Origin of the sequence: Enterobacter sp. BNK-29 (assembly GCF_048684785.1) — a bacterium.
GTDB classification, from domain to species: Bacteria; Pseudomonadota; Gammaproteobacteria; order Enterobacterales; family Enterobacteriaceae; genus Enterobacter; species Enterobacter cloacae_M.
In genome coordinates this window covers 224,022-281,692 of sequence record NZ_JBLQTU010000004.1, presented here as the reverse complement: position 1 = coordinate 281,692, position 57,671 = coordinate 224,022, and the positions used below count along the sequence as shown (strand labels likewise).

The 57,671-nt window shown below is 57.2% G+C and carries 46 protein-coding genes (2 of these 46 cut by a window edge); 22 read left to right on the top strand and 24 right to left on the bottom strand.

The genetic code is table 11. From position 1 onward, the window contains the following. A protein-coding gene (gene tehB / locus ACMGGX_RS20935) for a tellurite resistance methyltransferase TehB (RefSeq protein ID WP_348561130.1) crosses the window boundary here: on the bottom strand, positions 1-118 show its 5' portion. It extends 497 nt beyond the left edge of the window; the window shows 118 of its 615 coding nt (coding positions 1-118); the start codon lies at positions 116-118; its stop codon lies beyond the left edge, outside the window. A gap of 113 nt (positions 119-231) precedes the next feature. Here tehB and ydcK point away from each other — a divergent pair, with 113 nt between their 5' ends. Further along, positions 232-1,212: a YdcK family protein gene (gene ydcK / locus ACMGGX_RS20930; RefSeq protein ID WP_420298915.1), complete on the top strand. Its 981-nt coding sequence runs from the start codon at positions 232-234 to the stop codon at positions 1,210-1,212. On the opposite strand, the gene rimL is transcribed toward ydcK, so the two are convergent. The 4 genes from rimL to ACMGGX_RS20910 form a co-directional block, all read right to left on the bottom strand. Then, positions 1,207-1,755, bottom strand: coding sequence for a 50S ribosomal protein L7/L12-serine acetyltransferase (gene rimL / locus ACMGGX_RS20925; protein WP_420298914.1), 549 nt, complete (start codon positions 1,753-1,755; stop codon positions 1,207-1,209). The genes ydcK and rimL overlap by 6 nt on opposite strands. Before the next feature lie 45 nt (positions 1,756-1,800). Next, positions 1,801-3,456, bottom strand: a complete 1,656-nt coding sequence (locus tag ACMGGX_RS20920) for a glucan biosynthesis protein D (protein WP_420298913.1) — start codon at positions 3,454-3,456, stop codon at positions 1,801-1,803. Positions 3,457-3,698: 242 nt separating this feature from the next. Next, positions 3,699-4,472, bottom strand: a complete 774-nt coding sequence (locus tag ACMGGX_RS20915) for a transporter substrate-binding domain-containing protein (protein WP_420298912.1) — start codon at positions 4,470-4,472, stop codon at positions 3,699-3,701. 22 nt (positions 4,473-4,494) lie between these two features. Beyond that, positions 4,495-5,664 (bottom strand): pyridoxal phosphate-dependent aminotransferase, encoded by a 1,170-nt coding sequence (locus tag ACMGGX_RS20910; protein WP_420298911.1) that lies wholly within the window; start codon positions 5,662-5,664, stop codon positions 4,495-4,497. 115 nt (positions 5,665-5,779) lie between these two features. On the opposite strand from ACMGGX_RS20910, the gene ACMGGX_RS20905 reads away from it, so the two are divergent. Then, positions 5,780-6,622, top strand: coding sequence for a LysR family transcriptional regulator (locus ACMGGX_RS20905; protein WP_420298910.1), 843 nt, complete (start codon positions 5,780-5,782; stop codon positions 6,620-6,622). Here the strand turns inward: ACMGGX_RS20905 and ACMGGX_RS20900 are convergent. Both ACMGGX_RS20900 and ACMGGX_RS20895 read right to left on the bottom strand, forming a co-directional pair. After that, the gene (locus ACMGGX_RS20900; RefSeq protein WP_420298909.1) at positions 6,609-8,114 is read right to left on the bottom strand and encodes a carboxylesterase/lipase family protein; all 1,506 of its coding nucleotides are present in this window, start codon (positions 8,112-8,114) and stop codon (positions 6,609-6,611) included. The two genes, ACMGGX_RS20905 and ACMGGX_RS20900, sit on opposite strands and share 14 nt — an antisense overlap. A gap of 43 nt (positions 8,115-8,157) precedes the next feature. After that, positions 8,158-9,501 carry a VOC family protein gene (locus tag ACMGGX_RS20895; protein ID WP_420298908.1) on the bottom strand — a complete coding sequence of 448 codons (1,344 nt, stop codon included), beginning with the start codon at positions 9,499-9,501 and terminating at the stop codon, positions 8,158-8,160. 528 nt (positions 9,502-10,029) lie between these two features. On the opposite strand from ACMGGX_RS20895, the gene ACMGGX_RS20890 reads away from it, so the two are divergent. From ACMGGX_RS20890 to ACMGGX_RS20855, 8 genes are all read left to right on the top strand, one after another. Beyond that, the gene (locus tag ACMGGX_RS20890; RefSeq protein WP_004150795.1) at positions 10,030-10,215 is read left to right on the top strand and encodes a general stress protein; all 186 of its coding nucleotides are present in this window, start codon (positions 10,030-10,032) and stop codon (positions 10,213-10,215) included. A 94-nt stretch (positions 10,216-10,309) separates the two neighbouring features. Then, the gene (locus ACMGGX_RS20885; protein WP_023311678.1) at positions 10,310-10,804 is read left to right on the top strand and encodes a ferritin-like domain-containing protein; all 495 of its coding nucleotides are present in this window, start codon (positions 10,310-10,312) and stop codon (positions 10,802-10,804) included. Between the two features lie 23 nt (positions 10,805-10,827). Continuing rightward, positions 10,828-11,031, top strand: coding sequence for a hypothetical protein (locus ACMGGX_RS20880; RefSeq protein ID WP_008502273.1), 204 nt, complete (start codon positions 10,828-10,830; stop codon positions 11,029-11,031). 25 nt (positions 11,032-11,056) lie between these two features. Further along, entirely contained in the window at positions 11,057-11,563 is a 507-nt protein-coding gene (locus ACMGGX_RS20875; RefSeq protein ID WP_024908416.1) for a ferritin-like domain-containing protein, read from the top strand. A gap of 15 nt (positions 11,564-11,578) precedes the next feature. After that, a complete protein-coding gene (locus ACMGGX_RS20870; RefSeq protein WP_008502274.1) occupies positions 11,579-12,451 on the top strand; it encodes a manganese catalase family protein in 873 nt (290 codons plus the stop codon). Positions 12,452-12,519: 68 nt separating this feature from the next. Then, positions 12,520-13,923 (top strand): cytochrome ubiquinol oxidase subunit I, encoded by a 1,404-nt coding sequence (locus ACMGGX_RS20865; RefSeq protein WP_182072361.1) that lies wholly within the window; start codon positions 12,520-12,522, stop codon positions 13,921-13,923. Then, a complete protein-coding gene (cydB, locus tag ACMGGX_RS20860) occupies positions 13,923-14,933 on the top strand; it encodes a cytochrome d ubiquinol oxidase subunit II (protein ID WP_063441332.1) in 1,011 nt (336 codons plus the stop codon). The genes ACMGGX_RS20865 and cydB overlap by 1 nt, the downstream gene beginning before the upstream one ends. Before the next feature lie 8 nt (positions 14,934-14,941). Beyond that, complete coding sequence (locus tag ACMGGX_RS20855) at positions 14,942-16,567, top strand: alpha-amylase family protein (RefSeq protein ID WP_181593172.1); 1,626 nt, start codon at positions 14,942-14,944, stop codon at positions 16,565-16,567. Here the strand turns inward: ACMGGX_RS20855 and ACMGGX_RS20850 are convergent, their stop codons facing one another. From ACMGGX_RS20850 to ACMGGX_RS20835, 4 genes are read right to left on the bottom strand one after another with little or no spacing between them, the layout of a single operon-like run. Continuing rightward, on the bottom strand, positions 16,568-17,554 hold the full coding sequence (locus ACMGGX_RS20850) for an SDR family oxidoreductase (RefSeq protein ID WP_420298907.1): 987 nt from the start codon (positions 17,552-17,554) through the stop codon (positions 16,568-16,570). 17 nt (positions 17,555-17,571) lie between these two features. Next, positions 17,572-18,090 carry a 2-oxo-tetronate isomerase gene (locus tag ACMGGX_RS20845; protein ID WP_032657136.1) on the bottom strand — a complete coding sequence of 173 codons (519 nt, stop codon included), beginning with the start codon at positions 18,088-18,090 and terminating at the stop codon, positions 17,572-17,574. Positions 18,091-18,101: 11 nt separating this feature from the next. Further along, a complete protein-coding gene (locus tag ACMGGX_RS20840) occupies positions 18,102-18,548 on the bottom strand; it encodes a DUF421 domain-containing protein (protein WP_420298906.1) in 447 nt (148 codons plus the stop codon). Positions 18,549-18,557: 9 nt separating this feature from the next. Continuing rightward, on the bottom strand, positions 18,558-19,061 hold the full coding sequence (locus ACMGGX_RS20835; RefSeq protein WP_420298905.1) for a hypothetical protein: 504 nt from the start codon (positions 19,059-19,061) through the stop codon (positions 18,558-18,560). 138 nt (positions 19,062-19,199) lie between these two features. Between ACMGGX_RS20835 and ACMGGX_RS20830 the strand changes: the two genes are divergently transcribed. From ACMGGX_RS20830 to ACMGGX_RS20815, 4 genes are all read left to right on the top strand, one after another. Continuing rightward, complete coding sequence (locus ACMGGX_RS20830; RefSeq protein WP_023311669.1) at positions 19,200-19,589, top strand: YdeI family stress tolerance OB fold protein; 390 nt, start codon at positions 19,200-19,202, stop codon at positions 19,587-19,589. Between the two features lie 64 nt (positions 19,590-19,653). Then, positions 19,654-20,538: an SDR family oxidoreductase gene (locus ACMGGX_RS20825; RefSeq protein ID WP_023311668.1), complete on the top strand. Its 885-nt coding sequence runs from the start codon at positions 19,654-19,656 to the stop codon at positions 20,536-20,538. 179 nt (positions 20,539-20,717) lie between these two features. Further along, positions 20,718-21,641 (top strand): LysR substrate-binding domain-containing protein, encoded by a 924-nt coding sequence (locus tag ACMGGX_RS20820; protein ID WP_033145495.1) that lies wholly within the window; start codon positions 20,718-20,720, stop codon positions 21,639-21,641. Between the two features lie 709 nt (positions 21,642-22,350). Next, on the top strand, positions 22,351-24,732 hold the full coding sequence (locus ACMGGX_RS20815; protein WP_420298904.1) for a glucose/quinate/shikimate family membrane-bound PQQ-dependent dehydrogenase: 2,382 nt from the start codon (positions 22,351-22,353) through the stop codon (positions 24,730-24,732). A 75-nt stretch (positions 24,733-24,807) separates the two neighbouring features. Here the strand turns inward: ACMGGX_RS20815 and ACMGGX_RS20810 are convergent, their stop codons facing one another. The 6 genes from ACMGGX_RS20810 to ACMGGX_RS20785 all read right to left on the bottom strand — a co-directional run bounded on the left by ACMGGX_RS20810 (position 24,808) and on the right by ACMGGX_RS20785 (position 31,601). After that, complete coding sequence (locus tag ACMGGX_RS20810) at positions 24,808-26,499, bottom strand: methyl-accepting chemotaxis protein (RefSeq protein WP_420298903.1); 1,692 nt, start codon at positions 26,497-26,499, stop codon at positions 24,808-24,810. A gap of 160 nt (positions 26,500-26,659) precedes the next feature. Beyond that, complete coding sequence (locus tag ACMGGX_RS20805) at positions 26,660-27,778, bottom strand: S-(hydroxymethyl)glutathione dehydrogenase/class III alcohol dehydrogenase (protein WP_032668253.1); 1,119 nt, start codon at positions 27,776-27,778, stop codon at positions 26,660-26,662. Positions 27,779-27,809: 31 nt separating this feature from the next. Next, positions 27,810-28,085 (bottom strand): metal/formaldehyde-sensitive transcriptional repressor, encoded by a 276-nt coding sequence (locus tag ACMGGX_RS20800; RefSeq protein WP_003857256.1) that lies wholly within the window; start codon positions 28,083-28,085, stop codon positions 27,810-27,812. A gap of 101 nt (positions 28,086-28,186) precedes the next feature. Next, complete coding sequence (locus ACMGGX_RS20795) at positions 28,187-28,957, bottom strand: SDR family oxidoreductase (RefSeq protein ID WP_420298902.1); 771 nt, start codon at positions 28,955-28,957, stop codon at positions 28,187-28,189. 55 nt (positions 28,958-29,012) lie between these two features. Next, positions 29,013-30,212 carry an arabinose transporter gene (locus ACMGGX_RS20790; RefSeq protein ID WP_420298901.1) on the bottom strand — a complete coding sequence of 400 codons (1,200 nt, stop codon included), beginning with the start codon at positions 30,210-30,212 and terminating at the stop codon, positions 29,013-29,015. 66 nt (positions 30,213-30,278) lie between these two features. Further along, the gene (locus ACMGGX_RS20785; RefSeq protein WP_348561115.1) at positions 30,279-31,601 is read right to left on the bottom strand and encodes an amidohydrolase family protein; all 1,323 of its coding nucleotides are present in this window, start codon (positions 31,599-31,601) and stop codon (positions 30,279-30,281) included. Between the two features lie 169 nt (positions 31,602-31,770). Here ACMGGX_RS20785 and ACMGGX_RS20780 point away from each other — a divergent pair, with 169 nt between their 5' ends. Then, positions 31,771-32,685, top strand: a complete 915-nt coding sequence (locus tag ACMGGX_RS20780; RefSeq protein ID WP_202769736.1) for a LysR family transcriptional regulator — start codon at positions 31,771-31,773, stop codon at positions 32,683-32,685. A 120-nt stretch (positions 32,686-32,805) separates the two neighbouring features. On the opposite strand, the gene ACMGGX_RS20775 is transcribed toward ACMGGX_RS20780, so the two are convergent. Further along, positions 32,806-33,111 carry a nitroreductase gene (locus tag ACMGGX_RS20775; protein ID WP_345790893.1) on the bottom strand — a complete coding sequence of 102 codons (306 nt, stop codon included), beginning with the start codon at positions 33,109-33,111 and terminating at the stop codon, positions 32,806-32,808. A 224-nt stretch (positions 33,112-33,335) separates the two neighbouring features. On the opposite strand from ACMGGX_RS20775, the gene ACMGGX_RS20770 reads away from it, so the two are divergent. Both ACMGGX_RS20770 and ACMGGX_RS20765 read left to right on the top strand, forming a co-directional pair. Then, entirely contained in the window at positions 33,336-34,202 is an 867-nt protein-coding gene (locus ACMGGX_RS20770) for an AraC family transcriptional regulator (protein WP_420298900.1), read from the top strand. Positions 34,203-34,538: 336 nt separating this feature from the next. Next, complete coding sequence (locus ACMGGX_RS20765; RefSeq protein WP_420298899.1) at positions 34,539-35,129, top strand: LysE family translocator; 591 nt, start codon at positions 34,539-34,541, stop codon at positions 35,127-35,129. A gap of 5 nt (positions 35,130-35,134) precedes the next feature. Here ACMGGX_RS20765 and ACMGGX_RS20760 read toward each other — a convergent pair whose 3' ends face one another. Continuing rightward, the gene (locus ACMGGX_RS20760) at positions 35,135-36,028 is read right to left on the bottom strand and encodes a LysR family transcriptional regulator (RefSeq protein WP_348561110.1); all 894 of its coding nucleotides are present in this window, start codon (positions 36,026-36,028) and stop codon (positions 35,135-35,137) included. A 59-nt stretch (positions 36,029-36,087) separates the two neighbouring features. Between ACMGGX_RS20760 and ACMGGX_RS20755 the strand changes: the two genes are divergently transcribed. Further along, a complete protein-coding gene (locus tag ACMGGX_RS20755) occupies positions 36,088-36,213 on the top strand; it encodes a helix-turn-helix domain-containing protein (RefSeq protein ID WP_407065669.1) in 126 nt (41 codons plus the stop codon). Here ACMGGX_RS20755 and ACMGGX_RS20750 read toward each other — a convergent pair. Beyond that, on the bottom strand, positions 36,168-37,130 hold the full coding sequence (locus ACMGGX_RS20750; protein ID WP_348561108.1) for a LysR family transcriptional regulator: 963 nt from the start codon (positions 37,128-37,130) through the stop codon (positions 36,168-36,170). The genes ACMGGX_RS20755 and ACMGGX_RS20750 overlap by 46 nt on opposite strands. 89 nt (positions 37,131-37,219) lie before the next feature. Here ACMGGX_RS20750 and ACMGGX_RS20745 point away from each other — a divergent pair, with 89 nt between their 5' ends. The 3 genes from ACMGGX_RS20745 to ACMGGX_RS20735 all read left to right on the top strand — a co-directional run bounded on the left by ACMGGX_RS20745 (position 37,220) and on the right by ACMGGX_RS20735 (position 38,880). Then, on the top strand, positions 37,220-37,696 hold the full coding sequence (locus tag ACMGGX_RS20745) for a GNAT family N-acetyltransferase (RefSeq protein WP_348561106.1): 477 nt from the start codon (positions 37,220-37,222) through the stop codon (positions 37,694-37,696). A gap of 123 nt (positions 37,697-37,819) precedes the next feature. Next, positions 37,820-38,488, top strand: coding sequence for an epoxyqueuosine reductase QueH (locus ACMGGX_RS20740; RefSeq protein ID WP_023311652.1), 669 nt, complete (start codon positions 37,820-37,822; stop codon positions 38,486-38,488). Between the two features lie 119 nt (positions 38,489-38,607). Next, complete coding sequence (locus tag ACMGGX_RS20735; protein ID WP_023311651.1) at positions 38,608-38,880, top strand: DUF883 family protein; 273 nt, start codon at positions 38,608-38,610, stop codon at positions 38,878-38,880. 28 nt (positions 38,881-38,908) lie between these two features. Here ACMGGX_RS20735 and ACMGGX_RS20730 read toward each other — a convergent pair whose 3' ends face one another. Beyond that, positions 38,909-40,372, bottom strand: coding sequence for an EAL domain-containing protein (locus ACMGGX_RS20730; protein WP_420298898.1), 1,464 nt, complete (start codon positions 40,370-40,372; stop codon positions 38,909-38,911). A gap of 275 nt (positions 40,373-40,647) precedes the next feature. Here ACMGGX_RS20730 and ACMGGX_RS20725 point away from each other — a divergent pair, with 275 nt between their 5' ends. Then, entirely contained in the window at positions 40,648-41,532 is an 885-nt protein-coding gene (locus ACMGGX_RS20725) for a hypothetical protein (RefSeq protein ID WP_063439474.1), read from the top strand. A gap of 35 nt (positions 41,533-41,567) precedes the next feature. Here ACMGGX_RS20725 and ACMGGX_RS20720 read toward each other — a convergent pair whose 3' ends face one another. From ACMGGX_RS20720 to ACMGGX_RS20710, 3 genes are all read right to left on the bottom strand, one after another. Continuing rightward, entirely contained in the window at positions 41,568-42,743 is a 1,176-nt protein-coding gene (locus tag ACMGGX_RS20720; RefSeq protein ID WP_420298897.1) for an HlyD family type I secretion periplasmic adaptor subunit, read from the bottom strand. Further along, complete coding sequence (locus ACMGGX_RS20715; protein WP_420298896.1) at positions 42,740-44,920, bottom strand: type I secretion system permease/ATPase; 2,181 nt, start codon at positions 44,918-44,920, stop codon at positions 42,740-42,742. Before ACMGGX_RS20715 ends, ACMGGX_RS20720 begins: the two co-directional genes overlap by 4 nt. 176 nt (positions 44,921-45,096) lie before the next feature. Beyond that, a protein-coding gene (locus ACMGGX_RS20710; protein WP_420298895.1) for an Ig-like domain-containing protein crosses the window boundary here: on the bottom strand, positions 45,097-57,671 show its 3' portion. 5,431 nt of this gene lie beyond the right edge of the window; only the last 12,575 of its 18,006 coding nucleotides appear in the window; its start codon lies off the right edge, out of view; the stop codon is at positions 45,097-45,099.

Here is a 57,671-nt window from a genome sequence, read left to right as displayed (position 1 = left end):
TTTTACCCGGTTTAATCTGTGCCGCACTGAACAGCACCTCTGAGTGGGTGCGGGTTAAGCCATATTTCTCTGTGAAGTAATTCTCGTCGACGGTCATTATTTTTTCCTGAGCCTGCATAACTGAAAGTGCATTTTGAATGCCATTTTAAGGCGTTTACCGTCTGGTTGCCAGCCGTTCGAAAACCGAAAAATTTGCTACGTTTAGTTGAGACGCTTATCAGAGACCAAAAGATGAAAAAATATCGCCTTAGCGACGAAACCCGCCTCTGGCAATGGAAAAACGGCGAAACTACCCACTCCGTCACGCTGCGGCAGATTATCGCGACAGTGGATTTTAACGACGTGACGGCCGGCACGAAAGGCGGCTGGGTTGACGATGAGCGCGCCCTCGCGCAGGACGGCGACTGTTGGATCTACGACGAAAACAGCGTGGTGTTCGCCGGTGCAACCGTGTCCGGCAACGCGCGTCTTACCCTGCCGTGCATCGTTAGTCACGATGCGCATATCAGCGGCAGCTGCTGGCTGGACGCGGCAGAAGTCAGCCACGGTGCGCGTATAAGTGACAACGTCACTATTCAGCACTCCTGCGTAAGGGGCGAGTGCCATCTCTACGGCGACGCCCGCATCCTGCACAATAGCGTTATCATTGCCGCCAAAGGGCTGACGCCGGACCATGACCAGATCCTGCAAATCTACGACAAGGCGACCGTCAGCCAGTCGCGCATTGTGCATCAGGCGCAAATCTACGGCGAGGCGATGGTGAATTTTGCCTTTGTCGAGCACCGCGCCGAAGTATTCGACAACGCTATCCTCGAAGGTAACGACTTAAATAACGTCTGGGTGTGCGACTGCGCAAAGGTCTATGGCAACGCCCGCGTGATTGCCGGTTATGACGACGATGCTATTCCGACGGTGCGCTACAGCTCTCAGATTGCGGAGAATGCCGTGGTGGAGGGAAACTGCGTCATCAAGCACCACGTTCTGATTGGCGGTCAGGCATGGCTGCGCGGCGGGCCGATCATGCTGGACGATAAGGTGGTGATCCAGGGACGCGCGCGGATAAGCGGGGATGTGCTCATCGAGCACCGGGTTGAAATCACCGATGATGCGGTCATCGAAGCGTTTACCGGGGAGAGCATTCACCTGCGCGGCGAAAAAGTGATTAACGGCAACCAGCGCATCACCCGCACCCCGCTGCTGGGGGCGTTATAGGGCGTAAATCTTCCCGTAGATATTCACATCGTCAAAGCGACCGTTCAGGTATTCCGCTTCCCGCAGGCACCCTTCCAGCGTAAAACCGTTGCGCACGGCAACGCTGTTGCTGTGCTGATTCGCCACCCGACATTTGATCACAAAACGGCGGATCTCCCCGCGTTCAAAGTAGTAGCGCATAAACGCCTGAAGTGACCGGGAGAGAATGCCCTGCCCCTGATGGCCTTCATCCAGCCAGTAGCCGATATAGCCGGTTTTGTTAGCAGGCTCAATCGTATTGAACGACAGCACGCCAACCAGCACATCATCCTTGAAGATCAGAAACATTTTGGCGTAGCCGCGCTGGTGCAGCATCTGGTTACTTTGCACGTTGCGGCGGGTATCCTCTTCGCTGCCCACGTGCTGCGCCCAGTCAAAGGCGGTTTGTAGAAAGGTTTTGTTTTTGACGACGAGATTGTGCAGTTCGGCGGCGTAGCGTTCTTCGACGGCGCGAAGCTCGAGAGCGTCAGATACCGGGATAATTTCGGATTTTGCTGCGGTCATTGCCCCTCACCCTAACCCTCTCCCGGAGGGAGAGGGAATCGATCGTTAACGCATTATCCGGTCGTCAACGTAGTTACGTTTATCCGGCGCCGGTGGGAAATACTGGTACAGCCAGGTTTCACTGATGGCATCGCCCTGGCAGCGCAGGAACAGGCGCATATCCACCGGCTCCGTCGAATCCGAGGTTGGGTACCAGTCAAACAGGATGCGATAGCCGTCAAACGGCTCAACGTAGAGGATCTCAACCTGCTTCGCTTCACCGCTGGAGAGCGTAATCACCGGCTCGATGCCTTTTGGCGCAGCGGCCTTCAGGTCGCCACCGACGAAGTCGATAGCAAAGCGACGGGCCCACACTTTCGGGTAATTTTCGCCCGGTGCCCAGCCTTCCGGGAAGCCGCCCATGCCGGTACGGGTGGCGAAAACGTTGGCCAGCGGTGAGCGCACCGGCGGCATGGCGCTCCAGTACAGACGATATTTAAAGTCCAGCTCGTCGCCCGCCTTCACCGCTTTTTCCGGCTGCCAGAAGCAGACCACGTTATCCAGCGTTTCGCCGGTGGTCGGGATCTCCATCAGGCCAACCGCGCCTTTACCCCAGTCGTTACGCGGTTCAACCCACAGGCTCGGGCGTTTGTTATACCAGCCCATCACGTCCTGATAGTGCGAGAAATCGCGGTCGAGCTGCAGCAGGCCGAACCCTTTCGGGTTTTTGTCGATATACGCGTTGAACTGCAGCTTCTGCGGGTTGTTCAGCGGACGACAGATCCACTCCCCGTTGCCGCGCCACATTGCCAGGCGGTCGGAGTCATGAATTTGCGGGTGAATGGTGTCACACATGCGGCGTTCGTTATTGCCGCAGCTGAACATGCTGGTCATCGGCGCGATGCCGAGCTGCTTGATGTCCTTCCGCGCGTAGAGATGGTTTTCCACCTCCATAATCACCTGGCTCTTCTCGCAATGGATCACAAATTTATAGGCGCCGGTGATGCTCGGGCTGTCCAGCAGCGTATAGACGGTAAAATTCGTGTCGCCTGGCTTGACGGTTTCAAACCAGAAGGAGGTAAAGTCCGGGAACTCTTCCGGGGTGTCGGTAAAGGTATCTACCGCCAGACCGCGCGCGGAAAGGCCGTACTGGTAGGTGTCATCCACCGCGCGGAAATAGCTCGCGCCCAGGAAAGAGACGATATCGCGACGCGCCAGCTCAGGCGCCTTAAAGGCGCGGAATCCCGCAAAGCCGAGATCGCTTTGCCCTTCAAGCTGTTTGGTATCCACACCCGTTTCGCCGTAGCTGAACAGCTCCGGGCGGAAGTGGATCTCGCGCGCCATAGAGGTTGACTGGTCCAGCGAGAACATCCGCACGCGGCGGCGGAACCCCATCCCCATGTGGAAGAACTGCACGTCCAGCTGACGCCCTTCAATGTTGTTCCACAGTGACTGTTTTTCATCGTAGCGGATGGCGTTGTACGCCTGCGGCGTCATGGTTGCCAGCGTGTCCGGCAGCGGACGCGGCGCGCCACCCCACGGGGTTTTCGCCAGGTCATGCGCCATGGATTGCAGTACGGAGAAGTCGAAACGACGGCTCTGGCCGTCAGCAATGTCAGAGTCGGCAGCGTATGCCGCTTTGGAAAACAGGGAAGCAAGGCCAGATGTGCCGCTCAGGGCTGCCACTGCCAGCGAGCCTTTTAGAAAACGTCTGCGATTCATGCCTGGAAAAACGTCCTTATGGTCGTGTGAATGTGTTTCGCGCTCGGCGAAATGACGGCAAGAAAGAACGCACAGCCTAAACAAAAATGGTTAAGAATCCAATTGTTGGCCGGTGATTATATGAACAAAGTGAGAAATATTTTCTGTCGACCAGAACGGCCCGAAAGTGGTGTAAAGAAAGTCTGGAAAATGTGTATAAAAATGCCCCGTCAGGACATCAGCTGACGGGGCTAATAAGGCGGTTATTTTACGCTGACATCGATACCCGGGAAGTACTTATCAGCGAGTTTAGCGATCGTGCCGTCGGCACGTACTTTATCGATCGCGGCATCAAGCTGCTTTTTGGTGGCCTCGTCGCCCTTACGCAACCCAAAACCGATCCCACTGCCGAGGATAGTGTCGTCAGACACCGGTTTGCCGATGAAGCCAAACCCTTTCCCCTGCGGCTTGCTGAGGAAACCTGCCTGCCCGGCCGCGGACATGACCAGCGAGGCGTCGATACGGCCATTCAGCAGATCGCCCCAGGCCATATTCTGATCTTTATAAGACACCACGGTGACACCCTGCTTTTCCCAGTGCTCTTTGGCATAGGTTTCCTGAATGGATCCCTGCAGCACGCCGATGGTTTTGCCCTTCAGCCCTTCTGGCGTTGCCTCAACCGCCGTACCGGCCTTGCCGACCAGCTGCGACGGAATACGGTAGATCGGCTGTGTAAAATCAATGCTCTTGCGGCGCTGCTCGGTGATGTTCATCGCCGAGTTGATGGCGTCAAATTTCTTCGCCACCAGGCCCGGGATCAGCGCATCAAAGGAGGTTTCAACCCAGCTGCACTTCAGCGCTGCCGCTTTGCAGATGGCATTCCCCAGCTCAACGTCGAACCCTTCCAGTTCGCCCGTCGCATTGCGGCTCTCAAACGGCGGATATTCCGCTTCCAGCCCGTAACGCAGCTCGGTAGCCGCGAAGGAAGAAAAAGTACACAGCAATCCCATGCCGACAACTAACGCGCGTAATTTCATCTACAACTCCTCAGAGCCTATCTCAGCGTGGTTTAACCCGACACAGGGCCTGGGCACCTGCCCGTAACGTCGCCTCATCTTTCGCAAAAGAGAGACGAATCAATTTATTATCCGTACCGTCCGCATAAAACGCCGACAGCGGAATGGTGGCAACGCCGTACTCAACGATCAGCCGTTTCACCAGCTCGCTGTCGCGCTCGTCGCTGAACTGGCTGTAGTCCGCCAGCATGAAGAACGATCCGGCGCTCGGCAGCAGCGTAAACGGCGAATCGGCCAGCAGGCTGTGCAGCAGATCGCGCTTGCGCTGGTAAAACGCCGACAGCGACAGCCAGGTTTGCGGGTCGACCATATGCTCAGCAAACGCGTGCTGCATTGGCGTATCGGCAGAAAACATTAAAAATTGATGCACTTTACAAATCTCGTCCATCAGTACCGCCGGTGCAACACAGTAACCCACGCGCCACCCGGTGACGTGATAGGTTTTTCCGAAAGAGGAAATAATCACGCTGCGCTCCGCCAGCTGCGGGTGCGTGGCCATCCCGTGGTGCGGCTCGCCGTCAAAAACGACGTGTTCGTACACTTCGTCAGACAAAATAATGATATCGGTATTGCGCGTCAGCGCCGCCAGCTGCTGCAGGTCACTGGCGGAGAAGACCTGGCCGCTCGGGTTGTGTGGCGTATTGATGATGATCATGCGCGTGCGCGCCGTGATCGCGGCGCGAACCTCATCCCAGTTGACGGCAAAATCCGGCACGGTGAGCTTGATGGCAATTGGGGTTGCCCCCTGCAGACGGACAATCGGCGCGTAGCTGTCAAAGGACGGCTCAAAGTAGATCACCTCATCGCCCGGGTGCACCAGCCCGCTAATCGCCGAATAGAGCCCTTCGCTGGCGCTGGCGGTCACCAGCACCTCGCTGGCAGGGTCGTACTGCGTGCCATAGAGTGTGGCAATTTTATCGGCAATACGTTCCTTGAGCGGCTGCAGGCCGGTCATCGACGCATACTGGTTGTGCCCCGCCTCCATTGCGCGGGTGACGCCCGCAATCAGCTTCGGGTCGCAGGAAAAATTCGGGGCGCCCTGAGAAAGGTTAATCGCGTTATGCTGCGCCGAGAGCTGGCCGATAACGGTAAAAATGGTGGTTCCCACATCCGGCAGTTTGGAGCGCGTTTGCACAGGCGTTCGTAAAGTCATCCTCTTTCCCTTCTCATGGACATTGCATAACTATTCAAACAACATCTGTGCTGTCGGGACAATCGAATTGTTGTCATAATAGCCATGAGAAAAATGCATAGCTGAGGTGTTTTCTATGTCACGCCGTTCGCTTCCCCTTAATGCCATCGACGCATTTTTAGTCACCGCGCGTCACCTCAATCTTACCCATGCCGCCGCCGAACTGTGTCTGACGCAGGGGGCCGTGAGCCGTAAGATTGCCTCCCTTGAGGCGTGGTTTGGCTTTCCGCTTTTTGAGCGCCACGCGCGCGGGCTGCGCCTCTCACCGCAGGGTAGCGCCCTGCTTCCGGAGCTGCAGTCCGCTTTCGAGCAGCTGCTGTCCGTGGCCGACCAGGCCCGCAGCCAGCACACGGTGATCCGGCTGAAGGCACCCACCTGCGCCATGCGCTGGCTGGTGCCGCGCCTGCTGGAGGTGGAGCGCGAGCATCCGGATCTGCAGATCGCGCTGACCACCACCACCGATCACAACGTCAATTTCAAAACCGAATCTTACGACGCGGCCATTGTGTTCGGCACGCACATGAGCGCTGGCGATCTGCTGTTCGAAGAGGCGCTCACCCCGGTGATAAGCCCGGTGCGTGCGGGGGCAGCGCTGGGCTCGTTAACGTTACTTCACCCCACAAGGGATAAGACGGACTGGTCGCTGTGGCTGACGAAACAGGAAGGCCCGGGCTTTGCCATGCACAAAAATCAACACTTCGACACGATGGATCTCGCCATTACGGCCGCCATTCAGGGGCTGGGCGTCGCCATCGCCGACGAAACGCTGGTGGCAGAAGATATTCACGCTGGAAGGCTGGTACGGCCCTATGAGACAAGCATAAAAACCGGCGCAAGCTACCGGCTGGTGCTGCGCGAAACGCCAGGCGAGGAAAATGGTCTCGCGGCGTTTCGCGCCTGTTTGCTTAATCGAGGCTGACGTGGTGCTTCATTACCCGCTTGAAGAGGCTCATGCGGGCGCGCATAAAGCGGTTTTCAAGCCTGAAAGCTGCATGTTTATTCACGCCAATGCGTAACAGAACGTCCCGCCCTTTACGGCACGCGGGCCAGTGCGTCGGCCCGGGCAGGACGTCGCGAGGACCAGCGTCACGCGCAAAGCTCACCCAGTAATCGGCCACGTGGGCAGCAAACTGCAGATCTCGCTCATTGACGTACTGACGTGAAGGCTCCACCTGACCGAGCGTATCGAAGACGTAGGGAACTTCGTTGCCGTGCCAGGCGCCGTTGATATACGTGCCATGTTCCGCCTCTGCGACATAGTCAAACCAGTAGCGCCAGCACAACCCACCCACGCGCTGCTGGGCCTGCATCACCACGTAGCCCATGGTGGTAAACGCCATGTCGCGGCACACCTGCCTGCCCAGCTCTTCATCGCCCTTCACGCCCGGATAGAGCAGCTTAATCAGCCCCAGCCCGAAGCGACGCTCCCGGCGAAGCTTCTGAATTTGTCCGGCGAGATCGATGCCAAACACCGCCATCACGCTGGCTTCATCGCTGTTGGAGCCAATCATTACCGGCACCGGATGCTGACGGGCGGCGAAAAAGACGTCCAGCATGGCTTCCGGCAGAACACAATCTCCAGCGATGGGCGCCGGGGCGACGTTCAGCGGCGCGGTGAGCGGCCAGAACGCCTCGGGCGGAATGGCGCGCAGCTGCCCGGCGGTCGCATTTTCCAGCCCGAAATGGGCGGCCAGCGCTTCCCCTTTTTGCAGCGCCTGCTCGCGCGGCGTGTCCGGTAAGGTGTATCCGCTTTGCACAATCGCCTTGTGGAATAATCCTGCTGCCAGCGGAGAGGCCAGCAGCGAGAGCACGCTGCGCGCGCCAGCGGATTCGCCAAACAGGGTCACATTCGCGGGATCCCCGCCAAACCCGGCAATGTTATCCCGCACCCATTCGAGCGCGGCGATCTGATCCAGCAGGGCAAAATTATGCACCACGCGCCCTTCCTCGCCTTCCAGCGCGGGATGGGCGAAAAAGCCGAGATGGCCGAGACGGTAGTTAATCGTGACCACAACCACCCCGCGCGTGGCCAGCGCTTTGCCGTTATAAGGCGGCAGGCCTCCGGCACCAATCGTAAACCCGCCTCCGTGCAGCCAGACCATAACCGGCAGCGGCTCGGCGCGCTCTGCGGGAGACCAGACGTTAAGGTAGAGACAATCTTCGGAAAACTGCCCCGGATCGCCGCCGCCTAGCTCCTGGCAGTACTCGCTGCTTTGCCAACTTGAGGCGGAGAATGCCGTGGCCTCACGCAGGCCATCCCAGCGTTCAGGCGGCCGGGGGGAGCGCCAGCGCCACTCCCCCACGGGCGGGGCGGCGTAGGGAATACCGCACCAGACGTGGACGTTCTCATCGGTTAAACCAGACAGTGCGCCCTGGCGCGTTTCAACCACAGGGGCGGAAGGATTTTGCATAACGACCTTATTGTTTCCATCACACCCCAGCAGAGTAACGATTTCAGAGCAAACCGCAACGCTGTTTGCTGCGCGTTTCAGCCTCCTGGTAGAGCGTAAACTCGTCATACACCGGGCATCCCAGCGCGTATTCAAACGCATCGCGGCTGGCGTTACCGTGGCTGCGGGCCTGGGTTTCGTTCCCGAGGTTGGACTGGAAAATCCCCGCGGCGCTGACCGGGAGGAAATCTTCGTAGGTGATCGGCTGGGCAACCACCCATCCGCGCTCGATCAGCGGCTGCGGATCGTCTCCGGGACGAAACGCATGCCGATGCGCTTCCCCGGCTGGCGTCAGGCGATAGCGGAAATAAGCCAGCTCCTGACGGCGCATGAGCATTTCGCTGTCCGGGAAGGCGCTAAAGATCTCCCGCAGATGCAGCTGGTGGGTCAGGTTATCTTTACCGGTACCGGCCTGGGCGAGAAGGCTATCGTACAGTTCCCGGCCTTTCGGGGTCAGCGCCACGCCGCGCTGTTCAATCTCACCGAAGCGCGCGGTGTGGGTGCCTTTATGTTCACCGGCAAACAGCACCGGCTCTTCCAGCGCCTTGAAGCTGGTTTGACGCAATAAGACGGGCACGTCGCGACGCGGCGGTCCTTCGATCAGAATTTTTGGCTCGATACCGTACTTCGGCATCAGTTCCTGCACCCGGTCAATATCCAGCGTGCGCGGCGTGAGGTGGTTAATATGGCAGCCAGGGAAGCAGACCACGTCGGCAATCAGGCGATGCTCGTTGCTCAGGGCCAGATAGGTTTCCCGATCGACCGTCGCATGGCGGTGCCAGCGGAAGGTTTCTAACGCTTCGTGCACAAACTCATGGGCCTGTGCGTCAGTAAACTGCCCTTCCGACTCGTGCAGGTCGATCAGTTCCAGGCAGCGCGGGGTAAAGATGTTCCGGTGAGACAGGATCTCTGCGGCACGCTCGCGCAGCGCGACGTTTTCAATCAGCTCAAGACGCAGCAGCGAGGTAAAGATACGAAACGGATTTCGACACAGGGCCGCATCATCGATCGGGCGAAACGCCGTTGAGTGGACCGGCACCCCCGCCTGAGAGAGATCGTAATAGCTGACCGGGTACATACCCATAATGGCAAACATACGGCGCAGGGTTGAAAGTTCCTGTGCCGTGCCGACGCGGATCGCCCCGTGACGCTCCACGTTCAGGCGCGCAAGCTCATCGGCGTTAGCCAGTTGTTCATGTAATAGTGGATTATTTTCCAGAACCGCCAGGTTTACGTCCGCAACCAGTTCAAGCAAGGTGCCGTACTGCGGAACTTCCTGCTGGTACATCGCCGACATAGCCTGCGAAAAGTGTTCCCGAATGTCATCAGCCGTGATGGTGTTCGCCATGATGTCATGCCTCCAGTGAATATTACCTGGAGTGTAGAGAAACCCGTTCCTTCCGGGGGGAAGAATTTCTGAATTGTGATCTTAAGACGACAGTGGTCAAACCGTGTGCTACTGGTCCCTGAACAGCACCGAACGGAACCGCCCTTTAAACCTGAACGCTTTTATCCAGGATTTTCCTTATAATTATTTAGGGTTCCGCTTTCTAGCTATAAAGGAGTATTTTTTGGGTCTCTCCTGAATGCAAATTAACCAATTCGAGTAAGCCATTATTTTTATCGCCACCTTTCAAATTTTTAGCTCGAAGTTAGGATTAATCTGAATGGTTGTTTACAAGTCCTTCCTGTCTATCCATATTTCCCTTTTAAGCGAAGCGTAAATTTACAAATATTTAAAAATAACGCAACCGCAAATAGCCAAACGCATTTGACGGATGCTGCACAGCGACTAGAGTTATTACTCGAACGACGAGTGATACGGAATATTTTCGTATCGTACTGACATAACCAATATATGACTATGAGGTTTAATATGGCAGAGCATCGTGGTGGTTCCGGTAATTTCGCTGAAGACCGTGAAAAAGCATCAGAAGCTGGACGTAAAGGTGGCCAGCATAGCGGTGGGAACTTTAAAAACGATCCGCAACGCGCTTCTGAAGCGGGTAAGAAAGGGGGACAGAACAGTCACGGCGGAGGCCGTAAATCTGATAACTCCTGATCTTATTTAATACTCTTTTAATAAAACCAGAGAGCATGCTGCGGGCTGAAAAGCTCGCAGTACCCTTTCTTTATTTTACCGGAGCGTAATTATTATGAATATGAAAAGCGTCGAGGATGTCTTTATTCATCTTCTGTCGGATACCTACAGCGCAGAAAAGCAGCTTACCCGAGCGTTAAGCAAGCTTGCCCGCGCCGCTTCCAGCGAGAAGCTGAGCGCAGCATTTACCGCACACCTGGAAGAGACGCAGGGTCAGATTGAACGTATTGACCAAATCGTTGAGCAGGAAGACGGTATTAAGATCAAACGCATGAAGTGCGTGGCGATGGAAGGCTTAATTGAAGAAGCCAACGAAGTCATCGAAAGTACGGAAAAAAATGAAGTACGTGATGCCGCACTTATTGCCGCCGCGCAAAAAGTCGAACATTACGAAATTGCCAGCTACGGTACCCTTGCCACATTAGCAGAGCAACTGGGCTATAAAAAAGCCGTTAAGCTTCTTGCCGAAACGCTGGAAGAAGAAAAAGAGACCGACCTTAAACTCACCGACCTGGCCGTAGGAAATATTAACCAAAAAGCGCAGAAATGACGCAATAATACAGATTAAATAAAATGAGCATCAGTCCCAGGACAATTAAACGGTGCCATTTAGCGGCAGCCATAATATGGTTCATTCTCGCCATCCCCTCCGTAATATGGTGGAAGAATAGCGTGCTATGGGTCATTATCATCAGTATTTACGCCAATATTGTCGGCCATTTATCTGGCTACAGTGCCGCGCGTGCCGATCAGGCTGCTGAAAGTGAGACCAAATAAGCGAACCCCTAATGAGGATACAATGATGAATCACGTAGAACACTACCATGACTGGCTACGCGATGCCCATGCGATGGAAAAGCAAGCCGAATCTATGCTGGAATCCATGGCCAGCCGTATCGATAATTATCCTGATGTTCGCGCCAGAATTGAGCAGCATATTAATGAGACAAAACGGCAAATTACATTGCTGGAAGAAATCCTCGACCGTAATGATATTTCTCGTTCGGTTTTAAAAGATTCGATGAGCAAAATGGCGGCACTCGGCCAGTCCATTGGCGGCATGTTCCCGTCTGATGAGATCGTTAAGGGTTCGATCAGCGGCTATGTTTTCGAACAGTTTGAAATAGCCTGTTATACCTCCCTGCTCGCGGCGGCTAAGAAAGCAGGCGACGTCGCCTCGGTGCCGGCCATCGAGACGATTCTGGCGGAAGAACGCGAAATGGCCGACTGGCTGATTCGCCATATTCCGCAGACCACGGAACAGTTCCTGCTGCGTTCAGACGCATCGGGCGTCGAAGCAAAAAAATAATCAGGGAGAATCGCCATGTTCCGACACGTCAAACAGCTGCAATACACGGTTCGCGTTGCCGAACCGAACCCTGGCCTCGCCAACCTTTTACTGGAACAGTTCGGTGGGCCACAGGGCGAACTGGCTGCCGCCTGCCGGTACTTTACGCAAGGATTGAGCGATGACGATCCGGGGCGTAAAGATATGCTGATGGATATCGCAACCGAGGAGCTAAGCCACCTCGAAATCATCGGTACCCTGGTCGGCATGCTTAATAAAGGTGCCAAAGGCGCGCTGGCGGAAGGGGTGGAAAACGAGGCCGAGCTGTATCGCTCCATGACCGAAAACGGCAATGACAGCCACATCACCTCCCTGCTGTACGGTGGCGGCACCCCGCTCACTAACTCGGCGGGCGTGCCCTGGACGGCGGCCTACGTCGATACCATCGGCGAGCCAACGGCGGACCTGCGCTCAAACGTGGCAGCAGAGGCCAGAGCGAAAATCATCTATGAACGGCTGATCAACGTGACCGACGATCCCGGCGTAAAGGATGCGCTGGCGTTTCTGATGACGCGCGAGGCGGCGCATCAGCTCTCCTTTGAGAAGGCGCTGCAGTCCATCCGTAATAATTTCCCACCGGGAAAATTGCCGCCAATCGAGGAATTCACCAACAAGTACTACAATATGTCTGAAGGTGGAGAGGTTCGCGGAAGCTGGAACAGCGATAAACATTTCGATTACGTTGAGTCCCCCCAGCCTGCGGTTGACGGCGGCGATGGCAGCGCAAGCGTCACGCTCACGACCGAGCAGGCAACCCTGGTCAAGGCGATGTCTGCCCGCACGAAGTCCGATCCACATTCTGACCCGCTGACCGGTGCCGAGCTGGGTGCCGGTAAGACTAAACCGTAATCGGTTTTGCCGGGCAGCCATAAACTGCCCGGCAATTCTCGTGCCCCATCGTTTCAGAGGTACGGACCATGTTCGAACTCGACGCGTTCCATCTGGCCAGAATTCAGTTCGCTTTTACCGTCTCGTTTCATATCCTTTTTCCTGCTATCACCATCGGCCTCGCCAGCTATCTGGTGGTGCTGGAGGGCATGTGGCTGCGCACCAAAAACGACGTCTGGCGATCGTTGTACCATTTCTGGCTCAAGATATTTGCCGTTAACTTCGGGATGGGTGTCGTTTCCGGGCTGGTCATGGCGTACCAGTTTGGCACCAACTGGAGCGGGTTCTCACAGTTCGCGGGCAGTATTACCGGCCCACTCCTGACCTATGAGGTGTTAACCGCTTTCTTCCTTGAAGCCGGTTTCCTTGGCGTCATGATGTTCGGCTGGAATAAGGTAGGCCCGGGCCTGCACTTCTTTTCAACCTGCATGGTGGCGCTCGGCACGCTGATGTCGACCTTCTGGATCCTCGCCTCCAACAGCTGGATGCATACGCCGCAGGGCTTCACTATCGAAAACGGACAGGTTATTCCGCAGGACTGGCTGGCGATCGTCTTTAATCCCTCCTTCCCTTACCGCCTGATTCATATGGCTATCGCCGCGTTTCTGAGCAGTGCGCTGTTTGTCGGCGCGTCGGGCGCATGGCACCTGCTGCGCGGTAACGATACCCCCGCCGTCCGCACCATGTTTTCCATGGCGATGTGGATGGCGCTGCTGGTCGCCCCTATCCAGGCGGTCGTGGGTGATATGCACGGCCTGAACACGCTTGAGCATCAGCCGGCCAAAATTGCAGCCATTGAGGGACACTGGGAAAACCCGCCGGGCGAGGCCACCCCGCTGCTGCTGTTTGGCCTGCCGGATATGGACGAGGAGCGTACTAAATACGGTCTGGAGATCCCCGCGCTCGGCAGCCTTATTCTGACGCACAGCCTGGACAAGCAGGTCCCGGCGCTGAAGGATTTCCCGAAAGAAGATCGGCCAAACTCGACCATCGTTTTCTGGTCATTCCGCGTCATGGTCGGGATGGGGCTGCTGATGATTACCCTCGGGCTTATCAGCGTCTGGCTGCGCTATCGTCATCGACTTTTCCACTCTCGCCCGTTCCACTGGTTTGCCCTCTGCATGGGGCCTGCCGGGCTGCTGGCGCTGCTCGCCGGCTGGGTGACCACCGAGGTGGGCCGCCAGCCGTGGGTGGTCTACGGCTATCTGCGCACCATCGACGCGGTATCGCTGCACAGCACCCTGCAGATGAGCATCAGCCTGCTGGCGTTCTTCGTCGTTTACTCGTCGGTGTTTGGGGTGGGCTATGTTTACCTCATCCGGCTGATTAAAAAAGGACCGCAGCCAGTCGATACGCTGACGTCAAACACCTCGGGCACACCCGCCCGTCCGCTGTCTGCCGCTGAGTCTGTTCCTGAACAGGAGAGAAACTGATGGGCGTCGATATCTCAGTTATCTGGTTTGCCATCATCGTCTTTGCCACGCTGATGTACATCATCATGGATGGCTTTGATTTGGGCATCGGCCTGCTGTTTAACTTCGTGGGCGATGCGAAGGAGCGCGATGTGATGGTCAACAGCGTGGCGCCGGTCTGGGACGGCAACGAGACCTGGCTGGTGCTCGGCGGCGCGGGTCTGTTCGGTGCGTTTCCGCTGGCCTATGCGGTCATTATTGATGCACTCACCATTCCCCTCACCGCGATGCTGATCGGCCTCATCTTTCGCGGCGTCGCCTTTGAGTTCCGCTTCAAAGCCACGCCGTCGCACCGCAAATTCTGGGACTACTCCTTTGCCGGTGGCTCTCTGCTCGCCACCTTCAGCCAGGGCGTGGTGGTGGGCGCCGTGATTAACGGCTTCGACGTTGAGGGGCGGCGTTTCGTCGGCTCCGCGCTTGACTGGCTCACCCCCTTTAACCTCTTCTGCGGTATCGGGCTGGTTGTGGCCTACACGCTGCTGGGCACCACCTGGCTCATTATGAAAAGCGAAGGCGCGCTGCAGGCCCGCATGCGCGAACTGACCCGCCACGTGCTGCTGGCGCTGATGGTCGTCATCGCCGTAGTGAGCATCTGGACGCCGCTCGGCTGGCAGTACGTGGCCGACCGCTGGTTTACCCTGCCCAACTTCTTCTGGTTCCTGCCGGTTCCGCTGCTGGTCGGGCTTTTCAGCGTGCTGATCTGGCGCCTCACCCGCAACCCGGCCAGCCACTCCCGCCCCTTCCTGCTGACGCTGGGGCTTATTTTCCTCGGGTTTAGCGGGCTCGGCATCAGCCTCTGGCCGAACATTATTCCGCCGCGCATCACCCTGTGGGAAGCCGCGGCCCCGCCTGCCAGCCAGCTGTTTATGCTGGTAGGCACGTTGCTGATTATTCCGGTGATCCTGGTGTACACCGCCTGGAGCTACTACGTCTTCCGGGGCAAAGTGTCGGATACTGAAGGCTATCACTGAGGAACGCTATGACCGACTGGCATACACGAGCCATTATTTATCAGATTGATACCGCGCTATTTTATGATTTGAACGGCGATGGCTGCGGGGACATCGCCGGGATCGCGGCCAAGCTGCGCTATATTCGCCGCATGGGGGCGACGGTCATCTGGATCACCCCGTTTTACCTCACGCCCTTTCTCGATGAAGGCTACGACGTCAGCGACCACCTCCAGGTGGATCCCCGCTTCGGAAAGCTGGCCGATATCATCGCCTTTATCGAACAGGCCCGCGAGCTGGGCATGCAGGTCATTATCGAGCTGCTGATCCAGCACACGTCGGACGCGCATCCCTGGTTCCAGCAGGCCCGCCGCAACCCGGCGTCACCCTATCGTGATTACTACCTCTGGTCGGATAACGACGAAGACGATACGCCCCCCATGTTTCCCGGCGTGGAAAAGAGCATCTGGACCTGGGACGACGAGGCGGGACAATACTACCGGCACATGTTTTATCGCCACGAGCCGGATCTGAACCTCACCTCGCCCGCGGTGCTTAAAGAGATTGAAAACATCATCCTCTTCTGGCTAAAGCTTGGCGTGTCGGGATTTCGCCTCGATGCCGCATCCCACCTCACCACCCAGGCGGGAAACGGTGATGAAAAAAAGGGTCTGTGGATCCTTGAACATATGCGGCGTCTTATCGAAGAGCGCAATCCGGACGCGATCCTGCTTGGCGAAGTTGACGTAGACGTTGAGACCTATAAAGACTACTTCGGCAATAACGACCGTCTGAATCTGGTGCTCAATTTCTGGCTCAACAAGTATTTCTACGTCAGCCTGGCCCGCAAAAGCGCCCGCCCGCTGCGCAATGCGGTGAAGAAGATGATCGTCCCGCCTGACTCCTGCTGTTTTGCCAACTGGCTGCGCAACCACGACGAGCTGGATCTGGAAGGCATCAGTCAGAAAGACAAACAGTTTGTCCTCGACACCTTCGCCCCTGATGAGGAGATGAACGTCTATCAGCGCGGGATCCGACGCCGCCTGGCCCCGATGCTCAACGGCGATCGGAAGCGGCTGGCGTTCTGCCACGCGGTGCTGTTTTCCCTGCCGGGTGTCCCGGTGATGCGCTACGGCGACGAGATCGGCATGGGTGACGACCTGGATCTGGAGGAGCGCTACGCCGTTCGCACCCCGATGCAGTGGGCGGGGTCACAGGGAGGCGGTTTCTCTGCAGCCGACCCTGAAAAATTTATCGCGCCGATTATCAACCATGGCCCTTACCGCTATCAGAAAGTCAACGTCGCCGATTCGCTGCTTCACCACAACTCGCTTCTGCACCGGATCATCGATATTGCCAATACCCGCTCGGAGTTCCCCGAAATTGCCGTTGCGCCCTTTCGCCTTATCACAATCGATGATGACGCGGTGCTGGGGATCTATTACGAGACCGACGAGCGCAGCATCCTGACCTTCGTCAACTTCAGCGACGAGCCGGTGCAGTTCACCGCCAAAGGGATCCGCAACGCCACCTGGACCGCCTGTCTCGAGGACAAGCGCTACGATGACGCGCTGATTTGCGGCAAAACCGTTCAGCTCAGCCTTGGCGGCTACGGCTACCGCTGGTTCTGGACGCACCGTAGCGCGCTGCGCTGACTACGGTTTCCGGCGGGTTATCAGACGCGTCAGCACTATTCCCGCCACCGCGAGGGCGCCCAGCGCCACCTTACCCGGCATGCCGGAGGTGACGGACGGCGCGCGGGTTTTCGCCTCGTCAGTAAAGCGTCCATGAATTTTATGCAGATCGTTAACCGGCTGGTCGAGGTAGTCCCGGCGATCCGGCGCGTTGAGATCGTCGGTCATCTGGCCTTCCCACGCCTTTTTCACCATCAGCCGGTCGAGAAAACCGGGGAAGAAAAATTGCCCGACAATTGACTGGATGGTGCTGCTGCCGACCCACAGCTCGCGAACCGGCTTTTGCGCAACCCTGAAGATGGCGCTGGCGGCCACCTCAGGCTCAAAGACAGGCGGCACCGGGCGCATCGCCCAGGCAAACTTGTTCCTCGCCCATTCGAACTGCGGGGTATTGAGCCCCGGCATCTGGACCATCGAAAGCTGAACCCGGCTGTTCTCATGCATCAGCTCGGTACGCACCGCATCGGTGAACCCGCGGATCGCCGCTTTGGCCCCGCAGTAGGCTGACTGCAGCGGAATGGAACGGTAGGCCAGCGCGGACCCCACCTGGATAATCACGCCCCTGTCGCGCGGAACCATAAGCTCAAGAGCGGCGCGGGTGCCGTTCACGTAGCCGAGGTACGTCACCTCAGTCACGCGCCGAAATTCGTCCGGCGTAAGGGTTCGGAACGGTGCCAGAACGACCCCCATGGCGTTGTTCACCCAGACATCAATCGCGCCGAGGCGATACTCAATTTCGTTAGCGGCATCCACCACCGCCTGGCTGTCGGCGACGTCCGCCTGCACGGCGTGGGCATTAACGCCAAAGCGCCGTAGCTCCTCCTGGGTCGAGTGCAGGCTGGCTTCATCGCGGGCAATGAGCCCCACGTCGTAACCCGCCTTTGCAAAGTGCAGCGCCGTGGCTTTTCCCACGCCCGCCGTCCCGCCGGTAATGACTATGACAGCCATAGAACCTCCACGTGAGTTTATCCGTTATTCCCGTCCGACAACGTTGTCACCAGTTCAGCCAGCGAGTAATGCACCGCTTTTTCGACCACGTCCTGACAGTCACCGGAGAAAAGCACGGTGCGGGTCTTCGTCTCGCCGCGTATGTTCCACGCAAAGCAGACCGTCCCCGCTGCCGTGCCGTCGTCGCCCCCTTCCGGGCCCGCGTAGCCGCTGATGGCGATGCTGATATCCGCCTGGGCGATGTCGCGGATGCTGGCGGCCATTTCGGTTACCGTCTGCTCGCTCACGGCCGTAAACCGCTCAAGCGTCTCAGGACGCACGCCGAGGATCCGCGCTTTGGCTTCATCGCTGAACACGACCAGCCCAACATCATAAAATTCGGCGGTGTTTTCCTCTGCGCAAAGCGCCACCGAGAGCTTTCCGCCCGTACAGGATTCCGCGGTGGTTAAGCGAAGCCCGAGATCGGTTAATTTGCTCGCCAGCTTTTTCGTCAGTTCACCCACGGTATTATTGCTGTCGTGAAAAAGATTGCTCATCTTACCGCCTCTTATTTCTCGAAAGGAATGATTGAAATATGCCCATTGCGCTCAAGTATGGCATATTTAATGTCGCTCATTTCCGTAATGCCATTATTTTGACGCGCTGACACCAGAATATCTTCACAGGATACGTCAACTTTTTTCAGCTTATCGGTTAACGGCACGCCGTTCTCGACAAGAATAACAGGAGTGCCATCCAGAATATTCTCCACCGGGGAAAAATATTTCTTCATCAGCCCGAAAATAATATCCACTACCACCAGCGTGGTAATGGTAATCATCGCACCGGTGACGGAAAAATCTTGTCCGAGAAGCGCCTGCTGTGTGGCTTCACTAATTATCAAGAGCAGAATGAGATCGAAGCTGGTCATCTGCAGCAGCGCGCGACGCCCGGCCACTTTAAATACCACCACGAGGAACAGATAAATAGCCAGCGCGCGAAAGACCATATCCATATCAGCCTCCTACGGGTAAATAAATTGCCAGATGTTAATCTCCGGCTCGCTGTTGACGCGGATGACGGTGTTCCATTTACCGGCTCTGGAAGGTGTCGTGAACAGTAACACTGAGAAGCGGTCGGTTTTTTTCAGGTTGTTATAGACAAAAAAGAGGGTCTTTCCGCGGCTGAACATAGCGTCCGGCTGCGGCCAGACGCTGCCAGGCTCATACGCATCGCTGCTCTCGCTGGCCATGCTGAGGACATACTTCCCCTCCGTTTGCACCGGAAACGCGAGCTCCATCCGCGTCTCTGTCTCCCGTCGCCCAAAGCGTTCATAGTTTATGGTCAATGATTTAGCGGAATTCGTTTTGACCGTGTCGCTGACCATTCCGCTGGAAAACAGACCGGCAATCGCCGCGACGATAATACCCAGCAGAACAATAAATCCCACCTGACGAAACGCGTATTCAAACGTCAGCAAACGGTAACTCTCATCTATCCCGGGTAACTTTTCATTTTCACGCTTCATGGCCATCGTCACCGTTTCGCTTATTATCCGATAATTTTGATTTCTAACGCGAATGTTTTTAGGACTTATCACATTTGCCACATAAAGGAATAGCAACAATACTTAATAAGTCAAGACACGCAAAATGAAGGATATGGGATGAAATTATCACTTATTTCCGCTTTATTGATATTTCTGGTTCCGGCCGCATGGGCAGATAATAACGGGGGTTTACAAAAAGGCGAAGCGCCACCGCCTCCCCACGCGCTTGATAGCGGATATCGCGGAACCGACGACGCGCGTATTATGACCATCAAGCAGGCAAAAGAATTGCATGATGGGGCGACAATTTCATTACGCGGTAATCTTATTGACGGTAGCGGCGATAAGTTTGTATTTCAGGATAAAACCGGAAAAATCGACGTTATTATTCCCCAGGCAGTCTTCGACGGCAGAACGGTAAAACCCGACCAGATGATCAGTATCAACGGTTCGCTTGATAAAAAATCATCACCTGCCGTCGTCCGTGTTGATCGTTTGCAGAAATAATTCAGCGAAGCGTTAACGCTGCAGTTATCCATCAAATCTCACCCCTTGGCTTAAGGAGTCAGCTATGAGTGATACTAAACAACGTACGAACGCTTACCCGCAGCCCCCGTTCCCGGAACAGCCGCAAACGCCGCCGGGACTGGCATCCGAAATGCAGCCTGTACCCGACCACGGGGAAACAAGCTACAAAGGACATGGCCGCCTGGCCGGCAAAAAAGCGCTGATTACCGGCGGAGACTCCGGGATTGGTCGCGCGGTCGCTATCGCCTATGCTCGTGAAGGCGCTGACGTTGCCATTAACTACCTGCCCGAAGAGGAAAAAGACGCCGCTGAGGTCATCGACCTGATCGAAGCCGAAGGCCGCAAGGCTATCGCGCTGCCGGGGGACGTCCGGGACGAAACCTTCTGTCAGAATCTGGTCGAAGAAGCCGTGTCGAAACTGGGCGGGCTGGACATTCTGGTCAACAACGCCGGCCGTCAGCAGTTCCGTGAATCGCTTGAGGAACTGACCACGGAAGATTTTGACGCAACGTTTAAAACCAACGTTTACGCCCCGTTCTGGATCACCAAGGCGGCGCTGCGCCACCTGAAAGCGTCGTCCGTTATCATTAATACCTCCTCCGTTCAGGCGGTGAAGCCCAGCCCCGTGCTGCTGGACTACGCCCAGACGAAAGCCTGTCTGGCGGTGTTTACCAAATCCTTAGCCAAACAGCTGGGTCCGAAAGGCATCCGCGTCAACGCGGTTGCCCCTGGCCCTTACTGGACGGTACTGCAGTCCAGCGGCGGGCAGCCGATGGAAAAAGTGAAGGAGTTCGGTGGCGACACCCCGCTGGGACGTCCGGGCCAGCCCGTCGAGATTGCCCCGCTGTACGTCACGCTGGCCTCGGATGAATGTTCATTTACGTCCGGCCAGGTGTGGTGTTCCGATGGCGGTGACGGCGTGATCTAAACCGTTAAACGCCCCCTCCGCAATGAGCAATAAATGAACAAGGATGTTCGCTTTTATTTCCCCGCCAAAAAACATGTTGTAACTCAAACAGATCAAATGTTAAAAATATTTTGCTATCAGGTTATCAAAATTAAACAACTTAACTTGTCACCCGCATCGCTCTGTTTTTAACATCGCCTATGGAAAAAAATGGTCTGTTCAGTCAGCGCATACGCTTGCGCCATTTGCATACATTTGTGGCCGTCGCTCAACAGGGAACGCTGGGGCGTGCGGCTGAAACTCTCAACCTGAGCCAGCCTGCGCTCTCAAAAACCCTCAACGAGCTGGAACAGCTAACCGGTGCCCGCCTTTTTGACCGCGGCCGGCTGGGGGCGCAGCTTACCATCGTGGGCGAACAGTTCCTCACGCACGCCGTGAAAGTGCTGGATGCGCTCAATACCGCAGGCCAGTCCCTGCACCGAAAAGAAGAGCAATCCAGTGAGGTGGTGCGCGTGGGTGCTTTACCTACCGCGGCGCTTGGCATTCTTCCGCCCGTTATCGGCCAGTTCCACAAGCAGCAGCGGCATACCACGATTCAGGTCGCCACCATGAATAACACCATGCTGCTCGCGGGGCTGAAATCGGGCGAACTGGATCTCGGAATTGGTCGCATGTCCGACCCTGAGCTGATGGGCGGCCTCAACTATGAACTGCTGTTCCTGGAATCCCTGAAGCTGGTGGTTCGTCCCGATCACCCCCTGCTGCAGGACACGGTCACGTTAAGCCGCGTTATGGAGTGGCCGGTAGTGGTTTGCCCAAAAGGGACCGTTCCCCGCCAGACCGCAGAAACCTTACTGCAAATGCAGGGGTGTACGCTGCCCTCAGGATGTATCGAAACGCTGTCGGCCTCGCTTTCGCGCCAGCTTACGCTGGATTATGACTACGTCTGGTTCGTCCCCTCCGGCGCGGTGAAAGATGATTTACGTCAGGGAACGCTGATTGCCCTGCCGATTACCTCCCCCGGCCCCGGTGAACCTATCGGCATTTTGACCCGCGTAGACACGCCGCTTTCAACGGGTGCGCAGACGCTGCTGAGCGCTATCCGTAAATCAATGCCGGTCTGACATCTTTCTCTCCTGGCCCTAACCCTCTCCCCAACGGGGCGAGGGTTCACCAGTCATTTTTCCACCCGAAGCGATAAATATTGCCTCAGGAAAATGAAGAACTTACAGCGACGCTCTGGTCCGGCTGTAAATCGCCGAAGCGTTTCCGCAAGGCTGGGGCGAGGCGCAGGGATGCGCCGAGAGGGCGTGGCCTGCAGGGATGCAGGCTCATGCCCGACCCGATAGCCTGGAGGAATAAGCTGAGGACAAAATTGCCGGGAGCAATTTTGGACAGCGCCTGCGCTGGCCCTGAAAGGGTGAGCCCCAAGGATGGGGCGAGCAATCCGCGAAGCGGCGATTTACCGCCGGGAGCCCGGGTCGCCAGGGTGGTGGCGATTGAGTCACCCTGGCACGTTCACCGGCCATGTCGCTACAGAGTAGCAAGAAAAATAAAAGTGAACGGAATGACCACAATAGCTGTATGTTCCCCTCACCCCAGCCCTCTCCCAAAGGGAGAGGGGGCCGTCTGCGCCCTAATCAATTAATGCGAAATCATTCATTAACAATTGCGTAAAACAATTTAACAGTTTTATCATAGCGACGAATTCACCAAATGGTTCGCAAATCATTTTACAACCCCGAATTCACCCGTATTAATCATTCTTCCCTCCGCATTTATTACCCAACTGGTACACACCCAGCACGACGGGGGGATCTTAAGGAGACAGAAATGGCATTTGGCAGCGCGCCACGTGGGATACCGCGTATCCTGCAGTGGCTTCTTGCCGGACTGATGTTGCTCATCGGTCTGGCGGTCGGCGGGCTGGGCTTTAAGCTCGTCACCGTAGGCGGAAGTGGATACTTCCTGATAATGGGCGTGGTGATGGTGATTGCCGCGATCCTGATTTTCCTCAATCGCAGCAGCGGGATCGTGCTTTACGGCATCGCCTTTATTGCCTCGCTGTTCTGGGCGGTAGGCGATGCGGGCTGGGATTTCTGGCCGCTCTTCTCTCGCCTGTTTACCTTTGCCGTGCTGGCCTTCCTCTGCGCCATCGTCTGGCCTTTCCTGCGCGCGGCAAACCACAGCGTTGCGAACAAAGCGCCCGCTTTTGGCGTCGCGGCCGTGCTCGCGGTGGCGATGCTGGTCAGCCTGGGCTGGATGTTTAAGCCGCAGACCCTCGTGGCAGCGAACGAGCCCGTTCCGGTGAAACCCGTCGCCCCCGGCGAGCAGCAAAAGAACTGGGAGCACTGGGGCAATACCACCCACGGCGACCGTTTCGCCGCGCTGGACCAGATTAACAAGCAAAACGTCCGCGATCTGAAAGTCGCCTGGGTTGCGCGCACCGGCGATATTCCGCAGAGTAACGGCTCCGGCGCGGAAGATCAGAACACGCCATTGCAGATTGGCGACACGCTGTACGTCTGTACCCCGTACAGTAAAGTGCTCGCGCTGGACGTGGATTCCGGCAAAGAAAAATGGCGCTACGATTCCAAAGCCACGGCGCCTAACTGGCAGCGCTGCCGCGGTCTGGGCTATTTTGAAGACCATTCCAGCGTGACAACGTCACAGACAGAAACACAGCCTGCGGCATGCCCTCGCCGCCTGTTCCTGCCAACCACCGACGCCCGCCTGATTGCCATCAACGCGGATACCGGCAAGGTCTGCGAAGACTTCGGCGACCATGGCACCGTGGATCTGAGCGTCGGCATGGGCGAGATCAAGCCCGGATATTATCAGCAGACCTCTACGCCGCTGGTCGCAGGCAATGTTGTCGTCGTCGGCGGTCGCGTCGCGGATAACTACTCAACCGGCGAACCGCCGGGCGTGGTGCGCGCCTACGACGTGCACACCGGTAAGCTGGCGTGGGCGTGGGACCCGGGTAATCCGAACCTGACCGGCCTGCCGCCGGAAGGCCAAACCTACACCCGCGGCACGCCGAACGTCTGGTCAGCGATGTCCTACGACGCTAAGCTGAACCTGATCTACCTGCCAACCGGCAACGCCACCCCGGACTTCTGGGCGGGCGAACGTACCGCGCTGGATGATAAGTACAGTTCCTCCATCGTCGCCGTCGACGCGACTACCGGTCAGGTGCGCTGGCATTTCCAGACGACCCACCACGACCTGTGGGATTTCGACCTGCCTTCCCAGCCGCTGCTGTACGATCTGCCTGACGGTAAAGGCGGCACCACGCCTGTGCTGGTGCAGACCAGCAAGCAGGGCATGATCTTCATGCTTAACCGCGAAACCGGCAAGCCGGTGGCGAAGGTAGAAGAACGTCCCGTTCCGGCAGGTAACGTTGAGGGTGAACGCTACTCTCCGACCCAGCCGTATTCCGTTGGCATGCCGATGATTGGCAACCAGACGCTGACCGAATCCGACATGTGGGGGGCGACGCCTGTCGACCTGCTGCTGTGCCGCATTCAGTTTAAAGAGATGCGCCATCAGGGCGTCTTCACCCCGCCGGGTCTCGACCGTTCCCTGCAGTTCCCTGGCTCTCTCGGCGGGATGAACTGGGGCAGCGTCTCCGTTGACCCGAACAACAGCCTGATGTTCGTCAACGATATGCGCCTGGGCCTTGCAAACTACATGGTGCCGCGCGCTAACGTGGCGAAAAACGCCAGCGGCATCGAGATGGGCATCGTACCGATGGACGGCACCCCGTTCGGCGCGATGCGCGAACGCTTCCTGTCACCGCTGGGCATTCCGTGCCAGAAGCCGCCGTTTGGCACCATGTCGGCCGTTGACCTGAAAACCGGCAAGCTGGTGTGGCAGGTGCCTGTCGGCACGGTGGAAGATACCGGCCCGCTGGGCATTCGCATGCACATGCCAATCCCAATCGGCATGCCGACGCTGGGCGCATCGCTCTCTACCCAGTCCGGCCTGCTGTTCTTCGCCGGCACGCAGGATTTCTACCTGCGCGCGTTTGATACCGCCACCGGGAAAGAGGTCTGGAAAGACCGCCTGCCGGTCGGCAGCCAGTCCGGCCCGATGACCTACGTGTCGCCGAAAACCGGTAAGCAGTACATCATCATTAACGCCGGGGGCGCCCGCCAGTCTCCGGATCGCGGGGATTACGTTATCGCGTACGCGTTACCCGATAAGCAATAAGATGTGAAAAAGGGACCGAAAGGTCCCTTTTTTGTAGGTCGGGTAAGCGAAGCGCCACCCGACACCGCCGACAACTCAGAATGTCTCCCAGTTATCCCCGGAAACCGTCGCCGCCGGGCGCAACGGCGCGTTCTTCGCCACTGGCGCAGACGTCACCGCGCGGCCCGACTTTGCACCGCTCAGACGAAACGCCCCGACCGCCTCGGTCAGACGCGCGCCCTGTTCTTCCAGAGACGCGGCGGCCGCAGAGGCCTCTTCCACAAGCGAGGCGTTCTGCTGGGTCACTTTATCCATCTCAGAAATCGCCTGGCTCACCTGGACAATACCGCGGCTCTGCTCGTCGGACGCGGCGGCAATCTCCAGCATGATGTCAGTCACGCGTTTAACCGCTTCGACGATTTCATTCATGGTGTTACCGGCAGCCACAACTTCACCGGAGCCCTGGTCGATCAGCGAGACCGATTCGTTAATCAGGCTTTCGATCTCTTTTGCGGCATTCGCACTACGGCTTGCAAGGGTTCGGACTTCGCTTGCCACAACGGCAAACCCGCGCCCCTGCTCGCCCGCCCGCGCCGCTTCTACCGCCGCGTTAAGCGCCAGGATATTGGTCTGGAACGCAATGCTGTTGATGACGGCGGTGATCTCGGAGATTTTTTTCGAACTGGTGGAGATATTGCCCATGGTTTTGACCACGCCGGAGACCATCTGGCCGCCGCGGCTGGCTTTCCCGGAGGCATCTTCCGCCAGCTTGCTGGCATGATGGGCGTTATCGGCGTTCTGTTTCACCGTCGCGGTAAGCTGTTCCATGCTTGCGGCGGTTTGCTCAATGGCGGCGGCCTGCTGCTCGGTACGCGAAGAAAGATCGGTGTTACCGGCAGAAATCTCGCTCGTGCCACGGTAGATCTCCTCCGCCCCCTGACGTACGGTGCCCACGGTGTTTTCCAGCGAGTGCTGCATGGTTTGCAGATCGCGCGTCAGGCGGCCAATTTCGCTGCGCCCGGCCACGTCGTCCGGCATCGTCAGGTCGCCTTTGGCGATATTCTCGATACGTTTCGCTGCACGCTGCAAAGGATTGATTACCGTGCGGCGCAGCACGACAAAGGTCATCGCCGTCAGCACCAGCGCCAGCGCAAACGCGCCCACCATAAACATCAGGCCCAGCTGCGTGCGGCTGTGCGCCTGCGCCGTCAGCGCATTGGCACGCTCGGTACGGATCTTAATCGCCTTCAGCAGCACGGCGTTGTAAGCGTCATCCAGCGGACGCGCCGTTTCGTTTTCGTGGTTGATAATCGCTTCGAACATGCCGTTTTTGGCGAATTTCACCATCGGCTCCAGACCCGCAATATAGGCGTCGTAGCGCGATTTAAGGTCAGCATCCAGCGCTTCGTCCTCAGCGGTACGCACGGCACGATTCATATAGGCGGTAAAGCTCTCCTGGGACTGCTTAATGCGCGTTTCCGCCTCGCTGATGTTCTGCTTCATCGCATCCATCTCCGCGATGCGGCTTGCCGCACCGGCGTGGATCAGATTGATACGCGCGGTTCGCAGATGGTTTGAGCTGTTCGACAGCCCCATACGCACCTGAATTTCGGATGTGACATCCTGCTGATCGTTATCGGCCTGCAGCAGGAAATACCCCGCCAGACCCGAGCTCAAGGCGAAGAGAAGAATAATGCCACCGAGAATGGAGGAAAACAGCGGAACCAGCCTGATGTGATGCAAGAAGCTCAGCTTGCGCTGCGCCTGCATCGAAGTAGTGTTGTCCATGACCGTCGACTCTCTTATAGGTAAGATGCGTAAAAACATGCGTGTTAAATAGTCATCGGCACGGTGGGGATTTAGATTACGGCTAAAAACGCCGCACTGGTCACACTTTAGAGAAGATTATTAAAGAAACGCCAGCGGTGAAAAACCGCTGGCAGAAGAGTTACTTGTCGCCGAAATGAATGACGGTACGGATGGATTTTCCTTCGTGCATCAGATCGAACGCGTCGTTGATCTGCTCCAGCGGCAAACGGTGGGTAATGAACGGGTCGAGCTGAATCTTGCCGACCATAGCATCTTCAACCATACCCGGAAGCTGGGTACGGCCCTTCACGCCGCCAAACGCGGAACCGCGCCACACGCGCCCGGTGACCAGCTGGAATGGACGGGTTTTAATCTCCTGGCCCGCGCCGGCCACGCCAATGATGATGCTCTCGCCCCAGCCTTTGTGGCAGCACTCCAGCGCGGAACGCATCACGTTCACGTTGCCGATACATTCGAAGCTGAAGTCAACGCCGCCGTCGGTCATCTCAACAATGACATCCTGAATCGGTTTTTCGTGATCCTTCGGGTTAACGAAATCGGTCGCGCCCATTTCACCCGCCAGCTTGAATTTCTCCGGGTTGGTGTCGACCGCGATGATACGACCGGCTTTCGCCTGCACCGCGCCCTGAATGACCGCCAGACCAATGCCGCCGAGACCGAACACCGCAACGGTGTCGCCCTCTTTGACTTTTGCCGTGTTATGCACCGCGCCAATGCCGGTGGTCACGCCGCAGCCCAGCAGGCAGACTTTATCCAGCGGCGCCTGCGGGTTCACCTTCGCCAGCGAGATCTCCGCGCAAACGGTATATTCGCTGAAGGTGCTGGTGCCCATGTAGTGATAAACAGGCTCGCCGTTATAGGAGAAACGGGTGGTGCCGTCCGGCATCAGCCCTTTCCCCTGAGTGGCGCGAACCGCCTGGCAGAGGTTGGTTTTACCGGATTTACAGAACTTACACTCGCCGCACTCCGCGGTGTACAGAGGGATAACGTGATCGCCAGGCTTCAGGCTGGTCACGCCCTCGCCCACTTCCACGACAATCCCGCCGCCTTCATGACCCAGCACCGCCGGGAAGACGCCTTCCGGATCGTCACCGGAGAGCGTAAACGCATCGGTATGGCACACGCCGGTATGGGTGATTTTGATCAGCACTTCGCCTTTCTTCGGCGGTGCCACGTCGATTTCAACGATTTTCAGCGGCTGGCCGGGACCAAATGCAACTGCAGCGCGAGATTTCATCATGTCTTCCCTTTTTGTCAGGTGTGTGGGTTTATTTTAGATAAGAGCGCAGCAAATGGCCGACTTCTGCCATGCGTACGGCTCGCTGATCCGGCGTGGTTTCCCCCGTTACCAGCTCATCTTTGAGGTGAATTTCAACCATTTCGCCCATCAGGCCATTGGCAGCCCCGCGCACGGCGGCGATTTGCTGCAGAATGGCCAGACAGGGGTCGCCCGACTCCAGCGCGCGTTCAAGGGCATCAACCTGGCCCCGAATGCGACGGACGCGGGTAAGAATACGTTTTTTATCTTCGGGTGAATGCGGCATACGCCCTCCTGATACTATAGGGGGGTATGGTACCTATTTTATCCTTAAGATGTAAACACTCTGTTTTTTATGGTTAATGCGCATTTCGTTGACGTTACGAATTACTCCGGCAGCGCTATCCCTGAAATCTCAGTACAAAGATTAATGAGACGATCCTGCAATGCGACGTCGTGCGCCTGCGGATTAGCCGTCATGCGCCTCATGTGGTAGAAATATTTCCCCGTTACGTCAGCCTCAGAATCACGGCTGGCGGCAAGCCAGGCCTGAGTCAGGTGCGCCTGGTCCATATCGTCCGGGGCATGCGGCCCCCCCATCTTTGTCGGCACCCAGCCAGGCTCGAGGCTGTTACTACGCACATCACGCCAGCGACGCGCCAGAGCAAAAGCCAGCATAGCGTCGTGCAATTTACTCTCCGCATAGGCGTCGGACCCATTCCAGCGACGTTTGCGCCAGAGAATATCATCCAGGTTTGCCCGGGCATGATGATGCATACCCGAACTCAGATAGACGAGGCGCTGTGGACGTTCAATCACCGCGGTGAGGATGTAAGCCGAGAGCGTGTTGATCGCGAAAACATGCGGCAGCCCGTCGCGGGTCACGCGATACGCTTCATTGTAGCCAACGGCAGCATTGTGGATGACGCCATCGAAGCGTCCCAGGGCGTTCACACGTAATGCCGTTTGCCTGGCACCTTCAATTGTCTCCAGGTCACCGACAACGACGGCTTCAGCCTCGGGTAAGGCGCGTTGCGCATCTTCTGCACGTTTCGCATTACGCGCGTGCAACACAACCTGATGTCCTTGTTGAACTAGCAGTTCGGCTGCCATCAGACCCAGGCCTGTGGACGAACCGGAGATGAAAATGCGTGACATATAATTTCTCCAGATTAGTAAACCGACAGCAAAGGCTGCCGGCTCGAATGTTTATTCAGGATTGCTGCATGCGAGACGCGCTCGCAATCAGTGCACCCAGCAGCGCACAGACCGCACCAGACAGATATACTGCGGCATAACTAAACTGACCGGCGATCAGGCCAGCTACCGGCCCGGCGATTCCATAAGCGACATCCAGAAATGCAACGAATGCGCCCATTGCACTGCCGCGGTTGGCTTGTGGAACACGTCTCAAGGCTTCGACGCCCAGTGCGGGGAAAACCAGCGCACAGCCCAGTCCGGTAACCAGGGCACCTGCAAGTGCCATCCATTCGTTTGAACCCAACCACAACATTGCCTGGCCTAGCGCTTCAACCACCAGTGACCAAACCGCAACGCGATAGCCGCCTATTTGGTCCGGCAGATGCCCCAGGGCGAGGCGAACGAAAATAAAACCCAGACCAAACGCAGTCATCACCAGGCCGGCGTTCTGCCAGTGATGTGCCGCAAAGTACAGCGAGGCAAAAGCGGTTAGTCCTGACAACCCAGCGCCCTGCAGCATTAATCCCAGCCCTTCGCGCCAGATGCGCCCTACTACGCGATGGAATGGCAGTCGCGGACCTCCTGGCGAGATATATGATGGGGTACAAAATGCAACCAGAGCGGCCAACATCGGTGCAGCAATACAGGCAATCATCGCCATTGTGAGGCTGTAATGCTGATATAACGCCATGCCAACAGGAGCACCAATCGACAGCGCCGCGAACATCGCGATGCCGGTCCAGGACATGGACATACCGGCGCGCTGAGGGCCAACTGAGGCAATTGCCCAGGACACACATCCCGTCACGAACTGACTTTCGCCAAAACCGGCCATCAGACGACCTGCGATAACAATGCAAAGGGTTGCAGCAGGCGATAAATCCGTTACCGAAGCCACCAGATACAGCGCCCCTGCTATCGCTGAAAGGATTGCTCCCTGCAGAGCAGAACGTTTACCGCCCAGCTGGTCTGTAACCCGTCCGGCATAGCCGCGGGTCAGGACGGTGGCCAGAAACTGGATGCCGATCACCAGTCCCACCACGAGGTTGCTGAAGTCGAGATGGCCATGGATGAACAATGGAATCACCGGCAGTGGCAGTCCGACTGCCAGATAGCCAAAGAAAAGTGCGGCAATAACGCCCGTTGCCGGGCGGGGAAGCAGGACGCGCGGGGTGTTATCCTCCGCAAACCGCTTAATGGCGAGGGCTCCCATGTCATTATCCTTTATGAAATATGATTAAGTTGGTTGAACGGCCCGGTGTATCAGGCCGCTCTGTCATCAGGATGCTTTAAAAAGATCGATGTGATAGCCGCTGGCGTTGAGCAGGTAATCACGAGAAACGGTTATCTCTGTACTGAGCGCCGTCAGATCAATATCCACCAACTTGCCCGCACGTTTACGAAGCTGGCCGGCCACCATCACGGTATCCACATCAGACCGCTCTATCGCCTGCACGACGGTACCAATGACGTTGGATACCGGGAAAACAGCGGCTCCGCTGGTGCGAACCATGATAATGTCGGCCTGCTTGCCTGGCGTAAGGGTGCCAATCTGGTCCTCCAAACCGGCCGCACGCGCGCCATTAACAGTTGCTGCTTTCAGGACGTCCTCGGCCGTGATGGGTGACGGCACATTGTCCTCACCACGGAAGCGACGGTAGCGCATAGCCGATCGCTGTTGCCCGAACAGAGCGTGCATTTCCCCGAACATATCGCTGCCAAAGGCAGTATCAAGGTCAATGCCCAGTGCCGGGGTCAAGGCGCGATCGACAGCCTGCTGGTAGGCAAAACTTTCATCGTCGAAGCCAAATAGCGCATCCGACCGTGGATTGACCGTGATGTTCACTCCTGAATCGGCCAGGAGCTTCCACGTATCCTGAGGAACCCTCGAACAGTGATTGAAGATGTTATGTGTGCCCAGTACGCCCGGCGTGGCAAACTCAGGGCCGAGATTGGCGAGATCGCCGATGAATTCGGTCAGAATGCGCATGTCGAGTTTGCGAGCGACCTTCCACCAGTCAAGATTAAGCTGACCAAACAGACCAACGTGCACCAGGCTGTCACTAGTATTCCAGCTTCGCGACAGCCGCTCCAAATCGGCAGGCAAATGCGCCGACGAAGCTTCTTTATCCATTGCTGCACCGACCATATGTAACGCACGGATGCCGCTTTCCTTTAGAGCATCTAATGCTGCATCAGTATGCTCGGGGCTGCGCGAGTTGTGGCAGGCATCAATGATGGTAGTTATACCAGCGTCCAATGAGGCAAGTGCCGTGAGCCTGGTACTTAGGTACATGTCCAGGGGACGATAATGTTTGCCCAGTTTCTCTGCGACCACATCGATGTAAGCAAAAAGATCGTCGACATTTGGCATCATGCGGCGCATTACGCCAAGCCACATATGGTGGTGAGCATCCACCAGGCCGGGCATAACAATATGGCCAGATGCATCGATTACCTGGGCATCATCCGCCTGCAGTTCCGGACCCACTGCTGCGATACGGTCGCCATGGACGAGAACATCGCCCACGGAGAGGTTGGGAATATTGGCATCCAGAGTAAGGATGATGCCGCCTTTAAAAAGAGTGCGCGTCGTTGTCATTTCGTATTCCTCAGGGTTAAGTGATGCCGTTCGTTGCGAGGTTCGCCCAGCCGGAGACAGGTAAAATAGCGCCCGGCAACGAATTGGCTGACACAATAGGTTGCGCACCATTTTTGATAAAGGTAGTTTTATGCAAATTATATTTGAATAAATTCAAAGGTGAGTCTCTATGAGTTTTGACGGAAGGCTTCTGTCAGGATTGAGCGTGTTGGCCGCAGTTGTCGAGGCGGGTAGTTTCAGTCGCGCTGGCGAGATGCTGGGACTGTCCGCTTCTGGCGTGAGCAGATCGATAGATCGTCTTGAAGAGAGGCTCGGAGTGCGCTTGCTAAACCGTACGACGCGTACGATGAACCTGACGAACGAAGGCCGGGCTTTGTATGAGCGCGCCTCGCCACACCTTGAAGGGATTGAAGTTGCGGCAAGCTACGTATCCGGTGCCGCCACTGCTGTACGAGGATCATTACGGGTCAGCGTTAATCCAATCTTCGCTCGTTATATTTTGGCCCCGAAACTGCCTCTTTTGCGCGAACGTCATCCGGAACTGGAACTTACAGTAGTGCAGCAGCCTGACGTGGGGGATCTTGTGACAGAGGGTATAGATGTTGCGGTGCGTTTCGGTCCGCAGCTCCCCTCAACTATTTCTTCGAAATTGCTCTTTCAGACGCGCGTACTCACCGTGGCATCACCGGCATATCTGAAACGGCATGGTCGACCTGAGCATCCTGAGGAACTAGTCACGCATGAGTGCATTCAGTATATCGATCCTCGCCGCGGGAAACCGTTTGAGTGGGAATTCCGTCGCGATCGCGAAGTAATGGCAATTGATACTCATGGTCATTTGACGACAACCGATGTAGATCTGATGGTGCAATCCTGCGTAAGTGGTGTTGGTATTGCCCAGGTACTTTCACTCAGCGTCACGCAATTGATTGCTGACGGAGTGTTGATCGAACTTTTTCCGGAATGGCCAGGCGAAACCTATCCGCTGTATATCACGCGGCCATCTCGTCGACTGCCCCCCGCTGCTGTCGAAGCCTTTATGGAATTTTGCGCTGAAATTTGCGCAAATCATGAAGCGAACTGAAAAAAACTATCAGCTGTTGGCCGCACTTTAGCGGCGAGCAGCTGATAGCCTCAGCGATACTCACGAAATTTGTCTGTTCACAAACATGACCCCATTCATTTATTCCTTATTCGATATTATTTACTCTGCCTCAACATGTACGCTGATATTCAGCCGTTTTGCTTCCATGGATATCATTTTTTGGGCAAGAACCATATTGCCGCCATGTACTTGATCTATTAGGTGCTGGACGAGAGTCATCATCAAAAAATCCTTATTAGCCGGATAAAAATCGATCATATCAATCCCGCTATCCTGCAGCTGCTGATGCGTAGATCTCTCCGTTTCAGCAACTATTTCGGCTACTCTGGCCTGCATCTTGTCGATTTGCTCAAATACAATACGGTTTATGATTTCGATTTGTTCTGGCTTTAAGTCCTTTTCCATCATTACCTCTCATAAAATTTTGTAGCTAAGAAAATTTGGATTATGACAAACCTAATATAAGTATAGAAAGTGAGTCTTCATTCATCATTCAGCAGTATCTTAGGTACGACGGAACGATTAATGCCGTACAACGATATACCGCCAGTATACCCTCTCCATAATCAGCAAGATCGGTCAGGATTTTGGCCGTTCGGTGAGGCAAAGTAGGTCATCAGGAGGATGCAATGAACGATGCAATCAAAACGGCTTACCGCGAGCGCTTCACGACGGTGTGCGACTATATCGCCCAACATCTCGATGAACCGCTCACGCTGGAGATGCTTAGCGCGTTAGCCTGCTGTTCGCCTTATCATTTTCACCGGCAGTTCCTGGCGTTTAGCGGCCAGCCTTTGTATCGCTATATTCAGTGGTTGCGCCTGCGTCATGCGTCCTGGCGACTGGCGTTTAATCCTCAGGATAAGGTGATTGATATTGCGCTCGATGCCGGGTTCCAGAGCCCTGAATCGTTCAGTCGCGCCTTCAGAAACGCGTTTGGAAAAAGCCCGCGTCAGTTTCGGCAGCAGCCGGACTGGCTGAACTGGCACCAGCGCGTACCGAAAATGACCTTTCAGGAGCAAAAAACGATGGAAATTGAGATTGTCGATTTCCCACAGACCCAAGTGGCAATGCTTCAGCACCGTGGCAACCCGGATCGGGTAAATGACAGCGCGGCGAAATTTATTGCCTGGCGTAAAAGCACGGGCCTATCGCCAGTACACGAAAGCAGCACGTTTGGTATTGCCTGGGATGACCCGGCAACCACACCCGCAGACGCCTTTCGTTTCGATATCTGCGGCAGTATCTCTGAAGCGATACCAGAAAATGAATTCGGGGTTTGCAGTGGCGAAATCGACGGCGGACGATACGCCGTAGCCCGCCACACGGGTTCTCTGGATACCATTTCCGCCACGGTGTGGGCGATGTTTCGCGACTGGCTACCGGCCAGCGGCGAAACGCTGCGTGATGCCCCGGTATTTTTCCACTACCTCAACTTCATTCACGAGGTGCCAGAACATGCGCTGCAAACGGATATCTACCTGCCGTTAAATTGACTATCCCTTGTTTCCACCTTTTTCCGGGTAGCGCAGAGCTTCCCCGGCACAGGACTCCCTTGCAAACTGCGCCAGCGTTTGCCGTTCCTCCTTGAGTCAGCGGGTCGCCCCCGCTGGCCACTGATTAAATTTTCAGATCAAAGATAGAACTGAAACCCTGTCACTAATGGGCCATCCGCGCCTGCGCGATTGGTGCAAAAAATCAAACACACCTTTAGATAAAGGCCACTTATTCTGGCATACGTTCCCAGGTAGTATTCAGACACATGACGAGTAAAGTTGTGACTTAATAGTCGCAGTACCTCTAATGCAGATAAATCAACCCACGGAGATAAAATGCTGGTACTTTTTACAATGTTTATATTTTCACTAACGCTTTCATTTTCTCCTGGCCCCGTTAATATGGTGATTATATCGTCTGGTGCCGTTCACGGCTTTAGAAAGACCTTCTCATTTGTCTCCGGTGCAACGATAGGGTTTACGTTGTTACTTATCTTTATATGTTTCGGCCTTTACGCTGCAATCGAAAAATATCCAGTGTTTTTCCGGTATCTTAATATTGCCGGCTCTTTATTTATAATGTATCTGGGCTATAAGATAGCGTCGTCACGGTCCGATATGTCATTAACAAAAACGGATTCACCCGGTTTTATTCAGGGTTTTGTCATGCAGTGGATCAACCCCAAAGCATGGACCGCGTGCGCCTCTGGGGCAGCGATGTTTTCTGAACCCTCAACCCCTGTGACAGGTCTCGTCTTTATCACGATCTATTTTTTAGTCTGTTATATGTCGCTTTCAGCATGGGCATTGATGGGAGAAAAGGTGTCGACGCTGCTCAGGAGCACGCGGCAGCTCCGCACGTTTAACGTGTTGATGGGCGGGCTGTTGCTTATTACGGCGTGTTACATGCTCTTTTTAGCATTTTAAACCCGTTATAACGCGTGAAACTCAATCGCGTTATAAATATCATTAATCAATTTGTAGGCAATACTGCTGGTCGACATATTAGAAGGCCATACGGCATAGACTTTCAGCGGTTCTAATGCCCAGTCAGGAAGTATTTCCTGCATTTCTCCGCGCTTAATATCCTCTTCGCTTAAATAGTGAGGAGGTGCTGCGAGACCAATTTGTTGTCTGGCAAGGGCATAAGCGGCTTCAACATTATCTACATACACCGTGGGCGTATACGTCACGACAGCCACTTCCCCATTTTTATGTCGGAATTCCCGGTTATTCTGCCTCATATTGAGTCCAATCCATGGCAGTTTCGCCAGGTCATCAGGATGCGTAATCGTCGGGTAATGGCTGAGCAATTCCCGGGACGCAACTACCTGGCGCGGCAGCACAAAAAGATGGCGCGCTTTAAGAGAGCTGTCCGGAAGTTCGCCGATTCGAAATGCCACATCGATACCGTCGGCAATAATATCTCTGCGCGTATCGCTGTAAGAGATATTCAGTAAAATGCCCGGATGACGTTTTATAAAATCGGCCAGATGGCGAGTAAACGCACTCTTCAGAAAAACGGCAGGAAGAGAAATTGTCAGCTTATTCGCCGTAGAGATCGAACGCTGTTTAAATTCGATGACCCCCTGCTCATAAAGCGCCAGCATCGATTTGGCCGTTTCCAGCAAATTGGCGCCATCGTGAGTCAGAGAGAGTTTACGGGTGTTTCTGTACAGCAACGCGCAGCCAAGATTTTTTTCCAGCTTTGATAAATGCGCGCTTGCCGTTGCGGTTGTAAGCCCTAACGCTTCCGCCCCACCTGAAATGGATCCTGCCTCAGCAATCTTTGCAAACACTATCAGATAACGAATGTCATCAATCATTTATCGTCCTGTCGCGACGGCGTTCCTGCGAACTACGCGTTTAATCATAGAGTTACGATATCGTACTTTCCTCTCCGGTCGCATCTCTTTTTATCGTTTGGACTTTAGCGCCCTACTCATTTTGCGAGGCGCTGCAGTGTCAACCCGGCGACATCCTCTCCTGGGAGACGGACAGCCCGGAATGACGCGCCTGCGCCAGCGTTTGCAGCTCCTCCTTAAGCCAGCGGGTCGCCCCCCGCTGGCCGCTGCGTTTATGCGAGTAAATTTTCACTTCAAACGTGCGTATCGAAAACGGTAAAGGAAAAATCCTCAGGTCCGCTGCCGCAGCCAGCTTCTCAGCGGCAAAACGGGGGATAGCCATCAGCAGGTCGCTTTCCGCAACGATAAACGGCGCGCTCAGCATCGACGGCGTTTTGATCGCGATTTGTCGGGTATAGCCCAGTTGTTCCAGCCGCACGTCCAGAACGCCCTGCTTCTCATTCCATGGCGTCACCACCAGGTGTCGGGCCGCGAGATACTCCTCCAGCGTGAGACGCGTCCGGCGCGCGTTGCTGATGACCACATACTCATCTTCAAACCAGTCGATCTCTTCCAGTTCCGGGTGCCGGATATCATCCTGAGTGCTGAACCCCAGCGCGAGATCCACTTCGCCCGCCAGCAGTTCCGTCAGCGCAGGGCTGTGCGGCAGATAGCGCAATTCGAAACGCAAACCCGGGGCAGCAAGCTGCAGTTTGTGCATCAGCGCCGGGAAAATGCAGAGCGCGGTAAAGTCCGTAATCCCAATTTGTAAGCTTTCGGTACTGCTGGCCGGGTCAAACTCCGGCAGTGGGGTCAGCTCATGATTGAGGAACGACAATGCGGAAGCAATGGAAGGCGCAAGTTGAGTGGCATACACGCTGGGGGACATGCGATGCCCTTCCCGAAAAAAGAGCGGGTCATTAAGGGTGATGCGCAAACGCGACAGCGCATGGCTCAGTGCCGATGTGCTCATCGCCAGCTCGTCAGCGGCCAGCCGAACGGAACGGTGGCGGTAAATCGCGTCGAAAACGGGTAGCAGGTTTAAATCAAGACGCCTCAGTACCTGATGCATAATATTCATCATTTGTTGATTTCATTGCACTTAATTCTTCGGACAATACTCCGTATGCTTAACGCCATCAATCGAACACAGGCTAAAACACAGGAAAAACAATGAGCATCACCATTCGTCAGGCCCGCCCCGAAGATGCGGCGGTAATATACGCCATGATCTACGAGCTGGCGGTGTATGAAAAAGCGCCGGAAGAAGTGGTTACCACGCCGGAGGAGATCCGCGAAACGCTCTTTGGCGCAGGCACAAAAACCGAAGCGTTGATCGCGGAGTTTGACGGCAAGATAGCCGGCTATGCCGTGTTCTTCACCAGCTATTCGACCTGGCTGGGACGCAACGGGATTTATATGGAAGACCTGTACGTTTCCCCGGACTATCGCGGTAAAGGCGCGGGAAGAGCGCTGCTGAAACATATTGCGCAGCTCGCGGTAAAACGGCAGTGCGGGCGCCTTGAATGGAGCGTGCTGGACTGGAACCAGCCCGCCATTGATTTTTACCTGAGCATAGGCGCGCTGCCGCAGTCCGAATGGGTTCGCTATCGTCTTGATGGCGACGCGCTGCTGAAATTTGCCGAATAGCGACACGTGGTATCGGAGCTGATCCCACCCGCGGGATCGCTCTGTCCTGCCTTGATCCCGCCTCAACAGATTCTGAATTTATGCTACCCTTCCATAAATTTCATAAACATATTGCAGAACGCCATGACGACAGCCCCTTTTATCCGCCCACAACTTTCCCTGCCAGACGGTGCCGACAGGCTGCTGTTGCACTCCTGCTGCGCCCCCTGCTCGGGTGAAGTGATGGAGGCTATCCAGGCTTCGGGGATTGACTACACGATTTTCTTCTACAACCCCAATATCCATCCACAAAAGGAATACCTTATTCGAAAGGAGGAGAATATTCGGTTTGCGGAAAAACACGGCGTGCCGTTTGTTGATGCCGATTACGACACCGATAACTGGTTTGAGCGCGCGAAAGGCATGGAATGGGAACCCGAGCGTGGCGTCCGCTGCACCATGTGCTTCGATATGCGTTTCGAGCGTACGGCGCTCTATGCGGCAGAAAATGGATTCAGCGTCATCAGCAGCTCGCTGGGGATCTCCCGCTGGAAAAACATGCAGCAGATAAATGACTGCGGCCAGCGTGCTGCCGCGCGCTATCCGGGTATGGTTTACTGGGACTATAACTGGCGTAAACAGGGCGGCTCCTCTCGCATGATTGAGATCAGCAAGCGGGAGCAGTTTTACCAGCAGGAGTACTGCGGGTGCGTTTATTCGCTCAGGGACAGTAACCTGCATCGTAAGTCTCAGGGACGCCCGCTGATTCGCATCGGGAAACTGTATTACGGTCAGGATGACAATGAGAAATAACGGGTTCCCGGTATAGAGATATATCCGAAAACAGCCCTGACGTGTACCGAATTTAGCCTTACGTCTCCCACATCGGGAAAGAGCGGCTATCCTTTAATTATCAACAAAAGGAGGCAAAAATGTCTGATTTCGGTACTGATAAAAACACCCAGTTTGCAGAAGATAAAGCAAAAAATAAATTTGACGAGCTTGCAGGTTCAGCGCAGCAGCAGTTTGGTGAATTCGTCGACTCACCAAAGCATCAGGTAAAAGGAGCGGCTAAAAAATATGCCGCGCAGGCCAGCGATGCCGTTTCCGACGTCACTGAAGCTGTCAGAAATAATCCCCTCACCGGCCTCGTTGCAGCAGGTGCGGTCGGTATTGTTCTCGGCCTGCTGCTGGGTCGAAAATAACAAAAGGCCCTTCGGGGCTTTATTTTTCTTAGCTAAAAATCCTGACCATGCGGTCTAACTCTTCCTCTTTCACGGCCCGCGATAAATAATATCCCTGAAAGTTTTTGACGCCCAGCGCGACTAATTTTTCAAACTTTTCTTCACTATCAACCCCCTCGGCAATACAGTCCGTTCCGGTCATGTCGCTGTAAATCTGTATCGCTTTAATCAGGTTATAGTCATTGTCGTTTGCCACAAAATGCTCAACGATATCGCGATCCAGCTTAAGACCATCAAAATGCACCTGCCGCACCGGGAACATGGTTTGATGATTAGAGAAGCAGTCATCCAGGAACAATCGACACCCCGTATTACGCAAATGCCGCATGGTTTCAGGGATCCTTTTGTCCTTCGTCACGTCAATATCTTCTGCGAATTCAAAGACCAGCTTCTCGGCCCACTGCGGTTTGAGCAGCATGTCGATAGCTTTCTTTGCCATATCAGGCAATGCATTCCCGGAAGCCAGGCGAGGCGGAATATTCACAGAAAAATAGTATTTACCGTTATACTTATTAATCCCGGACACGGCAGCATGGATGACTAGCGCCGTTATTTTCAACCATATCTCATGGTTTGAAATATCCGTGAGAAAACTGGCCGGCTTGACAATTTTACCGTTTTTATTCCAGCGGATCAGTATCTCAAAGCCTACGCCTTTTTTGTCACGATCGGTAATGATCTGATAAGCAGGGAAAATTTCCTTTTTATATAATGCATTAAAAATCTCTGCTTCCTTATCCGTAAACTCCGTATTTTGACTCCGCCGCTTGATACTTCTTTCCGCATTAAAATTGTGCGAATCGTGTAACCACCGCTTAATTAAGCGTAATTTCAGCACGCCTTCCTTTCGGTGCGTATAAACCGTTTTATTAGAAAGCCCCATTTCATCACACATTTCTTTTACGGACATGCCGCGGTAGAAATTTAATAAAACGTCAATCTCTCTTTTTGTTAGCCACTTTACGTTATCTTGCGAAGAATTATCCTTGTAGCGATCGCGTAATAAGTACGAACGATCTTTAAAAACATGATGGTGCGTTTGAGAACCAGTGATGACATCTGAAACGCGGGCTATGCGAATCAATGATAATTGATAACTATTATTTAAAAGAGTGCCCAGGGTGCGATATAGCCAGCCATCCGGTATGTCGCCATACAGGGTGACGCGTCGAATAACGGGAAGTGCATTGAGCACGGATGCCAGTCGCTTCAGGCTTTCCAGGAGACTGACGATACCTTTTCCGAGAAACACCACAATATGAGCGCTCTGATTTATAAGGATATTTTCCAGATCCTGTTGGGATGTCTCATCCCCGTCAAAGTGAATATGCGAAGCCTGTATTCCGTACTGGTTAAGGATCAGACGATATCCCTGGAACGTAAAACCGCAGGCGGAGATGACAAATTTATGTTCATCGCACGCCTCATTTCTGAGAGAAATTTTGTGGGTCATAAACTGCTCCTGGGCACTAAGGCGCCATTTCCATTTGTGAATACGTAAAATTTAACGCACCTGTTATAAACATTAATTTTACAGTACCGCCTCAGGGTAAGAAACAGATATCAGCTCAACTCACAGGAACATCTTTGCGTTAATCACCGTCGTTTAAATGTACTTTTCTTTGCAAATAACAACGGCAAACATCTTATTCTCAGGGTATAATGAAAATTCCGAAAAGAAGAGTGGACACTTCATCTATCGGCTCATTCAAATACGAGAAAAATGCTATGGATAATCACATCTCATCCAGGGCCTTGCTACATCGAAGGGATGTTATAAAGAACAATCCGCGATTCGGTGAGGCAATATTAGAGCACTACACAATTAATGACACCATCTACAAAAAACAACCTTTGTTCTACAAGACAATGCTGCAGGAATCACGATTTAACATTATTCTCTCCATGTGTTGTTTTATTTTTGGAAATCAGGCCGAGTCAGTTTCAGAGATTAAAGAGCTATGCTCTCGCTATAAAATAGCCAGCCCCAACAGCGTGATTGCGATCATTACGATACTGAGAACCACCGGGCGCATCAGGACCTGGCGCTGCACGGATGATCGACGCAAAACGAGAATCGCGCCAACTGAAAAAGGACTCAATGAACTCAAGCGTTATATGTCCGGCGCTTTTTTGCCCGTCAGCATTCTTTATCCGGCATTTAATATTAATGTTAATCTGCTGGATAATGATATTTTGAGAAACAACTTCTTCCGCCGCGCGGCTGAATATCTTTTTCGAGGATTAACGTTCAGAAAGGTGTTGCCTGAGGTAGGATTATTTATTGATAAAGATGGCGGCCGTATGATTATGCTTTATATCTATCTGCAGGCCATGAAAAATAAATCTGCTCACGGTGCGGTCATTGACTTTTCAGCCAGCACGCTCGCAAAAGAATTTTTTGTTTCACGCATCCACGTCAACCGAATTATCAAGTCGGCACAAGAGGCGGGATATCTTAAAGATCGTGGTGATGGTCGGATGTCGATATACCCGGCGTTTATCGACCTTGTCGAAAATTATGCCGGTTTATATTTTGCGTATGTTACGCATTACATCAACGTTGTGCCTAAAGAGCGACGCCACGCTCACAACGTGACGTCAACCGTATAATCCAGCAGGCGTTCGGAGTTCCGAACGCCGTTCCCCTATCGTTCCCGCAGCGCCTCTTTTGCCTTGTTCAGCGGTTTCAACAGATAATCCAGAATGGTTTTGCTGCCGGTTTTAATATCAACGGTGGCAATCATGCCCGGAAAGACCGGAAATTCCTGACCCTGCTTATTGGTCAGATGGTTACTGTCGGTACGTATATAGACGCGATAGTAGTAGACATCCCTTTTCACCTCATCCTGCAGGGTGTCCGGCGAAATCATGGTCACTTCCCCTTCCAGCCCGCCGTAAATGGAGTAGTCATAGGCCGTAATTTTCACCAGCGCTTTCTGGCCGGGATGGATAAACGCCACATCGCGCGGCGAGATTTTCGCTTCGACTACCATCTGATCGTCAAGCGGGACAAGGCTCATCAGCTTGCCGTTCGGCGGGATAACGCCTCCCACGGTCGTGACGTCAATATCCTTCACGATCCCGCGAACCGGAGCATTGAAGGTCAGCCGGGTCAGGGAGTCCTCACGCCCTTTCATCACCGAACGCTGGGCCTCAATCTCCGCATTGGCTTTCGCCAGCTCCTCACGGGCGCGAACGTAATACTGGTTTTTCATCTCGGTGATTTTATTCTCAAGCTCATTTTTTTGCCGCTCAAGACGTAACACCTCAACCTTGCTGGCCGCTCCCTGGGTCACCAGCGGTCGGGTTAACGACAGCTCGCGCTGCACCAGCTCGGCGCCCTGACGCAACCCGGCCAGCCCTTTTTCGAGACTTTCACGACGGGACTGGTAGAGCGCCGTTTCCTGTTTGACCAGCTCAACGTCGTCATCCAGCTCCTCCGGAAACGCGAGCTCCGTGTCGTTCACCTCGGCCTTCAGGCGCGCAGCGGTTGCCAGCGCCGCATTCAGGCGAGACTCGCTCTCCAGCACGCTCGACTCGGTTTTTGTCCGGTCAAGCTGCGCGAGCTGCTGCCCGCGTTCCACGATGTCGCCTTCGCGCACCATCAGGCTGTGGATGATGCCGCCTTCCAGGGACTGGATGACCTGCTCATGCGAAGACGGTATGACCTTGCCGCTGCCGGTCGTCACTTCATCCAGATGGAACAGGCTTGCCCAGGAGATAAACACCGCCAGCAGGGCGAACAGGGACCATGCCACCAGCGACGAGCGCGGCAGGCGCGGCTCCTTCAGTCGGCTATTGAAACGAGAGAAATCATTCATGCCGCTCCCTCCTCTGCAACCGCCGCCGGCTTCATGGTCACGGTGCGCTGCGCGGCTTTCTGCGGCGCCATGCCGTGCTGGTGCAGGATCGCATCGCGCGGGCCGTCCATCACAACCTTGCCGTTTTCCAGCACGATGATGCGGTCAACTAAATCCAGAATCGGCAGGCGATGCGTCGCCACCACCAGCGTCCGGCGTTTACCCAGCCATTTGTGAAGATGCTGAATAAACTGCTTCTCGCTCATTTCGTCCAGCCAGGCGGTAGGCTCGTCCAGCAGCAGGATATTCGGCGAAGTAATCAGGGCACGCGCCAGCAGCAGCGCCTGACGCTGGCCGCCGGAGAGGCCTGCGCCGCCCTCGTTGACGATGTAGTTCAGCCCCATTTTCTGTTTTCGCACAAAATCCAGCGCGCCGCTGTTGACCAGCGCCTGGTGAATCTCATCGTCGGTGGCTAACGGGTTCCCCATCAGGATATTGTCCCGCACGGAGCCAAAGAACAGCCGGGCCTGCTGGCTGAGCAGCTGCATGTCGCGACGCACGTCGGCCGGGTCCAGATGATTGAGGGCGATATCGTCGAGCAGGATGCTGCCCTGCTGCGGCTCCTGCATGCCCGCCAGCAGCTGCAGCAGCGTGCTTTTACCGGAGCCGTTGCGCCCGAGCACCGCCACGCGCTCTCCGGCGCGGATCTGCAGCTTGCTGATGTTGAGCACGGTGAGTTTTTCTTCCTCGTCGTAATAAAACCCGACGTCCTCAAGCGCATAGTCGCCGCGCAGGTGGGCCTTGTGCACCTTCTTGCCGTGCTGCGGATCGTCAATCGGGCGCTGCATCAGGTCGTCCAGCCCCTTGCGGGCCACCTTTGCCGACTGCCAGCGCGAAAGCACGCCTGAGATCTGCGACAGCGGCGCGATGGTACGCGACGCCAGAATCGAGGTTCCCACCAGCGCACCGGTAGTCATGTCGCCGCTGATGACCAGGTAACAGCCCACCAGCAGCACCACCGCGTAGACGATGGACTGCACCTCCTGTGTCCAGGTCAGCAGTAACCCCGTCAGCCAGCGCTGCTTCATGCCGACGCTGGCGGCGACGTCGTTGGTGTTGTTCCACTGGTTCTGGAAACGCTGCTCGGCGCGCATCAGCTTGATGTCTTCAATGCCCTGCACCGCTTCTACCAGCGTGGCGTTGCGGATGGCGGATTCACGCATCCCTTCGCTGGAGAGTTTCCCCAGCGGGCGCTGCACCAGCAGGCCGGGGATGAGCAGCAGCGGCACGGCGAGCAGAACCACCAGCACCAGCGGCCCGCCAATCATCCACAGAATAAAGACGAACAGCAGGAAGAACGGCAGATCGGAAATCGCCGCAATGGTGGTCGAGGTAATGAGCTCGCGCACCGACTCCAGCTCGCGGATCTGGGCGATAAAGGATCCGGTGGATTTGGATCGCGCGCCGTTTTTAATCCGCAGCGCGTGGGCAAACACGCGTTCAGAGATGCGCAGGTCGGCGCGCTTCCCCACCACGTCAGAAATATGCACGCGCAGCATGCGCATGATGAATTCGAACACGATGGCGATCATCACGCCGCCAAACAGCACCCACAGCGTGGCTTCCGACTGCGACGGCACCACCCTGTCGTACACCTGCATCGAGAAAACCATGCCGGAGAGCGCCAGCACGTTGGCAACCAGCGCCACCAGCATAATGTCGCTATAGCGTCGCCAGTCCTTCAGCGCCAGCTGCCAGAACCAGTTTTTCTCATAGGGTTTGATGTAGTCGTCCACGCGGGCATCCGGCGTGGATTCGAGCGGGCGCAACACCATCAGCCCTTTTAACCGCGCCCCGAGCTCGTCACGCGTCAGCGTGGTCTCCAGGCCGCCGTCGCCGCTAAACTGCAGGCTGACGTTGCCTTCGCTGTCCATGCGGTTAATGACCGCGATTTGTCCGCCGGTGAATTCCGCCAGCAGCGGCAGGCGCCACGGATCGAGGGATACCGCTTCAGCCGCCACCATACGCATCCCCAGCCCAAGCTGGCGCGCCATCTCCTCCAGCACCAGCTGGCGCGGAGACTGGCTTTCATGGTTAATCGTGACCCGAACATGCTCCGCTGAGAAATCCAGCCGGTAGTGCTTCGCGATGATGAGCATGCCCTGCAGCCAGGGTTCGTACTGTGGATGTGTCTTCATAATGCTACGTCCTGTCCAGAGCGGTAATTTCGCACTGAAATGATACCTTTACGGAATGATTAAAAATCGAACACTTTCTAAACGAGCCCGCAAAATAATCATGTGAAATATAGGGTTATCGCTATTCATGTAAAGAAACGCAAAAGGCCGCGAGGATCGCTCCCCGCGGCGTTGGTTTACGCAATTAACAGCTGATGGTTTGCCAGCAGCGTCGCCAGATCCGTCTGCACGCCGTTCAGCGTCACCAGCGTGGTCGGCGAGAACTGACCGCCGGTACCGTCCAGGTCAACCTGGATCTCGGTATTGCTGCCGTTCTGCACCACGCGGATGTAATCGCTGATATTGCCCGCGCTGCTGTCCAGCGTGGCCACGCCGTTCACGTAGCTCGCCGAGCCCGTGCCGGTATAGCCGCTGCCGGAGAGCAGATCGCGCAGGTCAATACGATCCGTGTCCGCGGTCCCTTCCCAGGTGCCGACCGTAAAGCCGTTCACCACGTCGTGACCGTTACCGCCCGTTGCATCCGAGGCGTTGATCAGCTTGTAGAGCAACGTATCGTGACCGCCGCTGCCGATGTTGAAGGTGTCGTTCCCGCCGCGGCCTTCGAACTGGTTATCACCGCTGTTGCCGGTAATGACGTCGTCGAAGTCCGAGCCGTTGATCCCCTCAATGTTGAGCAGTCGTGACGTGCCGAACCCGGTGTCCTGCGCGGTAGAGAGGCGCAAATCAACGGTCACGCCGGAGGTCGCATTCCGGTAATCCACCACGTCCATCCCGCCGGTGTTGCTCCAGGTGTCGTAGTCGGAATGGGTATTCCAGCCGCCGGAGCCGTTGTAGGTATAGGTGCCGTCCTCTGCGATAAAGGTGTCGTTATACCCGGTCCCGGTGATGGTCCCGCTGTGGCCGCCGGTGGCGGCTTCGGCCGTCAGGACGTAGCCCTCTTTGCCGTTGCCCGCCTCCAGACCGCTCCAGGTGACGTTATCCGACACGCCGTTGGTGATCTTCAGGATCTCGGCCGAATAGGTTTCATTCGGATCCAGACCGTAGAAGCTCACCAGCGCAGAGGTATCGTTCGACCCGATACCGGACTGGGCGTTGATGATCTGCGAGGCCACCAGCACGCCCGCGGCGTTGTACAGATTGACCGTGTTGCCGTAGTAGGCGTTGATGCCCTCGCTGTCGACAATGTGCAGGTGCATCGCGGTGCCGTCAGCAATGGTTTTGCTGTTTTGCACCAGCACCACCTTGCCGTTCTGCTGAGAGACCAGCAGATCCTGCGCGCCGTCCCAGTTGTAGTCGACTGCGGCCACACCGGTAACGTTCGCCAGGCCGGAAGCCAGCTGGCTGGAGGTCCAGGTGGAACCGTAGCCGTTGTTGGTGAACAGGGTCGCCGTCTGCGAGCCGCCGTAGCTGCTGAGCTTGATGATGTCCATCTGCCCGTCACCGTTCCAGTCCACCGCCACCGACAGATACCCCGCCGTGGCGTTAGAGGCTTCCACCGCGCTCTTGGTAGCAGAGAGCTTCCCGGTACCGTCGTTGTAGTAAATTACCCCGCCGTTGTTGTTGTAGCTGCTGCCCAGGTACAGATCCATGTAGCCATCGCCGTTGAAGTCCGCCCACGTCATGGACGCCGCCGTGGTGGTATTCGAGGCGTTGGCCACAAACACGTTGGTCAGGTTCTGACCGATAGAGAGCGTGCCGTTACCGTTGTTGTTGATCACGGTTAACGAGTACGCGCCGCTGCGGTTGGTGTGCTGAACGATATCCACCGTGCCGTCGTTGTTCAGGTCGACGCCGGAGATTTCGCGCCCGGAATCGAACTGACCGTAGAAACCACCTTCGCCACCGGTGCCATCCGGGGACAGAACGCCGTTGTTGTTCACCAGGTAGGTCAGTGAGTCCATGCCGGCATCGCCGTACGCCAGATCCAGATAGCCATCGCCGGTTTTATCGTACGCAATCACGCCGCCGTACCAGATGGTGGTGCCCATCGCCAGCTGGCTGGCGTTATAGGTGCTGCCATCGTAGGTCCACATCACCTGCGTAGAGCCCGAGTAGGTGGTCTCCGTCGCGAAGATATCCTGCGTGCCGTTACGGTCAAAGTCGGCGGCGGTCTGGCTCACCACGTAGTAGCTACGGGTGTTGGTCAGCGTATTCCCGGCATAGGTCGAGCTATCGCTGCTGGAGTAGGACTGGCCGTTAGCAATGATGTTCCAAAGACCGCTGCTGTTCATGCCGAGGGTCATGGTGGAGTTGTTGCTGTTCCCCGCCGTGGTTGCCCAGTCGGTATTCACCGAGGTGGTATCAATCACCAGGCTGCCGGTCGCCGTACCGGTGGTATTGCCGTTACCCGCGCTGCTCTTCACCTGCGCCGTCACGCTGTAGCTCGACACGCTCAGCGCATCGCCGTCCGGGATCTGCAGATACCAGGTGTTGTGGTCCGGATCGACCACCACCGCGCCGCCGGTCTGGGAGGTGTAGGTTTTTCCGTTTACCGTTACCACCAGGTATTCACCGTTCACCAGGTCAGCGGAGACGGTACCGCTGACAATCGGCGTGGTGTCCGACGTGGTCTGCGCGGTAATCGCCGCCGTGGTGGTCGGGATGCTGGTATCGACGTTCAGCACAAAGCCGTCCGATTCCGTGTAGTTACCGGCCCTGTCGGTGACGCGCACAATGTAAGTGTGGTTGCCGTCGCTGAGGCCGTTGTCCTGGAAGGACCAGCTTGCGCTGCCGTTCATGGTCACCTGGCCGAGCAGGACCCCGTCACGATAGAGCTGCACAATTTCACCGTCGTCCGGAGCGCGGTTAAGCGTACCGTTGATCAGCGGCGAGTTATCGTCCGTTGCCACCGCACTGCCAAAGGTGCCCTGACGCTCGCCTTCGCCGTCGGTATAGCTCACTACCGTACCTACCGTCGATGGCGGCGTGGTGTCTACCGTCACCACCTGAGAGGCGGTGGAGCCGACGTTGCCCGCCTGGTCGATAATCCGCACCTGGTAGGTGTAGTCCCCGTCAGGCAGATCGCGGGTATCGGTGTAGCTCCAGCGCTGGTTGGTGACCGTGGTATCGAGCCAGGTGTTCCCGCCGTCCAGGCTGATCTGCACGCGCTCGTCGTTTGCCAGCGCGCTGCCCAGCGAACCGTTGATGGTCAGCGTGGTGTCCATGGTGATGAAATCACTCCCGGACTGGCCGGTATCTTCGCTGATGCTGTCGATGGTGACGCCGTACTGCGGCGCCTGCGTATCCACCGTCACCGCCTGCGAGGTGGTGGCCCCGACGTTCCCCGCCTGGTCAACGACCCGCACCTGATAGTTATGGCTACCGTCGGTCAGGGTACGGGTGTCGCTGTAGCTCCACTGCGTACCGCTGACGGTGGCGTACACCCAGGTGCTGCCGCCGTCCATGCTCACCTGCACGAATTCACCCGCGCCAAGTTCTGCGCCGAGCGTTCCGTGCAGCGTGTACGAGGTCGAACTGGTCAGGAAGTCGTTATTGTCGAAGCCGGTATCCACGGTGATGTTATCCACGGTCACCGTAATCGCCGCATCCGGGGCGACCGTATCGACGGTCACCTGCTGATGGGCGCTGGCTCCCACGTTGCCCGCCGCATCCACCACGCGAACGTAGTAGTCATAGGTCTGGTTGCCCAGCGTGCGGCTATCGACGTAGTACCAGCTGTTGCCGGTGACGATCACGTTCTGCCAGGTGACGCCGCCGTCGATGCTGATCTGGGCATATTCGCCGTCGGCCAGCGTCGCGCCGAGCGAGCCGTGCAGCGTCAGGGACGTATCGTTAGTGACAAAGTCGCTGCTGCTCAGGCCGGTATCGTCGCTGATGCTGTCGATGGCGATGGTTTTGCTCGCGTCCGGCGCAACCGTATCAATGGTCACCACCTGGCTGGCGGTGGCGCTGATATTGCCCGCGTCGTCAATCACGCGCAGCTGGTAGTTATAATCCCCGTCGGCCAGCGTGCGGCCATCGACATAGGTCCAGCTCAGGCCGCTGACGCTCACATCGGTCCAGGTAACGCCGCCGTCGAGGCTGATCTGCGCGTGGTCGCCGCTGCCCAGCGCCGCGCCGAGCGTCCCTTTCAGGCTGATCTGGCTGTCGCTGGTGATAAAGTCGCTGCCGGACAGGCCCGTATCCTGGGTGATGGAATCGACCGTAATCGTCGTTGCTACAGGCATGGTCAGGTCAATCACCACGTCCTGGCTGTCCGTCGCCCCCACGTTGCCCGCGTTGTCGATAACGCGCACCTGGTACTGATACGTACCGTCCGTCAGGGTGCGGCCATCGGTGTAGCGCCAGGTGGTGCCGGTCACGGTCAGGTCAATCCAGGTGGTGCCGCCGTCGAGGCTGATCTGCGCCTTCTCGTTATTGCCGAGCTGCGCGGTCAGCGAGCCGTTGACCACCACCTGAGCGTCGTTGGTGATGAAATCACTCGCGCTCAGGCCGGTGTCGTTTTGCAGCGAGTCAATGCTGATGCCCATCGACGGCGCGGTGAGATCCACGGTAACGCTGTGGTTATCGCTGCCGCTGTTGCCGATGGTGTTGCTGACCTGCGCGTTAATCACGTACGAACCGCCGTCCGCCAGCGCGGTCACGTCTGCGCTGCCCACCGTATAGCTCCAGGTGCCGTCATTCTGGACGGTCGCCGTGTAGGTTTTGCCGTTCAGCGTGATGGTCACCGTCTGGCCCGCCGGGGCGTCGGTGGTACCGCTGACGACCAGCGGCGTACCGTGCTCGGCGGCGTTAACGATATCATCCTGCGCAAAGGTGTTAATGGTGATGGTTGGGACATCGCCGTTCAGCGTCACGTCGTGCGTTGCGCTGCCCGGGTTGCCCGCCTTATCGCTCACCGTAGCCGTAATGGTGTAATCCCCGTCGCTCAGGCCGAGGAAATCACGGCCCGGCACGAAGACCGACCAGGATCCGTCCGCCCCGACGGTCGCCTGATAGCTGTGCCCGTTGAAGGAGACGGTCACCGTCTGACCCTGTTCCGCCGTGGTGGTGCCGCTGATGGTCTGACCCGCCAGCTGCTCCGCGTTGTTGACGATATCGTCATCGGCCACGGTGCTGATGGTCACGGTTGGCGCGACGGTGTCTACCGTTAAGGTGTGCGTGGTCTGGCCGTTATTACCCGCTTTATCGTTGACCGAGGCGGTCACCGTCAGCGCGCCCTGGCTCAGGGTGGCCAGGTCTGCCGCCGGCACGTCGAGCGTCCAGGTGCCGTCGTTTGCCACGGTTGCAGTGTAGGATTTGCCGCCCAGCGTCACGGTGACGGTCTGACCCGCCTCCGCGCTGGAAGAGCCGCGCACGGTCAGCGGCTGCTGCGCTTCAAGCGCGTTCAGCATGTCGTCACCCGACAGCGTCGCAATGCTCACAACTGGCGCGGTGGTATCCACGCTGATGCCGTGCGTCGCCGACGCGCTGTTGCCCGCGCTGTCCTGCGCCGACACGGACACCTGATAGCTCGCGCCATCGGCCAGCGCGCCCACGTCGGCGGCCGGTACGGTGGTCGTCCAGCTGCCGTCGCTCTGGATGGTGGCCGTATAGCTCTTGCCGTTCAGCGTCACGGTAACCTGCGTACCGCTGGCGAACTGGGCGCTGGAGCCGTTAATCACCAGGGACGAACCGGCTTCAGCCGCGTTGATGACGTCATCGCCGCTAACGGTGTTGATGGTCAGCGCCACGGAGGCGATGTTCACCACCACATCGTGGGTCTGGGTGCTGCTGTTGCCCGCGCTGTCGGTAATCGTCGCGCTGAGGGTCACGGTGCCGTCGTTCAGCGCGGAAATCACGCTGGCCGGAACGCCCACGCTCCAGTTACCGCTGGCGTCAACGGTGGTGGTGTACTGGTTCGAACCGATGGTGATGACCACCTTATCGCCGACGCTCGCACCGGTTGCGGTGCCGCTGACGATCTGCGCCTGCCCGTGCTCCACGCTGTTGATGACGTCATCGCCCGCGACGGCGTTAAAGCTGACGGTCGGCGGCGTGGTATCAAGCGTAATCGCTTTGCCCGCGCTGCCCGGGTTACCCGCGGCGTCGCTCACGCTGACCTGCACGGAGTAGCCGTTATCCGCCAGTGCGGACAGGTCTGTGCCCGGCACGTTCACGCTCCAGATACCGCCCTGCTGCACCTGCGCGGTATAGCTCTTACCGCCCAGCGTCACGGTGACCGTCTGACCGACTTCCGCCGTGGTGGTGCCGGAAATGGCCACGCCCGCAGCCGCTTCGCTGGCGTTAATCACGTTATCGCCTGCGACCGTATCGATGCTCACGGTTGGCGCGGTGGCGTCCACGCTGTACTCGCGGCCCGCCGAGGCGCTGTTGCCGTGCGCGTTGGTGACGCTCACCTGCACGCTGGCATCGCCGTCTTTAAGGCCCGCGAGATCCGCTGACGGCACGGTGGCCGTCCAGTTACCGTCAGCATCCACCTTCGCGGCGTACGTCTTGCCGCCGAAGGTGATGGTAACGGTCTGGTTTTCCTCCACGTTCGAGGTGCTGCCGGACAGCACCAGATCCGCGCCCTTCTCAGCCGCGTTAATCACGTCGTCGGTGGCAATCGCATCGATGCTGATAGCCACTGCTGACAGATCGACGGTCACGTCATGGCTGATGGTCACCGGGTTGCCCGCCGCGCTCTGGCCTGCAGCGGTCACGGTGACCGTGCCTGCTGCCAGGGCTCCGACGTCCGCCGCCGGGATCGCCGCGCTCCAGGTGCCGTCTGCCAGCACGGAGGCCGCATAGGTTTTGCCGTTGACGGTCACAGTGAGCGTGGTGCCTGCCGCCAGCCCGTCGCTGGAGCCGGTAACGATCAGGTTCTGCCCGTGCTCGATGCTGTTGATCACATCGTCGCCCGCCACGGTATCAATGCGCAGACCCGGCAGGCTGGCGTCTATAACGATTTCGCGCTCGCTCGCTCCCGTGTTGCCGTGGCCGTTGGTGACGGATGCTGACACGGTCAAATCGCCGTTGCCCAGCGCCGTCAGGACGGATTCCGGCACGTTCACGGACCAGGTGAGATCGCTCTGAACCGTTGCGGTGTAGCTGTTGCCGCCGATAGTCACGGTTACCGTGTTGCCCGCTTCCGCGTTCGCTACCTTACCGCTGATGGTCTGGCCCGCGGCCACTTCCGCCGCGTTGATGACGTTATCACCCGCCACGGTATTGATGGTGACGGTCGGCAGCGCGGTATCGACCAGCAGGTTCGCCGTATTGCTGACGCTGTTACCCACGCCGTTGGTCGCAGTCGCGCTCAGTGTGTAGTTGGCTTCGCCCAGACCCGCCAGATCCGCCGCCGGAACGGTCAGGCTCCAGGTGCCGTCTGCCGCCGTCGTGGCCGCGTAATTTTTGCCATTCAGGGTCACGGTCACCACGGTGCCTTCCGCCAGGTTGGCGCTGGTGCCGCTGACGCTCAGATCCTGACCTTTTTCCACCGCGTTCAGCACGTTGTCGCCGCTGATGGCGTTGAACGCAACGGACGGCAGGCCGGTATCAACGGTCACGTTATGGCTGCCGGTACCGGTATTGCCCGCCGCGTCGGTGACTGACGCCGTGACGGTTACGGTGCCGTCGCTGAGGCCGGAAATCACGCTGGCCGGTACGCCGACGCTCCAGTTCCCCGCCGCGTCCAGCACGGTGGTGTAGGTCTGCCCGCCAATCGTAACGGTGACCTTATCGCCCGCTGCCGCGCCGGTGGCGGTGCCGCTGACGATATGCGCCTGAGCGTGCTCAGCGATGTTAATCACGTCATCGCCCGCCACGGTGTTGATGGTCACCGCAGGCACGGTCACGTCCACCGTCAGAGTATGATCGACCGACGCCGGGTTGCCCGCCTTGTCGCTAACGCTCGCCGTCACGGTCACGCTGCCGTCGCCGAGCGATGCCAGATCTGCCGCCGGAACGCTCAGCGTCCAGCTGCCGTCCGCGCCTGCGGTTGTGGTGTAGTCTTTGCCGTTCAGCGTCACGGTCACGGTCTGGCCCGCTTCGGCGGTGGTGGTGCCGGATACGGTCAGATCGGACTGCGCTTCTGCGGCGTTCAGAATATCGTCAGCCGCAAGGGTGTTGATGGTCACGGACGGCGCGGTCGCGTCCACGCTGTACTCGCGGCCCGCCGAGGCGCTGTTGCCGTTAACGTTGGTGACGCTCACCTGCACGCTGGCGTCACCGTCCTTGAGGTGTGCCAGATCCGCAGACGGCACGGTGTAAGTCCAGTTACCGCTGCCGTCTACTGTCGCGCTATAGATTTTGCCGTTCAGGCTGATGGTCACGGTCTGCCCGGCTTCCACGTTGGTGGTCGCACCGGACAGCACCAGATCCGCGCCCTTCTCCGCCGCGTTAATTACGTCGTCGATAGCGATGGAATTGATGCTGACGGCAACGGTCGCCAGATCTACCGTCACGTCGTGGCTGATGGTAATCGGATTGCCCGCTGAGCTGTCGCCGGTAACGCTGATTTTGACGGTACCTTCCGGCCACGCGCTCACGTCGGTTGACGGGATTGCCGCGCTCCAGGTGCCGTCCGCCAGCACCGTGGCCGCATAGGTTTTACCGTTGACGGTGACGGTCAGCGCGGTGCCTGCCGCCAGCCCGTCGCTGGAGCCGGTGACGATCAGGTTCTGCGCGTGCTCGATGGTGTTGATCACGTCATCACCCGCGACGGTGTCGACGCGCAGGCCCGGCAGGTTAGCGTCGATAGCGATCTCGCGCTCGCCGGTGCCGGTGTTGCCGTGGCCGTTGGTGACGGTCGCCGTTACGCTCAGGCTGCCGTTGCCCAGCGCGGTCAGCACGTCGGACGGCACGTTAACGGACCAGGTCAAATCGCTTTGCACCGTTGCGGTGTAGCTATTGCCGCCAAGGGTGACGGTGACGGTATTGCCCGCTTCGGCGTTCGCTACGGTGCCGCTCAGGGTCTGGCCTGCCGCCACTTCCGCCGCGTTGATGACGTTATCGCCCGCCACGGTATTGATGGTGATGGTCGGCAGCGCGGTGTCCACCAGCAGGTTCGCGGTGTTGCTCACGCTGTTGCCCACGCCGTTGGTGGCGGTCGCGTTCAGGGTATAGTTGGCCTGGCCGAGACCGGCCAGATCCACTGCCGGAACCGTCAGGCTCCATGTGCCGTCTGCCGCCGTGGTGGCCGTGTAGTTTTTACCGTTGAGGGTCACGGTCACCACGGTGCCTTCCGCGAGGTTGGCGCTGGTGCCGCTGACGCTCAGGTCCTGGCCTTTCTCCACCGCGTTCAGCACGTTGTCATCGCTGATGGCGTTGAAGGCCACCGATGGCAGACCGGTATCGACGGTCACGTTATGCGTGCCGGTACCGGTGTTGCCCGCCGCGTCGGTGACTGACGCAGTCACGGTCACGGTGCCGTCGCTGAGGCCGGAAATCACATTCGCCGGCACGCCCACGCTCCAGTTCCCCGCGGCGTCCAGCACGGTGGTGTAGGTCTGGCCGCCGATGGTGACGGTGACCTTATCGCCCGCTGCCGCGCCGGTGGCGGTGCCGCTGATGATTTGCGCCTGGCCGTGTTCTGCGATGTTAATGACATCGTCGCCCGCCACGGTATTAATGGTCACCGCAGGCGCGGTGATATCTACCGCCAGGTTGTGATCCACGGACGCCGGGTTGCCCGCTTTGTCGCTGACCGATGCGGTAACGGTGACGCTGCCGTCGGTTAATCCAGCCAGATCGGCCGCCGGGACGTTCAGCGTCCAGCTGCCGTCTGCGCTGACGGTTGTGGTGTAGTCTTTGCCGTTCAGCGATACGGTGACCGTCTGGCCCGCTTCGGCGGTGGTGGTGCCGGATACGGTCAGATCGGCCTGCGCTTCGGCGGCGTTCAGAATATCGTCGGTCGCCAGGGTATTAATGGTCACGGACGGCGCGGTTGCATCCACGCTGTACTCGCGGCCCGCCGAGGCGCTGTTGCCGTTCACGTTGGTGACGCTCACCTGCACGCTGGCGTCGCCGTCTTTCAGGCCCGCCAGATCGGCCGCTGGCACCGTGGCGGTCCATTTGCCGTCGGTGCCGACGGTCGCGGTGTAGCTCTTGCCGCCGAAGGTGATGGTGACGGTCTGGTTTTCCTCAACGTTCGAGGTCGCCCCCGAGAGCACCAGATCCACGCCCTTCTCGGCCGCGTTAATCACGTCATCGGTGGCGATGGCGTCAATGCTGATGGCAACGCTCGTCAGATCCACCGTCACATCGTGGCTGATGGAGACCGGGTTACCGGCGCTGCTCTGGCCCGCAACGGTCACGGTAACCGTGCCTGCTGCCAGGGCTCCGACGTCCGCCGCCGGGATGGCCGCGCTCCACGTGCCGTCCGCCAGCACGGTCGCCGGATAGGTTTTGCCGTTGACGGTCACGGTCAGCGCCGCGCCCGCCGCCAGCCCGTCGCTGGTGCCGGTGATAATCAGGTTTTGAGTACGTTCGATGCTGTTGATCACGTCGTCACCCGCCACGGTATCCACGCGCAGGCCCGGCAGGTTAGCGTCTATCACGATTTCGCGCTCGCCCGTTCCGCTATTGCCCACCCCGTTCGTGACGCAGGCTGACACCGTCAAATCGCCGTTACCCAGCGCGGTCAGCACGTCGGACGGCACGTTCACGGACCAGGTGAGATCGCTCTGCACCGTTGCGGTGTAGCTGTTACCGCCAATGGTCACGGTCACGGTGTTGCCCGCTTCGGCATTCACCACCTTACCGCTGATGGTCTGGCCGGCTGCCAGCTCCGCCGCGTTAATGACGTCGTCACCCGCAATGGTGTTGACAATCACGCCCGGCAGAACGGATTCCACGTTCACGGTGTGCGACGTGCTGGTATTGTTGCCGACGCTGTCCGTTGCTGAGGCGGTGACGGTATAAAGCGCCTCGCCCAGCTGACCGACCTCGTTCGCCGGAACGGTAGTCGTCCATTTTCCGTTATTGTCCACCTGCGCGCTGTACGCTTTGCCGTTCAGCATCACGGTCACCACCGCGCCTGCTGCCAGGCCGGAAGCCGTACCGGAGATCGTCAGATCCTGCGTTTTCTCGGCGTTGTTGATCACATCGTCACCGGAAACGGTGTCAATGGTCAGCACCGGCGCGGTCAGATTCACCTCCACGCCGTGCGTGGCGCTGTTGCTGTTGCCCGCTTTATCGGTCAGCGCCGCGGTGATGGTGTAATCCCCGGCGGCCAGGGCGGTTACGTCTGCCGCAGGCACGCCCACGCTCCAGTTGCCTGAGGCATCCAGGGTGGCGGTGTACGATTTGCCGTTGAGCGTGACGGTGACCACGTCGCCCGCCGACGCACCGGTCACGGAACCCGTGACAATCAGTGCTTGCGCATGCTCGGCGCTGTTGATCACGTCGTCGTCGGAAACGGTGTGGATGGTCAGCTGCGGGACGGTGGTATCTACCAGCACGTCGCGATCCGCTGAGGCCGGGTTGCCCGCCTTATCAGACACGGCGGCGCTGATGGTGTAGTTGCCGTCGGTAATGCCGCTCAGATCCGCGGACGGCACGGTCACGCTCCAGCTGCCGTTTGCCTGCACGGTGGTGGTGTAGTCCACGCCGTTCAGCGTCACGGTGACGGTCTGGCCCGCTTCGGCGTTGGTCACGCCGTTAACGACCAGATCCTGCTGCGCTTCGGCCGCATTGATGATGTTGTTGTCGCTGACAATCTCGATAGACACCGTCGGCGCGGTCGCGTCCACGCTGTACTCGCGGCCTGCCGACGCGCTGTTGCCGTTCACGTTGGTGACGCTCACCTGCACGCTGGCATCGCCGTCCTTCAGGCTGCCCAAATCGGCGGACGGTACGGTCGCCGTCCAGTTGCCGCTGGCATCGACCGTCGCGGTGTACGACTTGCCGCCGAAGGTGATGGTGACGGTCTGGTTTTCTTCCACGTTGGAGGTCGAGCCGGACAGCACCAGGTCCGCGCCTTTCTCAGCCGCGTTGATTACGTCGTCCGAGGCAATCGGGTCAATGCTGATGGCGACTGCCGACAGATCCACCTTCACGTCGTGGCTGATGGAAACCGGATTACCCGCCGCGCTTTGGCCTTCCACGGTCACGGTGACCGTGCCCGCATTCAGCGCGCTGACGTCTGCCGCCGGAATGGCCGCCGTCCAGGTGCCGTCCGCCAGCACGGTTGCAGCGTAGGTTTTGCCGTTGACGGTCACCGTTAACGCCGCGCCCGTTGCCAGGCCTTCGCTGGAGCCGGTGATAATCAGGTTCTGAGCATGCTCAATGCTGTTGATCACATCGTCGCCCGCCACGGTATCGACGCGCAGGCCCGGCAGGTTGGCATCTATAACGATTTCGCGCTCGCCGGTTCCGGTGTTGCCGTGGCCGTTGGTGACGCTGGCTGACACGGTCAGATCGCCGTTCCCGATGGCGGTTAAGACCGTGGACGGCACGTTGACCGACCAGCTCAGATCGTCCTGAACCGTCGCGGTCCAGGTATTGCCGCCGATTGAAATCGTGACAGTGTCACCGCTCACCGCGCCGCTCACTTTCCCGCTCAGAGTCTGCCCGGCAGCGACTTCCGCTGCGTTAATGACATCGTCCGTGGCGACAGGATTGATGGTGACCTGCGGCAGCGCGCTGTCGACCAGCACGCTGTGGCCGGTGCTCACGCTGTTGCCTGCGGCGTCGGTTACGCTCGCCGTCACCACGTAGCTTGCTTCACTCAGCGCGGAGACGTTTGCCGCCGGAACGGTGATGCTCCAGCTGCCGCTGGCGTCGGTGGTGGCCGTATAGCTGATAC

What these genes read in the sequence shown, in the direction of transcription:
- ydcK (WP_420298915.1), top strand. Translation starts at nt 232, where the DNA reads ATGAAAAAATATCGCCTTAGCGACGAAACCCGCCTCTGGCAATGGAAA.
- rimL (WP_420298914.1), bottom strand. Translation starts at nt 1,755, where the DNA reads ATGACCGCAGCAAAATCCGAAATTATCCCGGTATCTGACGCTCTCGAG.
- ACMGGX_RS20920 (WP_420298913.1), bottom strand. Translation starts at nt 3,456, where the DNA reads ATGAATCGCAGACGTTTTCTAAAAGGCTCGCTGGCAGTGGCAGCCCTG.
- ACMGGX_RS20915 (WP_420298912.1), bottom strand. Translation starts at nt 4,472, where the DNA reads ATGAAATTACGCGCGTTAGTTGTCGGCATGGGATTGCTGTGTACTTTT.
- ACMGGX_RS20910 (WP_420298911.1), bottom strand. Translation starts at nt 5,664, where the DNA reads ATGACTTTACGAACGCCTGTGCAAACGCGCTCCAAACTGCCGGATGTG.
- ACMGGX_RS20905 (WP_420298910.1), top strand. Translation starts at nt 5,780, where the DNA reads ATGTCACGCCGTTCGCTTCCCCTTAATGCCATCGACGCATTTTTAGTC.
- ACMGGX_RS20900 (WP_420298909.1), bottom strand. Translation starts at nt 8,114, where the DNA reads ATGCAAAATCCTTCCGCCCCTGTGGTTGAAACGCGCCAGGGCGCACTG.
- ACMGGX_RS20895 (WP_420298908.1), bottom strand. Translation starts at nt 9,501, where the DNA reads ATGGCGAACACCATCACGGCTGATGACATTCGGGAACACTTTTCGCAG.
- ACMGGX_RS20890 (WP_004150795.1), top strand. Translation starts at nt 10,030, where the DNA reads ATGGCAGAGCATCGTGGTGGTTCCGGTAATTTCGCTGAAGACCGTGAA.
- ACMGGX_RS20885 (WP_023311678.1), top strand. Translation starts at nt 10,310, where the DNA reads ATGAATATGAAAAGCGTCGAGGATGTCTTTATTCATCTTCTGTCGGAT.
- ACMGGX_RS20880 (WP_008502273.1), top strand. Translation starts at nt 10,828, where the DNA reads ATGAGCATCAGTCCCAGGACAATTAAACGGTGCCATTTAGCGGCAGCC.
- ACMGGX_RS20875 (WP_024908416.1), top strand. Translation starts at nt 11,057, where the DNA reads ATGAATCACGTAGAACACTACCATGACTGGCTACGCGATGCCCATGCG.
- ACMGGX_RS20870 (WP_008502274.1), top strand. Translation starts at nt 11,579, where the DNA reads ATGTTCCGACACGTCAAACAGCTGCAATACACGGTTCGCGTTGCCGAA.
- ACMGGX_RS20865 (WP_182072361.1), top strand. Translation starts at nt 12,520, where the DNA reads ATGTTCGAACTCGACGCGTTCCATCTGGCCAGAATTCAGTTCGCTTTT.
- cydB (WP_063441332.1), top strand. Translation starts at nt 13,923, where the DNA reads ATGGGCGTCGATATCTCAGTTATCTGGTTTGCCATCATCGTCTTTGCC.
- ACMGGX_RS20855 (WP_181593172.1), top strand. Translation starts at nt 14,942, where the DNA reads ATGACCGACTGGCATACACGAGCCATTATTTATCAGATTGATACCGCG.
- ACMGGX_RS20850 (WP_420298907.1), bottom strand. Translation starts at nt 17,554, where the DNA reads ATGGCTGTCATAGTCATTACCGGCGGGACGGCGGGCGTGGGAAAAGCC.
- ACMGGX_RS20845 (WP_032657136.1), bottom strand. Translation starts at nt 18,090, where the DNA reads ATGAGCAATCTTTTTCACGACAGCAATAATACCGTGGGTGAACTGACG.
- ACMGGX_RS20840 (WP_420298906.1), bottom strand. Translation starts at nt 18,548, where the DNA reads ATGGATATGGTCTTTCGCGCGCTGGCTATTTATCTGTTCCTCGTGGTG.
- ACMGGX_RS20835 (WP_420298905.1), bottom strand. Translation starts at nt 19,061, where the DNA reads ATGAAGCGTGAAAATGAAAAGTTACCCGGGATAGATGAGAGTTACCGT.
- ACMGGX_RS20830 (WP_023311669.1), top strand. Translation starts at nt 19,200, where the DNA reads ATGAAATTATCACTTATTTCCGCTTTATTGATATTTCTGGTTCCGGCC.
- ACMGGX_RS20825 (WP_023311668.1), top strand. Translation starts at nt 19,654, where the DNA reads ATGAGTGATACTAAACAACGTACGAACGCTTACCCGCAGCCCCCGTTC.
- ACMGGX_RS20820 (WP_033145495.1), top strand. Translation starts at nt 20,718, where the DNA reads ATGGAAAAAAATGGTCTGTTCAGTCAGCGCATACGCTTGCGCCATTTG.
- ACMGGX_RS20815 (WP_420298904.1), top strand. Translation starts at nt 22,351, where the DNA reads ATGGCATTTGGCAGCGCGCCACGTGGGATACCGCGTATCCTGCAGTGG.
- ACMGGX_RS20810 (WP_420298903.1), bottom strand. Translation starts at nt 26,499, where the DNA reads ATGGACAACACTACTTCGATGCAGGCGCAGCGCAAGCTGAGCTTCTTG.
- ACMGGX_RS20805 (WP_032668253.1), bottom strand. Translation starts at nt 27,778, where the DNA reads ATGAAATCTCGCGCTGCAGTTGCATTTGGTCCCGGCCAGCCGCTGAAA.
- ACMGGX_RS20800 (WP_003857256.1), bottom strand. Translation starts at nt 28,085, where the DNA reads ATGCCGCATTCACCCGAAGATAAAAAACGTATTCTTACCCGCGTCCGT.
- ACMGGX_RS20795 (WP_420298902.1), bottom strand. Translation starts at nt 28,957, where the DNA reads ATGTCACGCATTTTCATCTCCGGTTCGTCCACAGGCCTGGGTCTGATG.
- ACMGGX_RS20790 (WP_420298901.1), bottom strand. Translation starts at nt 30,212, where the DNA reads ATGGGAGCCCTCGCCATTAAGCGGTTTGCGGAGGATAACACCCCGCGC.
- ACMGGX_RS20785 (WP_348561115.1), bottom strand. Translation starts at nt 31,601, where the DNA reads ATGACAACGACGCGCACTCTTTTTAAAGGCGGCATCATCCTTACTCTG.
- ACMGGX_RS20780 (WP_202769736.1), top strand. Translation starts at nt 31,771, where the DNA reads ATGAGTTTTGACGGAAGGCTTCTGTCAGGATTGAGCGTGTTGGCCGCA.
- ACMGGX_RS20775 (WP_345790893.1), bottom strand. Translation starts at nt 33,111, where the DNA reads ATGGAAAAGGACTTAAAGCCAGAACAAATCGAAATCATAAACCGTATT.
- ACMGGX_RS20770 (WP_420298900.1), top strand. Translation starts at nt 33,336, where the DNA reads ATGAACGATGCAATCAAAACGGCTTACCGCGAGCGCTTCACGACGGTG.
- ACMGGX_RS20765 (WP_420298899.1), top strand. Translation starts at nt 34,539, where the DNA reads ATGCTGGTACTTTTTACAATGTTTATATTTTCACTAACGCTTTCATTT.
- ACMGGX_RS20760 (WP_348561110.1), bottom strand. Translation starts at nt 36,028, where the DNA reads ATGATTGATGACATTCGTTATCTGATAGTGTTTGCAAAGATTGCTGAG.
- ACMGGX_RS20750 (WP_348561108.1), bottom strand. Translation starts at nt 37,130, where the DNA reads ATGATGAATATTATGCATCAGGTACTGAGGCGTCTTGATTTAAACCTG.
- ACMGGX_RS20745 (WP_348561106.1), top strand. Translation starts at nt 37,220, where the DNA reads ATGAGCATCACCATTCGTCAGGCCCGCCCCGAAGATGCGGCGGTAATA.
- ACMGGX_RS20740 (WP_023311652.1), top strand. Translation starts at nt 37,820, where the DNA reads ATGACGACAGCCCCTTTTATCCGCCCACAACTTTCCCTGCCAGACGGT.
- ACMGGX_RS20735 (WP_023311651.1), top strand. Translation starts at nt 38,608, where the DNA reads ATGTCTGATTTCGGTACTGATAAAAACACCCAGTTTGCAGAAGATAAA.
- ACMGGX_RS20730 (WP_420298898.1), bottom strand. Translation starts at nt 40,372, where the DNA reads ATGACCCACAAAATTTCTCTCAGAAATGAGGCGTGCGATGAACATAAA.
- ACMGGX_RS20725 (WP_063439474.1), top strand. Translation starts at nt 40,648, where the DNA reads ATGGATAATCACATCTCATCCAGGGCCTTGCTACATCGAAGGGATGTT.
- ACMGGX_RS20720 (WP_420298897.1), bottom strand. Translation starts at nt 42,743, where the DNA reads ATGAATGATTTCTCTCGTTTCAATAGCCGACTGAAGGAGCCGCGCCTG.
- ACMGGX_RS20715 (WP_420298896.1), bottom strand. Translation starts at nt 44,920, where the DNA reads ATGAAGACACATCCACAGTACGAACCCTGGCTGCAGGGCATGCTCATC.